This is a genomic window from Marivivens aquimaris (genome assembly GCF_015220045.1).
Classification (GTDB): Bacteria; Pseudomonadota; Alphaproteobacteria; order Rhodobacterales; family Rhodobacteraceae; genus Marivivens; species Marivivens aquimaris.
Genome location: NZ_JADBGB010000005.1, coordinates 55,700 through 112,247 on the forward strand (window position 1 = coordinate 55,700; position 56,548 = coordinate 112,247).

52 protein-coding genes and 4 pseudogenes (2 of these 56 cut by a window edge) are annotated in these 56,548 nt (G+C 60.3%); 26 read left to right on the forward strand and 30 right to left on the reverse strand.

Annotated elements, in window-relative coordinates; translation table 11 throughout:
• The 4 genes from IF204_RS18970 to IF204_RS18985 all read left to right on the forward strand — a co-directional run.
• A protein-coding gene (locus tag IF204_RS18970; RefSeq protein ID WP_194098639.1) for a hypothetical protein crosses the window boundary here: on the forward strand, positions 1-141 show its 3' end. Its footprint begins 279 nt before the window's first position; only the last 141 of its 420 coding nucleotides appear in the window; the start codon falls outside the window, past its left edge; it ends in the stop codon at positions 139-141.
• Positions 134-778 carry an antitoxin of toxin-antitoxin stability system gene (locus IF204_RS18975; RefSeq protein WP_194098640.1) on the forward strand — a complete coding sequence of 215 codons (645 nt, stop codon included), beginning with the start codon at positions 134-136 and terminating at the stop codon, positions 776-778. Before IF204_RS18970 ends, IF204_RS18975 begins: the two co-directional genes overlap by 8 nt.
• 81 nt (positions 779-859) lie before the next feature.
• On the forward strand, positions 860-1,429 hold the full coding sequence (locus IF204_RS18980) for a DUF6088 family protein (RefSeq protein WP_456085620.1): 570 nt from the start codon (positions 860-862) through the stop codon (positions 1,427-1,429).
• A complete protein-coding gene (locus IF204_RS18985; protein ID WP_194098642.1) occupies positions 1,422-2,444 on the forward strand; it encodes a nucleotidyl transferase AbiEii/AbiGii toxin family protein in 1,023 nt (340 codons plus the stop codon). The genes IF204_RS18980 and IF204_RS18985 overlap by 8 nt, the downstream gene beginning before the upstream one ends.
• A gap of 22 nt (positions 2,445-2,466) precedes the next feature.
• On the opposite strand, the gene IF204_RS18990 is transcribed toward IF204_RS18985, so the two are convergent.
• Complete coding sequence (locus IF204_RS18990) at positions 2,467-2,763, reverse strand: hypothetical protein (RefSeq protein WP_194098643.1); 297 nt, start codon at positions 2,761-2,763, stop codon at positions 2,467-2,469.
• Positions 2,764-2,940: 177 nt separating this feature from the next.
• Here IF204_RS18990 and IF204_RS18995 point away from each other — a divergent pair, with 177 nt between their 5' ends.
• The 9 genes from IF204_RS18995 (at position 2,941) to IF204_RS19035 (ending at position 17,725) form a co-directional block, all read left to right on the forward strand.
• Positions 2,941-7,335, forward strand: coding sequence for a strawberry notch family protein (locus tag IF204_RS18995; RefSeq protein ID WP_194098644.1), 4,395 nt, complete (start codon positions 2,941-2,943; stop codon positions 7,333-7,335).
• 3 nt (positions 7,336-7,338) lie between these two features.
• Positions 7,339-8,370, forward strand: a complete 1,032-nt coding sequence (locus IF204_RS19000; protein WP_194098645.1) for a DUF7146 domain-containing protein — start codon at positions 7,339-7,341, stop codon at positions 8,368-8,370.
• 362 nt (positions 8,371-8,732) lie between these two features.
• Entirely contained in the window at positions 8,733-9,665 is a 933-nt protein-coding gene (locus IF204_RS19005; protein WP_194098646.1) for a DUF2493 domain-containing protein, read from the forward strand.
• An 84-nt stretch (positions 9,666-9,749) separates the two neighbouring features.
• The gene (locus IF204_RS19010) at positions 9,750-10,031 is read left to right on the forward strand and encodes a WGR domain-containing protein (RefSeq protein ID WP_194098647.1); all 282 of its coding nucleotides are present in this window, start codon (positions 9,750-9,752) and stop codon (positions 10,029-10,031) included.
• Between the two features lie 106 nt (positions 10,032-10,137).
• Complete coding sequence (locus IF204_RS19015; RefSeq protein ID WP_194098648.1) at positions 10,138-12,825, forward strand: class I SAM-dependent DNA methyltransferase; 2,688 nt, start codon at positions 10,138-10,140, stop codon at positions 12,823-12,825.
• Positions 12,822-13,613, forward strand: a complete 792-nt coding sequence (locus IF204_RS19020) for a hypothetical protein (RefSeq protein WP_194098649.1) — start codon at positions 12,822-12,824, stop codon at positions 13,611-13,613. The genes IF204_RS19015 and IF204_RS19020 overlap by 4 nt, the downstream gene beginning before the upstream one ends.
• Positions 13,610-14,434 carry an Abi family protein gene (locus IF204_RS19025; RefSeq protein WP_194098650.1) on the forward strand — a complete coding sequence of 275 codons (825 nt, stop codon included), beginning with the start codon at positions 13,610-13,612 and terminating at the stop codon, positions 14,432-14,434. The genes IF204_RS19020 and IF204_RS19025 overlap by 4 nt, the downstream gene beginning before the upstream one ends.
• Before the next feature lies 1 nt (position 14,435).
• The gene (locus tag IF204_RS19030; RefSeq protein WP_194098651.1) at positions 14,436-16,520 is read left to right on the forward strand and encodes a DEAD/DEAH box helicase; all 2,085 of its coding nucleotides are present in this window, start codon (positions 14,436-14,438) and stop codon (positions 16,518-16,520) included.
• A complete protein-coding gene (locus IF204_RS19035; protein WP_194098652.1) occupies positions 16,517-17,725 on the forward strand; it encodes a GIY-YIG nuclease family protein in 1,209 nt (402 codons plus the stop codon). The genes IF204_RS19030 and IF204_RS19035 overlap by 4 nt, the downstream gene beginning before the upstream one ends.
• 20 nt (positions 17,726-17,745) lie before the next feature.
• On the opposite strand, the gene IF204_RS19040 is transcribed toward IF204_RS19035, so the two are convergent.
• From IF204_RS19040 to IF204_RS19055, 4 genes are all read right to left on the reverse strand, one after another.
• Complete coding sequence (locus IF204_RS19040) at positions 17,746-18,996, reverse strand: three-Cys-motif partner protein TcmP (protein WP_194098653.1); 1,251 nt, start codon at positions 18,994-18,996, stop codon at positions 17,746-17,748.
• Between the two features lie 7 nt (positions 18,997-19,003).
• A complete protein-coding gene (locus IF204_RS19045) occupies positions 19,004-19,762 on the reverse strand; it encodes a DUF5131 family protein (RefSeq protein ID WP_194098654.1) in 759 nt (252 codons plus the stop codon).
• Positions 19,763-19,886: 124 nt separating this feature from the next.
• A complete protein-coding gene (locus tag IF204_RS19050) occupies positions 19,887-20,999 on the reverse strand; it encodes a Fic family protein (protein ID WP_194098655.1) in 1,113 nt (370 codons plus the stop codon).
• A 240-nt stretch (positions 21,000-21,239) separates the two neighbouring features.
• Positions 21,240-21,422 (reverse strand): hypothetical protein, encoded by a 183-nt coding sequence (locus IF204_RS19055; RefSeq protein ID WP_194098656.1) that lies wholly within the window; start codon positions 21,420-21,422, stop codon positions 21,240-21,242.
• 202 nt (positions 21,423-21,624) lie between these two features.
• On the opposite strand from IF204_RS19055, the gene IF204_RS19060 reads away from it, so the two are divergent.
• A complete protein-coding gene (locus IF204_RS19060) occupies positions 21,625-23,211 on the forward strand; it encodes an RcgA family putative transporter (protein WP_194098657.1) in 1,587 nt (528 codons plus the stop codon).
• On the forward strand, positions 23,201-24,202 hold the full coding sequence (locus tag IF204_RS19065) for an alpha/beta fold hydrolase (protein ID WP_194098658.1): 1,002 nt from the start codon (positions 23,201-23,203) through the stop codon (positions 24,200-24,202). Before IF204_RS19060 ends, IF204_RS19065 begins: the two co-directional genes overlap by 11 nt.
• Positions 24,203-24,242: 40 nt before the next feature.
• Here IF204_RS19065 and IF204_RS19070 read toward each other — a convergent pair whose 3' ends face one another.
• Both IF204_RS19070 and IF204_RS19075 read right to left on the reverse strand, forming a co-directional pair.
• Positions 24,243-24,953: a hypothetical protein gene (locus IF204_RS19070; protein ID WP_194098659.1), complete on the reverse strand. Its 711-nt coding sequence runs from the start codon at positions 24,951-24,953 to the stop codon at positions 24,243-24,245.
• A 10-nt stretch (positions 24,954-24,963) separates the two neighbouring features.
• The gene (locus tag IF204_RS19075) at positions 24,964-25,683 is read right to left on the reverse strand and encodes a ParA family protein (protein ID WP_119400502.1); all 720 of its coding nucleotides are present in this window, start codon (positions 25,681-25,683) and stop codon (positions 24,964-24,966) included.
• 552 nt (positions 25,684-26,235) lie between these two features.
• On the opposite strand from IF204_RS19075, the gene mobC reads away from it, so the two are divergent.
• The 3 genes from mobC to IF204_RS19090 are packed head-to-tail and all read left to right on the forward strand — an operon-like array spanning position 26,236 to position 31,106.
• Entirely contained in the window at positions 26,236-26,823 is a 588-nt protein-coding gene (gene mobC, locus IF204_RS19080; RefSeq protein WP_088652773.1) for a plasmid mobilization relaxosome protein MobC, read from the forward strand.
• Positions 26,810-29,158: a relaxase/mobilization nuclease domain-containing protein gene (locus IF204_RS19085; RefSeq protein ID WP_194098660.1), complete on the forward strand. Its 2,349-nt coding sequence runs from the start codon at positions 26,810-26,812 to the stop codon at positions 29,156-29,158. The genes mobC and IF204_RS19085 overlap by 14 nt, the downstream gene beginning before the upstream one ends.
• Complete coding sequence (locus tag IF204_RS19090) at positions 29,151-31,106, forward strand: type IV secretory system conjugative DNA transfer family protein (protein WP_194098661.1); 1,956 nt, start codon at positions 29,151-29,153, stop codon at positions 31,104-31,106. The genes IF204_RS19085 and IF204_RS19090 overlap by 8 nt, the downstream gene beginning before the upstream one ends.
• Positions 31,107-31,205: 99 nt before the next feature.
• On the opposite strand, the gene IF204_RS19095 is transcribed toward IF204_RS19090, so the two are convergent.
• A complete protein-coding gene (locus IF204_RS19095) occupies positions 31,206-32,201 on the reverse strand; it encodes a GNAT family N-acetyltransferase (protein WP_194098662.1) in 996 nt (331 codons plus the stop codon).
• A 124-nt stretch (positions 32,202-32,325) separates the two neighbouring features.
• Between IF204_RS19095 and IF204_RS19100 the strand changes: the two genes are divergently transcribed.
• On the forward strand, positions 32,326-33,219 hold the full coding sequence (locus IF204_RS19100) for a LysR family transcriptional regulator (protein ID WP_194098663.1): 894 nt from the start codon (positions 32,326-32,328) through the stop codon (positions 33,217-33,219).
• Positions 33,220-33,280: 61 nt separating this feature from the next.
• Here the strand turns inward: IF204_RS19100 and IF204_RS19105 are convergent, their stop codons facing one another.
• The 14 genes and pseudogenes from IF204_RS19105 to IF204_RS19170 all read right to left on the reverse strand — a co-directional run bounded on the left by IF204_RS19105 (position 33,281) and on the right by IF204_RS19170 (position 44,543).
• Positions 33,281-34,306 carry a type IV secretion system protein gene (locus tag IF204_RS19105; RefSeq protein ID WP_194098664.1) on the reverse strand — a complete coding sequence of 342 codons (1,026 nt, stop codon included), beginning with the start codon at positions 34,304-34,306 and terminating at the stop codon, positions 33,281-33,283.
• On the reverse strand, positions 34,306-34,725 hold the full coding sequence (locus IF204_RS19110) for a hypothetical protein (protein ID WP_127109585.1): 420 nt from the start codon (positions 34,723-34,725) through the stop codon (positions 34,306-34,308). Before IF204_RS19110 ends, IF204_RS19105 begins: the two co-directional genes overlap by 1 nt.
• A 15-nt stretch (positions 34,726-34,740) precedes the next feature.
• Positions 34,741-35,775: an ATPase, T2SS/T4P/T4SS family gene (locus IF204_RS19115; protein WP_194098665.1), complete on the reverse strand. Its 1,035-nt coding sequence runs from the start codon at positions 35,773-35,775 to the stop codon at positions 34,741-34,743.
• 1 nt (position 35,776) lies between these two features.
• Positions 35,777-37,102, reverse strand: coding sequence for a TrbI/VirB10 family protein (locus IF204_RS19120; RefSeq protein WP_194098666.1), 1,326 nt, complete (start codon positions 37,100-37,102; stop codon positions 35,777-35,779).
• On the reverse strand, positions 37,099-37,800 hold the full coding sequence (locus tag IF204_RS19125) for a TrbG/VirB9 family P-type conjugative transfer protein (protein WP_194098667.1): 702 nt from the start codon (positions 37,798-37,800) through the stop codon (positions 37,099-37,101). The genes IF204_RS19120 and IF204_RS19125 overlap by 4 nt, the downstream gene beginning before the upstream one ends.
• Entirely contained in the window at positions 37,797-38,444 is a 648-nt protein-coding gene (locus tag IF204_RS19130; protein ID WP_194098668.1) for a virB8 family protein, read from the reverse strand. The genes IF204_RS19125 and IF204_RS19130 overlap by 4 nt, the downstream gene beginning before the upstream one ends.
• Before the next feature lie 14 nt (positions 38,445-38,458).
• The gene (locus IF204_RS19135; protein WP_194098669.1) at positions 38,459-39,256 is read right to left on the reverse strand and encodes a type IV secretion system protein; all 798 of its coding nucleotides are present in this window, start codon (positions 39,254-39,256) and stop codon (positions 38,459-38,461) included.
• Positions 39,253-40,419 (reverse strand): lytic transglycosylase domain-containing protein, encoded by a 1,167-nt coding sequence (locus IF204_RS19140; protein ID WP_194098670.1) that lies wholly within the window; start codon positions 40,417-40,419, stop codon positions 39,253-39,255. The genes IF204_RS19135 and IF204_RS19140 overlap by 4 nt, the downstream gene beginning before the upstream one ends.
• Before the next feature lie 4 nt (positions 40,420-40,423).
• A complete protein-coding gene (locus tag IF204_RS19145; RefSeq protein ID WP_194098671.1) occupies positions 40,424-40,639 on the reverse strand; it encodes a hypothetical protein in 216 nt (71 codons plus the stop codon).
• A complete protein-coding gene (locus tag IF204_RS19150) occupies positions 40,636-43,020 on the reverse strand; it encodes a VirB4 family type IV secretion/conjugal transfer ATPase (protein WP_194098672.1) in 2,385 nt (794 codons plus the stop codon). Before IF204_RS19150 ends, IF204_RS19145 begins: the two co-directional genes overlap by 4 nt.
• Entirely contained in the window at positions 43,010-43,288 is a 279-nt protein-coding gene (locus IF204_RS19155; RefSeq protein ID WP_009574151.1) for a type IV secretion system protein VirB3, read from the reverse strand. Before IF204_RS19155 ends, IF204_RS19150 begins: the two co-directional genes overlap by 11 nt.
• A gap of 9 nt (positions 43,289-43,297) precedes the next feature.
• Positions 43,298-43,588: a TrbC/VirB2 family protein gene (locus tag IF204_RS19160; RefSeq protein ID WP_054540759.1), complete on the reverse strand. Its 291-nt coding sequence runs from the start codon at positions 43,586-43,588 to the stop codon at positions 43,298-43,300.
• Positions 43,585-44,260: pseudogene (locus tag IF204_RS19165) on the reverse strand (lytic transglycosylase domain-containing protein). The gene IF204_RS19160 and the pseudogene IF204_RS19165 overlap by 4 nt, the downstream one beginning before the upstream one ends.
• Entirely contained in the window at positions 44,217-44,543 is a 327-nt protein-coding gene (locus IF204_RS19170) for a hypothetical protein (RefSeq protein ID WP_010138156.1), read from the reverse strand. The pseudogene IF204_RS19165 and the gene IF204_RS19170 overlap by 44 nt, the downstream one beginning before the upstream one ends.
• Before the next feature lie 194 nt (positions 44,544-44,737).
• Here IF204_RS19170 and IF204_RS19175 point away from each other — a divergent pair, with 194 nt between their 5' ends.
• Positions 44,738-44,986: a hypothetical protein gene (locus IF204_RS19175; protein ID WP_407658950.1), complete on the forward strand. Its 249-nt coding sequence runs from the start codon at positions 44,738-44,740 to the stop codon at positions 44,984-44,986.
• Here the strand turns inward: IF204_RS19175 and IF204_RS19180 are convergent.
• Positions 44,983-45,084, reverse strand: a pseudogene (locus IF204_RS19180) (integrase core domain-containing protein); the annotation flags it as partial. The gene IF204_RS19175 and the pseudogene IF204_RS19180 sit on opposite strands and share 4 nt — an antisense overlap.
• A 189-nt stretch (positions 45,085-45,273) precedes the next feature.
• Between IF204_RS19180 and IF204_RS19185 the strand changes: the two are divergent.
• Positions 45,274-45,561: pseudogene (locus IF204_RS19185) on the forward strand (IS21 family transposase); the annotation flags it as partial.
• 133 nt (positions 45,562-45,694) lie between these two features.
• Here the strand turns inward: IF204_RS19185 and IF204_RS19190 are convergent.
• A complete protein-coding gene (locus IF204_RS19190; protein ID WP_194098673.1) occupies positions 45,695-46,333 on the reverse strand; it encodes a GntR family transcriptional regulator in 639 nt (212 codons plus the stop codon).
• Positions 46,334-46,449: 116 nt separating this feature from the next.
• On the opposite strand from IF204_RS19190, the gene IF204_RS19195 reads away from it, so the two are divergent.
• The 4 genes from IF204_RS19195 to IF204_RS19210 all read left to right on the forward strand — a co-directional run bounded on the left by IF204_RS19195 (position 46,450) and on the right by IF204_RS19210 (position 49,797).
• Positions 46,450-47,103, forward strand: a complete 654-nt coding sequence (locus tag IF204_RS19195; RefSeq protein ID WP_194098674.1) for a flavin reductase family protein — start codon at positions 46,450-46,452, stop codon at positions 47,101-47,103.
• 66 nt (positions 47,104-47,169) lie between these two features.
• The gene (locus IF204_RS19200; protein ID WP_322743314.1) at positions 47,170-48,204 is read left to right on the forward strand and encodes an ABC transporter substrate-binding protein; all 1,035 of its coding nucleotides are present in this window, start codon (positions 47,170-47,172) and stop codon (positions 48,202-48,204) included.
• Positions 48,205-48,280: 76 nt separating this feature from the next.
• Entirely contained in the window at positions 48,281-49,030 is a 750-nt protein-coding gene (locus IF204_RS19205; RefSeq protein ID WP_106268951.1) for an ABC transporter permease, read from the forward strand.
• Entirely contained in the window at positions 49,027-49,797 is a 771-nt protein-coding gene (locus IF204_RS19210; protein ID WP_245888657.1) for an ABC transporter ATP-binding protein, read from the forward strand. Before IF204_RS19205 ends, IF204_RS19210 begins: the two co-directional genes overlap by 4 nt.
• Before the next feature lie 68 nt (positions 49,798-49,865).
• On the opposite strand, the pseudogene IF204_RS20380 reads toward IF204_RS19210, so the two are convergent.
• The 6 genes and pseudogenes from IF204_RS20380 to IF204_RS19235 form a co-directional block, all read right to left on the reverse strand.
• Positions 49,866-50,286 (reverse strand): annotated as a pseudogene (locus IF204_RS20380) (IS30 family transposase); the annotation flags it as partial.
• A gap of 314 nt (positions 50,287-50,600) precedes the next feature.
• Positions 50,601-52,151, reverse strand: a complete 1,551-nt coding sequence (locus IF204_RS19215; protein ID WP_194098676.1) for a TRAP transporter large permease — start codon at positions 52,149-52,151, stop codon at positions 50,601-50,603.
• On the reverse strand, positions 52,151-52,645 hold the full coding sequence (locus IF204_RS19220; protein ID WP_194098677.1) for a TRAP transporter small permease subunit: 495 nt from the start codon (positions 52,643-52,645) through the stop codon (positions 52,151-52,153). Before IF204_RS19220 ends, IF204_RS19215 begins: the two co-directional genes overlap by 1 nt.
• Before the next feature lie 65 nt (positions 52,646-52,710).
• Entirely contained in the window at positions 52,711-53,796 is a 1,086-nt protein-coding gene (locus IF204_RS19225) for a TRAP transporter substrate-binding protein (protein ID WP_106268956.1), read from the reverse strand.
• Positions 53,797-53,922: 126 nt separating this feature from the next.
• Positions 53,923-55,062, reverse strand: a complete 1,140-nt coding sequence (locus tag IF204_RS19230; RefSeq protein ID WP_194098678.1) for an acyl-CoA dehydrogenase family protein — start codon at positions 55,060-55,062, stop codon at positions 53,923-53,925.
• Positions 55,059-56,237 (reverse strand): CaiB/BaiF CoA transferase family protein, encoded by a 1,179-nt coding sequence (locus tag IF204_RS19235; RefSeq protein ID WP_194098679.1) that lies wholly within the window; start codon positions 56,235-56,237, stop codon positions 55,059-55,061. Before IF204_RS19235 ends, IF204_RS19230 begins: the two co-directional genes overlap by 4 nt.
• Before the next feature lie 80 nt (positions 56,238-56,317).
• Here IF204_RS19235 and IF204_RS19240 point away from each other — a divergent pair, with 80 nt between their 5' ends.
• Positions 56,318-56,548 carry the 5' portion of a LysR family transcriptional regulator gene (locus IF204_RS19240; protein WP_194098680.1) on the forward strand. It continues 663 nt past the right edge of the window, so 231 of the gene's 894 nt are visible here — the first part of the coding sequence; its start codon is at positions 56,318-56,320; its stop codon lies off the right edge, out of view.

Sequence of the window (56,548 nt, forward strand, 5' to 3'; positions counted from 1 at the left end):
CTGACCTGCTCCCGGCCGCGCCTCGACGCCTTCGGCGGCGGCGCGCAAGTCATCGATCTCGGTGCCCGCAAATCCATTGGCTGGACCAGCACGCAAGAATGGCTGGCCGCCGCGCTGAAGGGGGAGGACGTCGATGCCTGAGGTGATCTGTACCACGGTCTACCAGTTCCCCGAACTCTCGGATGCCGCCAAGGAAAAGGCGCGCAGCTGGTATCGCGAGCTTGGCCCCCACGACGATTGGTGGGATTCGGTCTACGAGGATTTCGAGCGGGTCTGCGAAATCCTCGGCATTCGCCTGAAGACTACACCCGTCCGCCTTATGGGCGGCGGGACGCGGGCCAAACCCTGCATCTGGTTCTCCGGCTTCTGGAGCCAGGGCGACGGTGCTTGCTTCGAGGGCTATTGGTCCCACGCGAAGGGCGCGGCCGCGCGCATCCGGGACTACGCGCCCAAGGACGCGACGCTGCATGGCATAGCCGACCGGCTGCAGGCCACCCAGCGGCGGAACTTCTACCAGCTCGCCGCCGAGGTCAGCCACCGCGGGCGCTACTACCACGAATATACCATGGCCGTTGACGTCACGCGGGACAGCCCGACCTGGCAGCCACCGACCGAGGACGCCGAGGAGATCGTGACCGAGGCGCTGCGCGATCTGGCCCGCTGGCTCTACCGCCAGCTTGAGGCGGAATACGACCACCTCACCTCGGATGAGGCAATCGAGGAGGGGATCATCGTCAACGATTACACGTTCACGGAAGCCGGGTGTCGCTTCGGGTAAGGGCGCACGCTTGAAAACTGTCAGAAAACTGCGTATGTTTCTGACAAAGGAGCGATCATGGAGCGCATGGCCGAGAGCATTATGAATGTCGCGACGACGTTGCCGGAGGGGGTGCCCTTGGCAGCGAAGGGGCTCTTGCACCTCGGCTCGCGCGCGGCGGTCGATCAGACGCTCTCGCGTCTGGCCGCGCGCGGCGAGCTGATCCGTGCGGGACGCGGCATCTATATGCGCCCCGTCCAAACACGCTTCGGTCCCCGCAGTCCGTCCGCTGAACAGGCGATTGAAGCGCTCGCAGTGCAGCGGGGCGAGACGATCGTGCCGAGCGGTGCTGCTGCAGCAAACGCTCTGGGCCTCACGACACAGGTGCCGGTCAAGTCGGTTTACCTCACCTCCGGTCGAAGCCGCGTGCTGAACCTTGGCCGGCAAGCGGTCGAACTGCGTCATGCGCCGCGCTGGCAGTTGGCCCTTGGCAACAAGGCCTCCGGCCAGGTTGTTCGGGCTCTGGCATGGCTCGGGCCGGATGAGGCTCCCAAGGCCCTGCAAATCCTGCGATCCAAGCTTACGGAGACGGCAAAGACTGAGCTGATGTCCGCCGCGCCGCAGTTTCCGACTTGGCTGGCACGATTAGTCGGAGAGATGGTCCATGGCTGAAGCATTCCTGCGCCTCAGCGACAAGGACCGACTGGATGCTCTTGGTGTCGCGGCCGATCGGCTCGGCCGACCAGCCCATCTCCTCGAGAAGGACGTCTGGGTGGTCTGGGCGATCCAGCAATTGTTTGGATCGCCCATCGGCACAAACCTCGTCTTCAAGGGCGGCACCTCGCTGTCGAAGGCCTACCAGGTCATTGACCGGTTTTCTGAGGATGTGGACCTGACCTTCGATATCCGGGCCCTGATCCCGGATCTACTCGAGGGCCGTGAAGACGCCATGCCCGCCACATCCAGTGAAGAGCGGCGCTGGTCGAAACGTGTTCGAAAGGATTTGCCTGAATGGGTGGCCGGGACCATTCAGCCGATCCTGCAGCAGGCAATTGATCGGGAAGGGGTCGATGCCGGCCTTCGGATTGATGGCGACAAGCTGTTCATCGACTACCCGCACCTCGCCCAAGGCACTGGATACGTTTCTCCGAGCGTGATGCTGGAATTCGGCGCGCGTTCTACAGGAGAGCCCGCATCCCCACGCGATATCGTTTGCGATGCCGCGTCGGTGATCGAAGGCGTGGAGTTTCCCACTGCCCGCCCGCGCGTGATGCATGCGGAACGGACGTTCTGGGAAAAGGCGACAGCGATCCACGTCTTCTGTTTGCAAAACCGTATGCGAGGGGATCGCTTTTCTCGCCACTGGCATGATGTCGCCCGGTTGGACGATGCGGGCATCGCCGCTGCGGCCATCCAAGATCGCGCGCTTGCGACCGCTGTCGCCCGGCACAAGACGATGTTCTTTGCAGAGAAGGCGGCGGATGCCACGCGGATCGATTACGGCACCGCAACCTCTGGGCATCTACAACTGGTCCCAGGCGGCGATGCTCTCAAGGCTCTCGCTGACGATTATGGCCGGATGGTCGAGGACGGCCTGCTTGCATCAACACCAGAGCCTTTTGGCGACTTGATGGACCGTTGCGCGGGCATCGCGCGCAAGGCCAATGCAGCGTTCAAGCCTGACTGACCATCTTTTCGGAAGATTCCCGCTACTTATTCCCGTCGATCCACTTCGACATGAGCCCCTTGTCGCGGAAGCATTCGTCTGGAACGGCGCGCCTTTTGATCCGGGCGAGTTTCTCAGCGAAGGCCACCTGCTTGGACGTGGGCAGCCAGTCCATGTCCCATACCGGTTTCAGCTGGGCCTGAGCCTCGATCCAGGCGCTCAAAGATCGCCGGTCTTGCTGAACCTCCCAGGGCAGGAGCGTCCGGTTGCGCAGGGCGAGCGACCGCGCATAGGCAATCTGCTTGGGCGTTACGGGCAGGGCGTGCTTGGTGCTTTCCATGGTGGAACCCCCTTTCTGACTTGGCTCTGAACATAGAACATAACAAGAACAAAATCAAGCCAAGCGTCGGGAACACCTTGGTGCGAGAGGGAGAGAGGGGCCGGGAAAGATCAGGTCCGAGGCTGCCCGAGAGAGGGTGTCCGGGCCTGATCCTGTCCTTCATTCCGGAGTTTCCCGATGACCCATCTTGCCCCTGTTGCGCAGGCATCCTTGCCTGCGCCCATTGTTCGGTTGGCAACAAATCCTGCCCCTGCGATCGTTGCTGTTGCCGAAGCGCTGCAGCCCGATCTGGCGCAAGGGCTTCAGATCGACGCGCTGCGCCTGCGCCTCGAAATGGAGCGCGCCTTTGGCGGCTCCGATGCGACCGGTGCCTGGGACTGGAAGCTCGCCTATGAGGCGGGCGAGGTGGCGCTGGTCCTCTTCCTGAGGAAATTCGGCCGTGCGCTGCTGACCCGGGCAGGTTCGCCCGTGGCGCTGTTGCCCATCCTCACCAAGGTGGCGGGTCTTTTGCCCACGCACACCCGGCGGTCGGAAGAGATGGAGCGCTTTCAGCAATTCTCGACGCCGCTGCCAATGGGGCTCGCGGCTGTGGCGGCAGCACAGATCACGCCCCGTGATCTTGTCCTAGAGCCGTCTGCCGGGACCGGGCTTCTGGCGATCCTCGCCGAGATCGCCGGCGGCACTCTGGCTCTGAACGAGTTGGCGGACACCCGCACCGACCTTCTTCGCTTGCTGTTCCCGGGCCGACCGGTCACGGGGTTTGATGCCGCGCAGATCGATGATCATCTCGACGCCTCCTCAAGCCCGAGCGTCATCCTGATGAACCCGCCTTTCTCGACTGTGGCCAATGTCGATGGTCGGTCGACCGAGGCGACGGCCCGACATCTGCGCTCAGCACTCGCGCGTCTGGCTCCCGGCGGACGGCTCGTGGCCATCACCGGAGCCGGTTTCGCGCCGGATGCGCCTGCCTGGGCCGAGACCTTCGGCCGTCTGACCGAGACCGCCCTTCTCGTCTTCACCGGCGCGGTGTCGGGCGCGGCTTTTGCCAAACATGGGACCAGCTTCGAGACGCGGATTTCTGTCTTCGATAAATGCCGCGGCGGCGAGCCGGGCGGCATCACCGCAGGCCTGCGCCAACCCACATCCCCGGACGTGGCACATCTGATGTCCCGGGTCACTGCCGAGGTTCCGCCGCGCCTCGAACTGGATCCAGCTCCTGCTGCGGGGCAGGGCCATTCTTCCCCCTTTCCGGGAAATTCTCACCTCACCACCCGCAAACCCGCCAGCCGATCGCACGCGACCTCTGCAGCCAATCCGGCGAAGCCTGACACGCCGATCGAGGCTGAGGAACTAAACTACGCAACTCGCGACGCCGCCGGGGACGAAGATGCGACACGGCTGTCCGACGCGATCTACGAGACCTTCCGTTTGCAGGCCATCGACATCCCCGGTGCGGCGCCACACCCGACTAAGCTTGTGCAATCGGCGGCGATGGCCTCGGTCGCACCTCCGAAACCCACGTACCGCCCCAAGCTTCCGGCGGCCATCCTGCGCGACGGCCTGTTGTCCGACGCGCAGCTTGAGACTGTCATCTACGCGGGGGAGGCGCATGGCGCGCATCTCACTGGGTCTTGGACCGTCGATGAAACCGGAGACGTGGTCTCCGCTGCACCGGACGATGCCGCTGACGCCGTCCGCTTCCGCCGCGGCTTTTTCCTCGGCGATGGCACCGGGGCGGGCAAGGGCCGCCAGTCGGCCGGGATCCTGCTCGACAACTGGTGCCAAGGCCGCCGCAAGGCGCTCTGGATCTCGAAGAGCGACAAGCTTCTCGAGGATGCGCAGCGCGACTGGTCCGCACTCGGCCAGGAGCGGCTGCTTGTCACGCCCCTGTCGCGCTTCGCGCAATGCCGCGACATCCCGCTGACCGAGGGCATCCTCTTCACCACCTACGCAACGCTTCGCTCAGAAGAGCGGGGCGCCAAGAAATCCCGTGTCGACCAGATCGTCGATTGGCTCGGGGCGGATTTCGACGGGGTGATCCTCTTCGACGAAAGCCATGCCATGGCAAATGCCGCCGGCGGCAAAGGCGAGCGCGGCGATACCATGGCCTCGCAGCAGGGCAGGGCGGGTCTGCGCCTGCAGCACAAGCTTCCGAATGCCCGCGTGGTCTATGTCTCGGCCACGGGCGCGACGACCGTCCACAACCTTGCCTATGCGCAACGCCTCGGCCTCTGGGGCGGAGAGGACTTTCCGTTCGCCACGCGCGGGGAGTTCGTCGAGGCCATCGAGGCGGGCGGCGTCGCCGCGATGGAGGTTCTTGCCCGCGACCTCCGGGCGCTCGGCCTCTACACGGCGCGGTCGCTTTCCTATGACGGTGTCGAATACGAGATGCTCGAACATGCGCTCAGCCCCGAGCAGCGCGGCATTTACGATGCCTATGCCGGGGCCTTCGCCATCATTCACAACAACCTGACCGCGGCGTTGGAGGCTGCGAACATTTCCGGCGCGGCCGACGGGCCGAGCGGGTCGGGCACGCTGAACCGCCAGGCCAAGTCCGCCGCACGGTCAGCCTTCGAGAGCGCCAAACAGCGCTTCTTCGGCCATCTGTTGACCAGCATGAAAACCCCCACCCTCATTTCCAGCATCGAGGCTGATCTCGCGGCAGGCCATGCGGCGGTCATCCAGATTGTCTCGACAGGTGAGGCGCTGATGGAACGCCGCCTGTCGGAGATCCCGACCGACGAATGGAATGATATCCGCTGTGACATCACTCCCAGGGAGTATGTCCTGGACTACCTCGCCCATTCTTTCCCGGTGCAGCTCTACGAGCCTTTCACCGACAGCGAGGGCAATCTCTCGTCCCGGCCCGTGACGCGAGACGGCCAACCGGTCGAATGCCGCGAAGCCGTCCGCCGTCGTGACGCGCTGATCGAGAAGCTGGCTTCGCTGCCAGCGGTGCCGGGGGCGCTCGACCAGATCATCCAGCGTTTCGGCACCGATCTCGTGGCTGAAGTCACGGGGCGTTCACGGCGCATCGTGCGCAAGGGTGAAGGGCATTCGGCACGGCTCGTCGTGGAGAACAGGGCCGGAGCTGCGAACCTCTCGGAGACCCAAGCCTTCATGGATGACGAAAAACGTATCCTGATCTTCTCGGATGCCGGCGGCACCGGGCGCAGCTATCACGCCGATCTCGGGGCGAAGAACCAGCGCCTGCGGGTCCACTATCTCCTGGAACCGGGCTGGAAGGCAGATGCCGCGATCCAGGGGCTTGGCCGCACCAACCGCACCAATCAGGCTCAGCCGCCGCTGTTCCGACCGGTGGCCACCGATGTGAAGGCGGAGAAGCGGTTCCTCTCGACCATTGCGCGACGTCTCGACACGCTTGGCGCGATCACGCGCGGCCAGCGCCAGACCGGGGGGCAGGGGTTGTTCCGCCCCGAGGACAACCTCGAGTCCCCCTACGCCCGCGACGCCCTGCGCCAGCTTTACCGCCGCATCTATCGCGGCGATGTGGTGGGCTGCTCCCTTGGGGCCTTCGAGGATGCCACTGGCCTCAGCCTGACCGATGACAACGGGCTGAAGGACGACCTTCCCCCGATCACGACCTTCCTCAATCGCCTGCTGGCGCTGACGATCGACATGCAGGCCGTGTTGTTCGCGGGTTTCGAGGAGCTGCTCGATCAGCGAATTGAGGGCGCCATCGCCGCCGGGGTCTATGATCTCGGGCTCGAGACACTCCGTGCCGAGAGCTTCCGGGTGACCGACGCACAGGTCATCTACACCCATCCGGGCTCCGGCGCCGAAACCCAGCTTCTCACCATCGCGGAAAAGCGCCGCAACATGCCGACTTCCCTCGCGGATGCGCTCGACTGGCTGAATGACCCGAAGGCGCGGCTTCTGGTCAACAGCCGCTCGGGCCGGGCCGCCGTGCAGGTTCCCGCCACCAGTCACATGCTGGACGATGGGACCATCGAGCCGCGCCTGCGCCTGATCCGCCCGACCGAGGCCAGCACGGTTCCGGCCAAGGTCATGGAGGACACCCACTGGCTCGAGGCCGACCGCGCGGCCTTCACTGCGGCGTGGACTGCGGAACTGGCCGAGGTGCCGGAGTTCTCCGAAGCCACGCTGCACATCGTCGCAGGTCTGCTGCTGCCGATCTGGAAGCAGCTTCCCCAGGATGAAACCCGCGTCTACCGCCTGCAGACCGATGACGGGCAGCGCATCATCGGCCGCCGCGTCTCGCCTGCCTGGGTCGCGACCACGCTGGCCGCCGATGCGCCCAAGCTCTCGGCCGCGCAGATCCATGCCCTCGTTCTGGAGGGCAAGACCGTGGTGTGCCTGTCCGAAGGGATGGAATTGCACCGCTCGCGCGTCATGGGCGCGAACCGGATCGAACTCTCGGGCTTCTCGGAGGCCGCCAAGGACCGGCTCAAGGCCGATGGCTTCTTCTCGGAGATTATTAGTTGGAAGCTTCGGCTGTTTTGCCCGACCGACGCCGATGGCGTCGCGATACTGGATCGTCTGCTTGCACGTTGTCCTGTCGCAAGGCTACATGATCGAGGAGGTTGTTGACCCATGTATTCCAAGACCGAAGACCTCGTGCGCGATCTGGCAGAAAATGCCGAAGGCGTCTGTCGTGCCTACCTTCCCGCCGGACGGCGGGAAGGATCCTACTGGATCGTCGGCGATCTGCAGAACAACCCCGGCCGGTCGCTCTTCGTGCGGCTGACCGGGCCTGCATCCGGGCCGGGCGCGGCCGGCAAGTTTACGGATGGGGCCACAGGCGAGCATGGCGATCTCCTGGACATCATCCGCGCCCGGACGGGGATCACGCGCTTCCCCGACCTTCTCGCCGAGGCCCGAGCGCATCTTGGCCGTCCGCAGCCGGTCGTCCCGGATAAGCAAGAGCCGAGGAAGGCCAAGGCGCCCGGTGGCACTCCTGCGGCAGCGGCGCGCTTGTTTGCTGCCTCGGTGCCGATCGCAGGCACGCTTGCTGAGACCTACCTCCGTTCCCGAGGCATCACTCAATTCGGGGCGAACGGCGCCCTACGCTTCCACCCGAAGTGCTGGCATCGGGAAGAGGGGCAGACCCGGAGCAGCCCCAGACCGGCGATGATCGCGGCGGTTACCGATGGGGCAGGGGCCGTGCAGGGCGTGCATCGCACCTGGCTGGCGCCTGACGGACAGGGGAAGGCGGCAGTGAATCCAGAGCGTCGGGCTATGGGTCACCTCCTCGGCAATGCTGTCAGGCTGACCCCGCAGGATGACATCCTCGTCATCGGCGAAGGCATCGAGACCATCCTGTCCCTGTCCGAGGCAATCCCAGGTCTGCCCGTCTGGGCGGCGCTCTCTTCGGGTCACCTCGGGGCGGTCCTGCTGCCAGAGGGGCTGAAGCGCCTCTACATCGCGATCGACCGCGATCCGGCAGGGCAACGCGCGGCGGAGAGGTTGAGCGCCAGAGCCTCCGAGGTCGGGATTGGTTGCCATGTGCTGGAACCGCGGCTCGGGGATTTCAACGATGATCTTCGGGCGGACGGCAAAGACTTGCTGCGCCAGCATCTGGCAGGTCAGATCGGGCCAGAGGATCGGCATCGCCTGCTCAGCTGAGCTGCATCGCGTAGGGGCGTCTGGGAGTGCGCGGCAGGGGGCTGCATCCCAGTCGTGGCTCTGGATCGTCGTCCTCACCCCATCCCGGGCTTTGCGCATCCACCCGTCACCCGAGCGGCCTTCAAGAGATGGGCAGGCCGTCAAAGCGGCTGCCCCTGCAAGGTCGGCAGGGAACCTATTTCCGCCGGCGGCAAAGCCGCCTTTGCATCGCGAGACAAATAGCTTCCCTGCCGACCTCCTCCACGCTGTTCCGGCCCCGGTGAAGCCGGGGTGAAGGGGCAACCGCCCCGACGGCTCGGGTCTGCCCATGAAGGCCGCGCGGGATGACGCGCGGACGAGACAGGCCCGGAGGCAAGAAACCGATGACGATCCAGACCCACGACGACGCGTATGAACCCGCCCATAGCGCATCCCAGACCGCCCATGCGCTCGACGAGCTTCAGCTCTATGGCTATCGCCCCTTTGACGAGCCCGATCCGCGCCCAATGCCCGATGGGCAGCGGCTCGCCGTCGCCGTCGCCGACATCTTCGACGCCCTCGTCGCGACCCTGGAAGACACCCGTATGGAACCCGACCTCGAAGAGGTGCTCTGGGGCCAGGTCAACCTCTTCCACCGCGCCACGGCCAGGATCGAGCGGACGCTCGATGAGAACGAGCAGGCGCAGCGCCGCCTCCAGCGCGAGCAGGACGGCTCCGAAGTGAAATCGGTCGAACTCGAGCGCCTGACGGCCGAAGGCCTGACCCTCGTCGAACGGCGCAACTGCATGGACATGATGCGCGATCACGCCGCATCCGAGTTTGTTCAGCACACAGGATCCACCTGGCGCCCCCGCACCGGCTCGATGGTGAACCGCCAGCACATGACCGCAGCCCTGATCGACAGCCGCGATTTCCTGGCCGCCAAGCGCCGCGCGGAGACCGAGGTGATGCTCCCCGCAGGTCCCAAGGTTGCCCTCACCGGCGGGACCGATTTCAACGATCACCGCCTGATCTGGGGCAAGCTCGACCAAGTCCGGACCAAGTATCCCGACATGGTCCTCCTGCACGGTGGCAGCCCGAAGGGCGCAGAGCTCATCGCCGCCAAATGGGCCGAAGCCCGGGGCGTGACGCAGGTGGCCTTTAAGCCCGACTGGACCAAGCACGCCAAGGCCGCGCCCTTCAAGCGCAACGACGCGATGCTGGATGTGCTCCCGGTCGGGGTCCTTGTCTTCCCCGGAACCGGTATCCAGGAAAACCTCGCCGACAAAGCCAAGAAGCTGGGTATCCCGGTCATGAAGTTCGAGAAGGGGGCGTGAGCCCCCTCTTTCTTTTCGGGGCAGAACATTGTGGAAACGTCGAAGAGCGCTTGATATTGTGGTCTGGAGAGAGGCGCCAACAACATGTTCGACATATCGCAGCAAATGGAAGTGTTCCCGACGACGGTCGATCTCAAGCGGATCGACCCGTCTCTCAACATGCGGCGCTTCTATCGAATGAGCGTTCAGCCAGACCTGTTTGGCGGTGCCTGCCTCGTGCGGGAATGGGGCCGTATCGGGTTTCGAGGTCAGATGCTAATCGAACAGCACCCGGACGAGGGGCATGCTGTGACCGCCTTGTTGAAGCTCGCAGCAAACAAGACGCGGCGAGGGTATCGAGCGGTCGCAGCGCAGAAGATGGATTGAAAAGCGGCAAATGAGATTTCGCCAAGCGTGTATTTCGCGTTTATTTTCGGTAGTTTCCGGCGGCTTCTTTGACTACGAATAGTGTAACGAATTCCGAGGCCTGTTGATGAACCCGACTGAAATTTACGATGCCCTTGCCGAGATTGCGGCCAAGCCATTTGATCCGAATGAATTCCCCTTTGCTTTTGCTGAGGCGACGGATGCGGCCAAGGCAGCGATCTCGAAGCTGCGCAATGGCTCGACCAACAAATCGGATGTTTCTGGCGGCGTTCTGTTCAATAAGAAGTTCCACTACGCGCCTGCACTAAAGGGCCTGACTGATGTCACGCTCGATCAGCTGCGCGCCTCTAAGAAAACCAAGGCGTCCAAGCCCGCGATCCTGATCGCGACCGATGGCGAAACCATTGCAGCGGAACACCCGGTTTCAGGCGATACACTGCATTGCACCTTCAGCGAGTTAGGTGATCATTTCGGCTTTTTCCTACCCGCCGCTGGCAAGGAACGCTACCGCGCGGTCGAAGAGAACCCTGTCGACGTCAAAGCGACCGGCAAGCTCGCCCGCCTCTATGACGCGCTGACCAAGGCCAACCCGGACTGGGGCAGCGACGATCGGCGGCACGAGATGAACCAGCTGATGATGCGGCTCATCTTCTGCATGTTTGCCGAAGACGTCGGCATCTTCCCGGACAACCAGTTCTCGCGCCTTTTGTTCACCCATGCTGGAGACAAGGGCGAGGAGGCGCGTGAAACCATCATCACCGCCTTCAACGCCATGAACCTGCCCAAGGACAAGCGCGGCGCCCTGCCGGCATGGACGGCAGAGCTGGAATACGTAAACGGCGGGCTGTTCGCGGGCACCATCGACGCGCCGCGGTTTGACACGATCTCCTTCCGCTACCTGCGCGATGCCTGCGATCTTGATTGGCGGGAAATCAACCCTGACATCTTCGGGTCGATGATCCAGTCGGTGGCTGATCCCAAGCAGCGCTCGGAACTGGGGATGCACTACACCTCGGTTCCGAACATCATGAAGGTGATCGGGCCGCTGTTCCTTGATGATCTGGATGCCGAGATCCACAAGGCCTGGGACCGCGCAAAAGCGTTGCAGCGAGTGCTGGACCGCATGTCGCGCATTCGCGTCTTTGACCCCGCCTGTGGCTCGGGCAACTTTCTGGTCGTGTCCTACCGCGAGCTGCGGGCGCGAGAGTCGCGCATCCTGCAGCGGCTGGAGGAGCTCACCGGCCCCGGCTCGATGCAGATGTTTTCGGCCATCCCGATCAGCAATTTCTACGGGATCGAGATCGCGGACTTTGCGGCAGAGACCGCCAAGCTCGCGCTGTTCATTGCCGAGTATCAGGCCAATGCCAGCTTTGCCGAGGTTTTTGGTCGCCGTCCTGCCGCGCTACCGCTGAAAGACGCAGCGCATATCAGGCGAGGGGACTCCCTTTATACCCGATGGGAGGAGGTCTGCCCGCACCCCGGCGAAGAAGAGGAAGTTTTCATCGCGGGCAACCCCCCGTTCCTTGGAAAGGCCCAGCAGGACGCGGATCACAAAGCCGGAATGGACCATGTCTTCAAGGGTAAGGTAAAGTCTTACCGAGCGTTTGACTTAGTGGCGGCATGGTTCTTCAAGGCCTCGGTCTATCTGCGTGGTCGTAATGTCCGTGCTGCTCTGGTGTCGACCAATTCAATCTGCCAAGGGGCATCGGCAGCCAACCTCTGGCCCGAAATCTTGACTGACGGCGTGGAAATCGGGTTCGCGCATCGATCCTTCAAGTGGCGCAACAATGCATCGGCAAATGCCGCAGTCATTTGCGTGGTCGTCGGGATGCGAAACAAATCAAATGCGACCAAGCGCATTTTCGATGGTGATGTTTCCGAGGAAGCCGCAAATATCAATTCGTATCTCTTGAACGACCAAAACGTATTCGTGACCGGTGCGAGCAAAGGGATTTTCGGGCTCCCTGAGATGAACTTTGGCTGCATGCCCTATGACGCTGGAAACCTGCTACTGCTTCCGGAGGAAAAAGAGCAGATGCTGGCTGAAGCACCCGAGGCATCGAAGTTCATTCGTCGTTTCATGGGGTCGCAGGAGGTTGTGAAAGGAATAGAACGACATTGCCTTTGGATTTCAGATTCCGACCTGCGTGATGCGATGGCCATCCCGCCTGTCGCTCTTCGTGTCGAAGCGACCAGAGAGGCTCGTCTTAAAATGACCGATAAGGGCGGCATTGAACTTGCAGATCGGCCACACCAGTTCCGCGAGCATGTTGCGCCTGAACGTCATGCTATCCTTGTCCCAAGCGTCACTTCTGAGCGCCGTCCCTACCTTCCAGTAGAGCGCGTTGGAGCCGATGTAATTGCGTCGAACCTGAACCAAGTGCTCTACGACGCCCCTGAATGGTGCATCGCCCTGATCGCCTCGCGCCTGCATCTGGTCTGGATCGCTACAGTCTGCGGCAAGCTGAAGTCTGATTTCCGCTATTCTAATACCCTCGGTTGGAACACCTTCCCCGTGCCGAAGTTCAGCGAGGATCAACTGGCAGAGCTATCCGCCTCGGCGCGGCGCATCCTCAAGTGCCGCTACTCGCATTTCCCCAAGACCATCGCCGAGCTTTACGACCCCGACAAAATGCCCGACGACCTGCGCGCCGTGCATCGCGAAAACGATGACCTCTTGGAGACGATGTATATCGGCCGCCCCTTCCGCAATGACACTGAGCGGTTGGAAAAGCTCTTCAAGCTCTATGCCGCCAAGGTGAAATCGCAGGACAAGAAGGGCGCGCGCGCATGACGGGGACCTATGTATTGTTCCAGATGTGGGGACCGTTTCGCCAGTCGCTGATTGACGGGCACTTGTTCTATGTCGAACAGGCACGCAAGCGGCTTCTCACGCAGTTTGAGAACATTGAAGCTGAGGCGGACAAGGCCTCGGAAGACTGGCTCGAGAACAATAGTCACCGTTTCGATCCTGACCGAGACGATCCGGGGAGCTTCTATGAGGCGGCAGGGGAGGCTGGTATCGAGTTCTATCGCCTACTCTCGGATATGCGTGATCAGACCCAGCTGAGTGTGGTCGCGGGCATGTTCCATGAATGGGACAAGCAGCTTCGCGATTGGCTGGTGCGTGAGATTGGACATTGGCACCGGGGGGATCTGGCCGCCGAAAAAATCTGGAAGGCGAACTTTTCAGACCTCGCTGACCTGCTCGAAGGCTTCGGGTGGAAGATCCGCAGTACTGGGTACTTCAAGCTGCTGGATGCGTGCCGACTTGTAGTGAATGTCTACAAGCATGGAGAGGGCACGGCATTTGAAAATTTGAAGAGGGAGTTTCCCGAGTACGTGGTCGATCCTTTTACGGACGAAAATGGCGTTAAATTCTACAACGACTTGGGTATTGAGTGGCGTGATCATACACACCTCAAGGTCAGCGATGTACAATTGCAGGCGTTCGCTGATGCCATTGTGTCTTTCTGGAAGGACGTGCCCGAGAACATCTCTAAGGCTGACGTTACCAGTGTCCCCGCGTGGTTCGAGAAGGCGATACTGAAAGATCGTGGTCAGAAGGCGGGCGCGAAATGACCGATCAGAACGCGCCCCAAAAAACAAGCGAGGCGGCGCCCGAAGGCCCGCCTCATGATCTTGTCCACAGGAGGGGCCAGAAGCCTGCCGAAGCACCTAAAGGCAACCTCACCGCGTCTCACGAAGCAATAGATAGCGCTGATGTGGCCACGGATCAAGTTCAAACTCTGACCGATCTTAGGGTTCAGAAGCTGTTAACCGACTGCCTGAGCGACCGAAGACTGCAGCGATACGCCCCTGCGGCGGGTGATGCCGGGGTGGCGCGCGAGGACATCTACCTCTGGAACTGCGACCTGTCCGAGGCCTTTCAATTTGCTTTGCATATGGCGGAAGTGACTTGCCGGAACAGCGTCCACAACGCCCTGACGTACCGCGACCCGCGATGGTTTGAAAACGCAACATTCCTGAAAATCCTGGACCCTGTTCGCAGGAAGGACCTCGACAACGCTATCGCTGATGAGACCGATCAACACGGTGACGTTGTGGATGCCCACCACATGGTTTCGGCCTTGTCTTTCGGGTTTTGGGAGCATCTGACGACCAAGCGATTCCAGCGTTATCTGTTCCCGAAAGGGTTTCAGCGGGTGTTCAAGCACGCTCCATGGGATGCCAAGCTGGAAGACTTGCACGACTTGATCGAAAGCGTTCGCCGCTGGCGTAACCGCATCGCGCACCACAATGCGATCTTCGACAAAGGCCCATCATCGAAGTACCAAGACGCGTTAAAGCTGATCGGGTGGTCCTCTCCGGACTTGGAGGCATGGGTAGCAACCCGATGCCGTGTGAACCAGATTATCAACGCGCGCCCGAAGGGAGAATGACATGGTTGAAATGGTGAACGTGACCTTTGGGCGCTCCAACTCGACAACCAACAAGTTGGGTCAACGCCCGATGCAGGCCCGTGCCTATGCCGCCCGAGCGGCGCAGTTCCTTTTGCTCAAAGCGCCGCCCGCAGCTGGCAAAAGCCGAGCGCTTATGTTCGTCGCTCTCGACAAGATGCTTCATCAGGGGCTGGAAAAGACCATCGTTTGCGTGCCCGAGACATCGATTGGCGGGTCATTCCGCTCGACGGATCTGACCCGCTACGGGTTTGAGGCGGACTGGGATGTCGATGATCGCTGGAACCTCTGTTTGACGGGCGAGGACGCAGACAAGCAAAAGGTCAAGGCATTTCAGGCGTTCCTGGAAAGCGATGCCAAGGTGCTGGTCTGCACCCATGCCACATTCCGCTTCGGTTTCGATGAGGTGGCAAGAACTGCGGGCATCGAGGCTTTTGACAATTGCTTCATCGCCATTGACGAATTCCACCATGTCTCTGCCTCCGACAACAACCGGCTGGGCGTGATCCTGCGCAGTCTGATTTCCCGAGCGGAATGCCATGTGATGGCAATGACCGGCAGTTATTTCCGCGGGGATGCGGATCCAGTGTTGCGGCCAGAGGATGAGGATCGGTTCACCAAGATCACCTACAGCTACTACGAGCAGCTGGAAGGCTACGAATTTCTCAAGGCACTCGGGATCAACTACGAATTCTACAAGGGCAATTACGTCAACGGATTGCCAGGGGTGCTGAACCCTGACCAAAAGACGATCATCCACATTCCTCATCGGGGTTCGTCCGAGGCATTCGACGACAAATACAACGAAGTCGGAAAGATTCTCGACCTCTTGGGTGTCCATGAAGGTCGCGATCCTGAAACCGGATTTGATCTGGTCCGCAGGCCAGATGGGCAGATTCTGAAAATCGCCGATCTGGTTGATGACGGACCAGGCCGCGACATCGTTAAATCTGCGCTTTCGCGAGAGATCAAAGGCGCTGATGGTCGTCGAGATGATACGGCGGACCGCGAGAAGGTCGACATCATAATTGCGCTTGGTATGGCGAAAGAAGGGTTCGACTGGGTCTGGTGTGAACATGCCCTGACGATCGGCTACCGGTCATCGCTTACAGAAATCGTGCAGATTATTGGGAGAGCCACTCGCGATGCGCCCGGTAAGCCGCGTGCGCTCTTCACCAACCTAGTTGCCGAGCCGGGTGTGGAAACCGGCGTTGTGACAGACGCGGTCAACGACATGCTGAAGGCCATTTCTGGTTCTCTGCTTATGGAGCAGGTGTTGGCACCCAACTTCAAATTCTATCGGCGCGAGGATGGCGACGTGCGTGCTCCGGTCGGGACTGACGCCGAAGGCAACGTTACAATCGGTATCAAGGGACTGATTGAGCCACCCACTGATCGAGCGCGGGAAATCTGCGAGAAGGACATGCACGACTTGATGGCTACCGCCTACCAGGAAATGGATAGACGGGTCCTTTCTCCCGACACGGCGCCTGAGGTTGCCACGCAAATGGTTCTGACGGACATCATCGAGCGCAGATACGAAACTCTGGATTCAGAAGAGGCCGAGTCTGTTCGGCAACACCTTGCGGCGCATATGAACGTGCTAACTTTGGCGCGGCGAGAAGCTGAGCGTGGCTTCGCTGAAGGGCAGTCACCTTTGACCGGCAGCCCCGGCAAGGCGGACGCTTCTGACGACGACGGGGATGAAGCCGGAGACAGCGCCCCCAATACGCTGCTGCAGATGGTCAAGAAATTCATCAACGTCCGCGACATCGATGTTGAGCTCATCGATAGCGTGAACTCGTTTCGTGAACGGTTCGAGGTCGCATCGAAGTCCTTGAACTCGGAGCTCTTGGCACATGTCCAATCGGCAATGGTTGCATTGCGGGTCAATATGACCGGCGACGAGGCTCGAACACTTTGGCCGAGGATCAAGGCGTTCCGGGCCAGTGAGGGACGTGAGCCGAACGTTCATTCTGCCGATCCCCTGGAGAAGCGGATGGCAGAGGCACTGGCCTGGCTGAAAGCTGAGAAGGCGAAGCGGCTGCGCGAGGGCGCGATGCAATGACTCGGCCGAGCTTGGATGACATATTTGCGGAAGACGATGAATTCGGACTGTTGGACGTTAGGCTGCGCGGCAGCCGCGCCACTGTAGCTTCCGACCAAGGGGCTGGCGCACTGAGAGAAGTCTCAGCGTTCTTTGAGAAACACGGGCGCGTTCCCGATCCTGATGCGGTGGACCATGACGAGATGCGGCTCGGTTCGATCTGGGCATCGATCAAGTCTGCGCCGACAGACCAGATGCGGATGGAGGACCGGTTTGGACTCTTGGACGATGAGACAGCGCGGGCATTGAAATCATGGCGAGATGAGCCGCTAGTTTCTGACGTGCCTGACAGCCTAGATGATATTTTCGACGATGAAGAGCTTTCCGTCGATGCGTCTCTGATCGATTTGAAACATACGACGCCTGCCGCAGAGCGACACTTGCCCGATCATCGGGCGGAATTTGTTCCCTGTCGCGATTTCGACCAGTTCGCAGAGCGTTTTGAAGCGGTGCAGCAGGCTTTGGAAGCGGGCGACCGCCAAGCACTGCCTGTAAAGAAATGGTCCGTGATTGAGCCCATAGAAGGCGACTTTTTCATCCGGAATGGCCTTCTCGCGATGATCGCTGAGAAATCCGAGATGTCCGCGCGAGGGGGCTCTCGTGACCACAGACTTCGGGTCATGTTTTCCAACGGCATGGAGAGTGATCCTCTCATGTCTTCATTCCGCAAGTCGCTCAACGACGATAAGACGGCCAGAATGGTTCAGAAGGTCGGGCTTGGTCCCCTCGATCCGGACTGGGAATCTGATCAACTAGAATTGTCTGGGACAATTTACGTCGCTCGGTCGCGCTCGGATGATCCGTCGATCAGAACTCAGCGAATGATCCTGCACAAGATCGGTGTCACTAGTCAGGATGTTGCGCGCCGGGTTGCAGATGCTCGCAACGATCCAACGTTTTTGCTAGCACCAGTGGAAATCGTCGCGACCTACGAGCTTCAAAACCTGTCCCGCCGCAAAGTTGAGAACCTTCTCCACCGCTTTTTCGCGACGGCCAGGCCGGCAGAGCTCTTTGTGACGGATCGCTTCGGGAAGAAGGTCTTTCCAAAGGAATGGTTTTACGTTTTGCCGGACCATGTCGGCCGTGCGGCGAAACTGATTGAAGAGGGGCGCCTTCATTTGTTCGAGTACGACCTTCAATCCCAAGAAATCGTTGCGAAGGTTTGACTGGGAAAAGGCGCGGCGGGCTACCAGCGCGACGGAAAAAATAATGTCGGTTGGCTAGGTCTGATAAGTCGATCTTTGATAGAAATTCGCGTTCCTGCCCTTTTCGGCGTTCCGTTGGCCGATAAAACTTCTAACTCACGCGCTTGTGCCAATTCGGATAGTACCTGAAAAATGTCGTCGTTGGTGCCCGCTGTTCGATTGCCAATCTCATCCAACAGGCGTGCGACGTCCAACTGCCCATTTTCCATCATTTGGTGGACTTCGGCTGGCAGGGCGTTCACGAGCTCCGTACTCAATTTGGTTCGATCGATCTCTGAAAAGTTAAAGAGCGAGTCGCAACTTTCAATCAACCGCGTGTCATACCCCAAAGAAAATAAGCTGCCAGAACCAATGTGGGTGAAACTGTTCTGTTCCTGCCAGTGCACGCTAAGCATCTTGTCGCGGGCAGCTTGGTGTTGCGATAGGTGTGCAAGCATCATCCATCGGTTATCTGTGCGCGACCACAGCATGAATGGCGTAAAAAACTTGGCCCCACTTTTTGCGTGAATGTGCGCCATGAGTGCGCGCTGCGTCAGGGCGCGGCCCATATGTGCATCTTTTCGCTGTCTCCAATCAGCGATGAAGCGGGAGTCGATACCAAACTGTTGGTAGAGAGGAAGCTCTACCGAGGCCTCCTGGAGATAGTTCAAGAGGCTATCGATGGCGAAATTGAGCACGACCTCTGCTCTATCAAGGGCAGTGAAGATTGTCTGTATCGCTGACATTGGCACGTCGGAGTAGCCAAACTGATCCAAAAAGAAAATGGATCGGCCTTTCCGCTGAGTCTGTGTGATCTCTGCCATGATTGTCGGCAAGTGTTCGACAAACTTTCCTTCTAATACAGAGATCTGCGGGTCGTTCTCTTTGTATCCTCTCCCGCGCAGCTCCCTCTTCAGGGCGGCCACATGCTCGCGTTCGTCATCCACAAAGATAAAGCGTGCATTGATTTCCAGAGGCTTTGCCCGGCCTTCGTTCAGTCTCTTGGTTGCCTCTTCAACAGCATTGAGGAGAACAAGCGGGCTCCCGGCTCGTGTCTCGTTTCCATCGCAATATGCGCCGCCTCCACTGAATCCATCCACGAGAGTAATATTCAAACGATCTTGTGCTGGGTTACGAACCACTGTGTCGAAATAGACATCAAGATAGTTCTTGAGGACATCGAGCTTACGCTTGGTATGTTCCTCAATTCGCGGCAGATTGCCGTCGGGTCCCCAGATGAAGTTCGTCGCCATCTCGTTCCTAACTCGTCAGCTCTGCCATTATTTCTTTGGGAACGATCTGCCATGGAAAGCCGTTCCACTCAGCCCCCTCGAGAAGCCGTCCGCCAGACTTTGGACGGGCTCCCCCCCACTGCTTGAAAAAGAATGCAACGTCGTATTTTTCACATGCAAGGCGTAATTCTGTTGCCCATGACGGTTCCATCGGCCTCGCCTTTGGTCCACTTTCTCCCCCGACGATTGCCCAGGCAATGCCACTCAGATCGACGTTCCCGATCCTGCCGAGCAATGGCTCAAACGAAATAAATCGCGCTTCTGAGTTGATTTGGCGCAGGTGTTCGATTCGGCTCTTGTGTGCGCTGTCCTCGACGGACACGCCGAGCCAAATGTGTGAAGGGACTTTTTCTCCAGAGTACCTCTTCTTCACGTAGTTTCGCATCAGCGAGGAGCGTTTGGTAAGAACCTGATACACATGCCAATTGGCCCTCTCCATCGCGTCAAATACGGCGTCGATGTGACTGATCGGAATATCCTTGTGAAATAGATCGCTCATTGAATTGACAAAAATCATACGCGGCTTCTTCCAACGAGCCGGTTGGTCAAGTCGTGACGGCCAGAGACGCAGATCAAATCCTTGTTCGTAAGCATGCCCTTCTATACCACGCCACCGCTCCGCAAAGCGTTCCGCATAGCAGTTGTCGCAGCCCGGACCGATTTTTGTACAGCCGGTAACGGGATTCCACGTCGCGTCTGTCCACTCGATTTCAGATTTTTGTGCCATCCTTCTCAATCCTTTTTGACGGCCACTCTACGCCGGTTGGCACAAAGAGGGAACATCCAATCTGGGCACTGCGCGTCGTGCCGTATGTGCCAATAGTAAAGATCTCGGGCTTTCTACCAACCATTCACGCTCTCCCATCTAGCTTCAGCCAGTACCTCGTATGCCGTCGATCTCCGGTTCGGCTGAGCGCACCTTTCTCGACTAGATCCTGCAGATCGCGGGTTGCGGTTGCGCGTGAAGTTCCGGTGATTTTGAGATAGTTGTCGGCGCTGAGGCCGCCTTTGAAACCGCCAGGGCCTTCCTGAAACATTCGAGCGATGGCCTTGGCCTGGCGTTCGTTCAAGTGGTCTCTGTGACGATCGTAGAAGTGTGCCTTGCTGATGAAGAAGCCGACGCGGTCGAGTGTTGCCTGTTGGGCCTTCAAGACAACTTCTGCGAACCAGACGAGCCAATCGGTCACGTCGAGCGTTTTTTGATGCTGCTCGAGCTGATCGTAGTATCCCTTGCGCTCCTTCTCGATGGTGAAGGCGAGCGAGATGAGGGTCGGCTGGCCAATGTTCTGCGCCAGCGACTTTTCAACGAGGGCGCGACCCAAGCGGCCGTTGCCGTCTTCGAATGGGTGGATACTCTCGAAATAGAGGTGGCTTAGCCCTGCGCGCGTCAGCGCTGGAAGCGGCTCTGCTCCCCCCGGCCCGGTCTTGTTGAACCAATCCGCGTATCGCTCCATCTCAGGCATGACCCGCTCCGAGGGCGGCGCTTCGAAATGGATCGTGGGCCGGTCAAGGCGGCCGGAAACGATTTGCATCGCCTCGGCGTGTTGTCGGTAGGCCCCAATGGTTTCCAACCGACGGTCATGGGACAGGAGCATCCGATGCCAGCGGTACAGTGTCTCATGGGTTAGCGGCTCTGCAAAACTGGAATAGACGTCGACCATCATTTCCGCGACGCCCTGTTCGCGCGGTTTGGCAGGGTAGCTATCCGGATCGAGGCCCAGATGGCGGCGCAGCGAAGATTGCACACTGAGCCGATCGAGGATTTCACCCTCGATGGCGCTCGTCTGCATCGCTTCCTCGCTGAGAAGTTCGATGCGGAGTTGCTCGCGTTCCGGCTGGCTGACATGATGGACCGCGCCGAGGATTTTCCCGGACGACAGCAGAAACTTCTGCTCGAACGACTCCAGAGCGGAGGCATCATACCGGAAATCCGGCCAACCGGGCAGCGTCCAGTTCCAAGCCATGAGTTATAGACATCCTTTCTATAGCTCATATCTAGATCACTTATGATGCATAGAAGTCAACTCTATCGCTCAAAGGAACTGCTGAGCGGGTAGTGATGACTGTGGGCAGGATGGACAACAGGTTGACCGGGTTCACTCTACATGACCGAAGCTCTGGCCGACCTTCGGTATTCTGATGCGACGATCCAACTTGTCTGTCGTTCCTGCCCATTTCAAGATGCCGCCAATAGCCCGCGCCGACTAACCTGCCTTTGGTACGTCCACCTCAAACATCTCGACGACTACATCTGCGCAGGGACGATCAAACCAAGCTTTCTGAAGTTCTCCGTTGTTCCATTTGTAAAGGTAGCCGACGTGATCGCGGTCGTGCCGGTTGATGATCTTTCCAACTGCTTCTGCACACAGTTTTTTCGTTCGGGTCATTCATGCTCTCCAATGGTGACGAGGCGACACGGAGGACAAGTCTCTATTCGCCAGTGATATCTCAGCAGCCCTCGTGGGCTGCAATCGGTGATATGAGCGAGCACTCGCCACAGTTGCATCTTTGGCCTTGATGCCAAGTGCCGAGTCGTTAAATCACGGCCCAAGACGAAATCGGACGAAGCAGCTCGAAACACGACGCCGTATGACACTGACAAGGAACGGAAAATTTTTTCAGCCCCCACATGGTGGCAGCGAAGATTTCAAGGAACTCTTCGCACGAGTGGCCGCGGCCGGCGTCGGGCGCCCCGTGGACGAAGACGGTGTTCCGCAAGGGCCCTGGACACCCGACCTCCTTGCTGCGGCGATCTCACAGATCGACGCCAATCCAGCCGGCATCGAGTTGCGAACGGTCCAGCTCTGGTTTGAGAACAACGACAAGGGCATCAGCGCCAATAACATCCGCTGGCTCGCCCGGGTTTTGGGGTGCAACGATCCGGAAGCCGCAAGCGCTTGGCAAGCGGAGTTGAGTGCGGCCCAGTCGCGACTTGTCTCAAAGCGGCGCGCGGTGCGTCGCGCCGGGAGTGATTTACAGAACGAGGCAGACGATGATCATCAGTTGCTGGCGGTTCCGGAGCCAGCCGAGGGTGAGACAAGGAGACGTCGGTTCAGCCTCGCCCGGGTTTCCGAGGCGACATTCAGTAGCAAATCATTCTTGAATTTGCCCGCATTTGTTTTTGCCGGAGCCGTCGCGCTGCAGTTCGTCTCCTACTTTCTCGGCATTCACAGTGTCACCTATCTTGGTGAGGGTGGCGTCGAAAAGCAGGTGGGATTCCTGTGGGCCCCGAATTGGACTTTCGTCTTCATCCTGTTGATGCCGCTCTTTATGTCGCTCGTGGTCGATCAGATCGCGGTCTGGAAGAGCATGGGGCGCCCCAGGCTCCATTCCAACATTGGTGAAGCGGAACTGGCCGACGGTTGGATGCGCAAGGTCGAGGCTTCGTCCTATACCTTTGGGGCCGCTTTTCTCATTTGCATCGGCTTTGCTGGCGTCTTCCAGTGGATATATGTGCGTCTGATCCCGGTTTTGAACGGCGAGGGCAACTATGCAATAGACTGGGGATCACAGGCGTTTGTGCGCCCGGACGAAATTGGCATTATTCAACAAGTGGCGTTTTCCGGAGCCGCTTATCTCTACATGAGTGTGTGCTTCTACCTGTTCGCCGCGGGCCTGATATTGCTCACGACGTTGGTCGAAGACTTCGCGCAGTTGGAAGAGAGCTTGCATCGTCAGCTTGAGGTGAGCCGATCCCGTTCAGCGGAGGCAATTGGCTCGACCATCATGCGCGGAATTTTTCGGTGCACGGTCGCCGGGCTTCTCATCGCGATGTGCATGAAGCTGCAAAGCTTGTACGTTGTCGTGTCTGCCCCAAACATTTGGGCTTGGCTGGTTTCTGACATCGGGTCGGTCTCAACTCGACTTGGCCAGCCGGTCGATTGGGGCGAGTACAGTATGCCGACGCACTATACGAGCCTCCTGGTGGCTTTCCTGGTCTGCGTCGTCTTCACCTTTGGGGTCACGCGGATAGGTCTGAAAGGTCCTCTCGACATCCCGTTGCTTGGAATGACCACCGCAGTACTCTTCCTGATCCTGGTCTACCTCCTGATCGGCGCGATCACGGGGTTCACGGTCCTCCTTGGCATCGGAGTTCTCGTTGCCCTGTACGGCCTGTTTGATCCTGGATTCGGAACCTCAAAAAAGGCGCTGCGGGACGGTGGCTATGTACTATAAGTGGCTCGATCGATGGGATGAGCGCAGGACGCGGCGCCGGGATCACGACAAGACGGTGACCGGTTTGGAGCTCGACACCGACCTCGCATTTCCTGGGGCGAGAAGCTCTGGTGGAGCCGAAGAATTCTACCGTCTGGCTGAACAGGCGGTCACCGACTCGTCGTCGTTTTTCGGTCTGGACGATGCCTTGTCGCAAGCGAGCCGGGACGACCACTGGCTAAGTTTCCCGTCGAGCATTGTGACTGAGACCATTGAGAACAACACTGTGCGAGCCAAGCTAACAACCGCCGGGGCGTCCAAACATGCACTCGTGGTATTCCACCACTGGAACGCCACGTCGCGGAACCCACAACTCGCAAAGTTTTTTTCTTGGCGCGGTTTCGCAGTCTTTGAGATCGCGATGCCCTATCATCTGGAACGCGCGCGCCCCGGTTCGTCCCATGCCGACTATATGCTCTGCCCGAATCTCGGCCGAACCGTCCGCTCGATTAGACAGGCGGTGGTTGACGGACGCCAGCTCATCGGAATCTTGCGACGGGACGGATACGAGAAGATTTCTGTTCTCGGCATAAGCCTGGGTTCCTGGGTGGCGGGCTTGATTGCTGCCCACGAACCTGTGGTGAATAAAGCCTCCTTGTTTCTGACGGGCGGAAGCCTGGCGGACATGGTGTGGACGGGAAGTGCGACGCGACACATTCGCGCCAGCCTGGAAGACAGCATTGATCTGGCCCAATTGCGCCAAGCATGGGCACCTTTGGACCTTGAGAGTTACACCGAAAGACTCGCCCGGCCCGGGCTCGATCTCCAGATGGTTGTGGCTGGTCGGGACCGGGTCGTATTGCCGAACTTGTCAAAGCATCTGATTGAACGGATCGAACACGCGGGCGCTAAGCCAACGGTAAAGTGGGTGAATTGCGGACATTACTCGCTGTCCCTGCCTACCTATACACTGGGTGCGGGGATATCTGCGTCAAGATTCCTGAATGCCTGATGTCCTGCAGGCGCGCCCGGTGGCCGGCATCTGATCACGGTCACGCTTCATTCGGGCGCTTCGAGGTCTCCGGGGCGATGATTTCCTCCCGTTCGGCTTCGCCGGCTTCTCCGCTCCCATCTCTGGAACTCGCTGGCTCCGCGTTCCCATTGAGCTCGTCGAGGATCCTGTCGATCTCCGCCCAGATGCGCGGTTCCACCTGGCCGCGGATCAAGGCCCATTTGCTCAGGACGTCAAGAGGGTCGTGATCTCGGAGAAGGACGGCGAGGCTTGTCCTATCCACAGCCAGGGACGTGCGTGCCTGCCACTGCGTGTTTCGAGTGCGCCGCTCCTCCGCGACTGGCGCGAAGACCGGCGATAGTTGCCAGCCTTTGACTGCACGGCGCAGGGCGGCACGCACCACATGTGCTGGCTCAACACCACAAGTCTCTAGCGCAGCTTCCTGTCGTTCGAGTGCGTTGACTCTGATGTCGATCTTCCGGGTCGGGCTCAATGCGCGCGCCGATACGGGAGCTCTCAGGCTGGTATGCGGGTCAGAGCTTTCCGCGGTGACTTGGTGCGGCGCCACGGTACCTCCTGGCACAAGCTCTGGCTCGTGCCGATCAGCGTCAACGTCAGTGGCTGGGGTGCCTGTCTTTGTTGCTGTGACCTGTGCCTCATCTTCCTTCCCGGGAATCTCGCGGTCACCCTGTTGCAGGGTGGCGGCGTAGGCTGGGTCTGGCCTAGTGATGGTCGGGATCTTTTTGCGCAATCGCCTGTCCTCACGCCGCAAGAATGTTGTTGAGGATGTCCGTCGCCTCCTCGAGCGCCTCGACGACATGACGTACATGTGGACGCATCAGAGGGTTTGGATCAGATTGCTTTTCCAGCGCCAAGGCGTGGAGAAGCCCCTTCTGGTCCATCTCCTTGTAGGTGTTCCGCCTCATCATGACGGTCTCAATCACCGGAAAACGGGTGAGCGCTTCTTCAATCAGGGCGGCGTCAGCACGGGTCGTTTTCGGGTCGACCATGTTGAGGACGACGTGGTGGCGCGGAAGGCTGGAGGGGTCGTCAACGCGGGATTTCAGTTTCTCAAACCAATCAGCTGTCTGCGCTCCGACATCGAAATCAGACGTCGACAGCATGACGGGCGTCACGATGTGGTCCGCAAGCACCGCGATGCCGTCGGACCATTCGGCACCGACCCCTGCGGTATCGATAAAGATGAAGTCTGCCGTGCCTGCCATGTAGACCTGATCGATCTGATCCTCGACACCCGCCACGCTTTCGACGGTGGCCGAGCAGAGAAGCGGCGAACTCAGCCCACCGGCTTCCGCCCGAGCATGCCAGGCCCCGAGTACTCTCGTGCTGTCCGTGTCGATCAACATCACTCTGCGTCCGGCGGCGATCGCGGCGCTGATCAAGGCGCGCGAAAGCGTCGTTTTTCCACTGCCCCCTTTCCGGGCCATCGCTGCGATCACCACAAGATTTTCGTTCGGCATTCTGATCCTCCGCAAAAATAGTGAATCGCAACGATAATACCAAAATGTCGCTAAACGCATGAGGCGGAGGGGTCAAGCATAAGTCGGGATGCGACCCGCGTCTGGCATGCTGCGGACGGCGTTTGGCAATGACCGTGCGACGTCTGCCGTGGCGCCTTCAGCATTCGTCGCGGGGCACCACCCACCCTCCAAATGTCGGGATGCGCTTGGCGATGTGCTGCGGACGGAATGCAGGTGACGGATAGCGCGCTCCAGACGACGGGAGGCAGTCTCGCGTATGTCGTTCTGCGGGTGACGCGAGACGGTCAGCACGCGGCAAAACCCGTCTTGCGGGGTGCAAGAGACGGGGCGCGAAAGACGCGATGCGCGATGCGGAGACCGCATCGCGTGGTGCAATGAGCGCGAGGCGCGATCCATTTGACTAAGGACGGGAAATCGCCCCTGCAGGGCGATTTTCTACATTGAGTACAAGCCCTTATGGCCGACTCCACTTGCGTTGGGAGTCGGCGGACTTGTACGAAGTTGGCAAGAAATAGGAACGTTAACTTCAAAATGCCCCGTCGTCGTAGACTGTCAGAGATCGAGAAATCGACCATCGCCCAGGACCGCCGGAACGGCGCCTCCGCGGCGTCGTTGGCCGCCCATTACGATGTTAGCCTTAAGACGATCTACAACGTGGTGAACCACTGGGGTGAGCGTCAGACAGCGAATGGCAGCCGTTCGCGGGTTGTGGGGATCCGGGTCTCGGACGACGACCTGCGCCGGTTCGACGCGGCGCTGTCGCGGCGCGGGATTGCGCACCGCTCGGATGCCATGCGCCGCCTGATGCTGGCGGCCGAAGGTGTCTTCCTGCCCGACGACGAGATGTGTGACGAGTTGCGCAGCCTTGGCGCCGCGCTCAACCGGGTCGGCAACAACGTGAACCAGATCGCGCGACGTCTGAACGAGGCCAAGGTGCGGGGCGAGAGACTGTCCTACCCGGCCTCAAGTCACCGTGACGTCCGCGCCCTTGCAGGTCTGGTCTTCGATCTGGCCGACCAGGTCCAGGAGATGTCGCGTGCGCGGCGCAGCCTGCTGGACCTTGAGATCAGCTCTGCCCTGGCGGGCCTCGCCGAGAGGGATGAGAATGGCGCGGAGTGACCGGGTCCGTGGCATCGACCCGGCGCTATTTGACCGAGGCTGGAGCCGGGTTTCGGGATCCTGGCAGGGGCTTTCCAAGGGCGCGCAGATGGTTCGCGCCGCGCGCGGCTATTCGCCAGCGATCTTCAAGGCGATCTCGAAAGGGGGCTGCCACACCGGGGCGCAGCTACGGGCGCAGCTCACATATCTCACGACGAAGTCGACCCATATCCTCGACAGCCGCGGCACCCATGACGGGAAGAAGCAGCTCTCGGAAGCCGAGATCAACCGAGTGGCGCGGCGGTTCGAGAACCAGTGGAACGAGCGCTACAGCCCCAAGCTTGGCCATACGTCGCATCTGCTGATGGCATTCCCGGTTGGGACCAGGGGTGAAGAGGTGCGCGATATCACCCAGGCGGTCTGCGAGAAGTTCTTTCAAGGTGAGGGCTCGCAATTCGACTATATTGCTGCAATACACCAAGATCGCGCGCATCCACATGCGCATATCGTTCTGAACCGCCGCAGCAAGGATGGCGAAATGTTCTTTCTCGGGAAGGATCATCACTTCAACTACGACGCCTTTCGCGAGGCGATGGTCGAGGCAGCCCGGGTTCATGGGATCCGCCTTGAGGCGACGCGTCGTCTGGATCGCGGCGTCACGACCTACCGCGCCGAGATCGATGAAATCTACAAGGCCCGCGACGAAGGTCGTCCCCCAGTCGAGCGCCAGAGAACCGGTGCTGACTTGGCGGCCGCACTGGAAACCGTCCGGCACAACGCTTTGATCTATCGCGGGCTCGCGGCGGAGGCGTCCCGTTCGAATTTCGAAGACGTGTCCGAGGCGCTCGAGAGGGCCAGCACCATCCTTGCCAGTGGCGGTCAGATTCAATCTGACGGAGCCATCTACATGTCCCAAGACGAAGCAGCGTTCGACACGCTGATCGCCGAGTTTTCTCAGAACATTCGCCAGATCGAGGCGGCGATCGACAGGGCGCCGGCGGCCGAGAGGCCGGTGATCGAGCGCAAGCTGACCGACGTTCTGGCCTCGGTCGCGCATTTGAACCCGCTCGGGGATCGCTCCGCCGCCCTGGTCGATGCCCCATCCCGGGACGGCATCTATGCAAGGCCGAACTTAAGTGAAGAACACCTCGCGCGTCTTGACGATGGAGAGGTGGCACCAAAGCTGGCCGAGGCGTTGCAAGGCACGGGCATCGACGCCGGGGCTGTGGCCGCGCGCCTGCGGGAGGGGGCAGGCAATGCCGCATTGGAGCGCCAGTGGCTGGCACAGGATCTGCAGGGGATTGCCAAAGCGAGCGACCTCGATCTGGAGAAATCTGCGGACCGGGAAGAAGCGCTCGACCGGCTGGAAGCCGTGCATGTTCGGCTAGGCGATGTTTTGACCGATGTACGCGTCCTGCGCGCGCCAACCGAGGTCGACGAGGTGGATAACGCTGAGGCAGCGCTTGGTGAGCGGTTGACGACACCTGGGAGTGATCTCGCGCAAGATGGGTCCGACATCTTTGCCCCATCGGAGCGGCAGGCGTTCAGAGCGCTGGTGGCGCAGTTCCGCCGGACGGATTTCGATCATCCGTTCTCCGACGACCCGTCCGTCCGGCGGGCAGGTGCCGTGGAGGTGGAAGAGGCCCGCGCCGCGTTCGACGCCTACGCGCAGAGATCTCCGCAACATGCAGAACTGGCCTCAATGGCTTGGGGACAGCTGACCGACGGTCGAATGCCGCCGCAATATGCGGTATCGGAGCAGGACCGCACGCTGCATGCTGGCGACATGGACCTCGCCTTGCGGGATCCTTCGGATCATCTCGGCCCGATCACCGAAGAGCTCCGCACCCTCGCCCGCTATCGCACGGAGATGCCGGATGATGAATTCGGGCAGGCCGTCCAGGACGAAATCAACCACCTTCGTTCGCTCGGCGCGTCGCGTGCCTATATCAGCGAGCGCAGTTTCGAGATTGAGGACCAGGCGCGACAAGACTACGCCGCGCGCCGGTATCTGGAAGAGACCGCCCCAACCGTCATGGCCTTTGTGCGAAACGCCGACGTCGAGGGCCCGCTCTCCGAGTCAGAGCAGCGGGACATCGTCCGGCAGGTCAACGAAAGGCTAAGCCCCGACGCAATAGACGCACTGCGGGCCGGTAACGCGGACGTCCTGGACAAATTCACCGAGGATCCGCTGCGACAGCTGGAACTCGCCAAGACCTATCTTCAAAGCAGCGAGGTCACCGCGCATGGCCTGGCCATGGAGCGCGTTCTCGATGCTCTGGCCGAAGAGCAGATCGAGGCGCAGCGCGCGCGCCACGCCGCGGCACATGGTGAGAAGGGGATCACCCATGGATAAAGGCAAGATTGCCTTAGGAGTGTTGAGCCTCGTGCTGGTCGGTCTCGCCATGGGCTATGTCGTGGCGACCGGCTTTGTCATGTTCCGCTATGGGCTTTCTCCCCCGCGTTTCGACGTCACCCTGCTTGCCCGCGAATATCGGGGTCTGTCTCAGTCCGCACCAATAGACTTCCTCTGGGTGAACCTCATCCTTGGCGGCTTCGGTCTGGCATCGCTGATGCTGAGCGTCACGCTCCTGGGGGATGCATTGACCCGCTTCGGGACGACGCATTGGCAGACCCGCGGTGAGATGAAGAGGAACGGTTTCTTTGCCAGGCCCGGTGGCGGCTTCCTTTTGGGCAAGCTCGGCTCCCCGAAATCCAAGCGCCCGTTCCTAGTCTCAAAAACCTTCCCCCACGCGCTGATCGTGGCGCCTACAGGCCGGGGCAAGGGCGTGGGGTTCGTGATCCCGAACCTGCTGACCTACAAGGGCTCCGCCGTGGTGCTGGACGTGAAAGGCGAGAACTTCCGCGAGACCTCGCGCTTCCGCGCCAGCATGGGGGACAAGGTTTTCCGCTTCGCGCCGACCGACTGGGACCGACCGACACATCGCTATAATCCGCTGGCGCGCATTGCTGCCATGACCAACCCCGACCGGCAGCAGATGGAGTTGAAACTCACCGCGAAGCTCTTCCTGCAGACCGACAATGAAAAGCTGAGCGGGCTTTTGGCCGGGGGTATCGACCTCTTCGTGGCGGCCGGCCTTCTGGCCTTCGAGCGCGGCATGCCGACCATCGGCGAGATCTATCGCATCACAGCCTCGGGGGGCGACAAGCAGAAGGAATATCTGAAGCGCGCGAGGGAGGTGAAGAACACCTCGGCCAAGCTGATCTTCGAGCGCATGGCCTCAACCAACAATGACACCCTCACGTCCTACCTCTCCCTCCTGATGACATCGGGTCTCGACACCTGGGACAACCGCGCGATCGACGCGGCCACCGCGACCTCTGACTTCTCATTCCGGGATATCCGCCGCCGCCCACATGCGATCTATCTTGTGGTCGAATCCGAGATGATCCGCCCGCTTGCCCCGCTGATCCGCCTCTTCTTTTCGGACCTGATTGCCTCGCTGCAAGCACAGGAACCCGGCGATGACGAGCCCTGGCCGGTGATGATCATGCTCGACGAGTTTGACCGGCTCGGGAAAATGCCAATCGTCGCCGAGAGCATCAAGACGCTGCGTTCCTTCGGCGGGAACCTCGCCATCGTGACCCAGACCATCCCCGCGCTGGACGAGATCTATGGTGAAAACACCCGCAGGTCGCTGCAGGGTGGCGCCGGGGTAAAGCTCTACCTCACCCCGTCCGAGCAGAAGACCATCGAGGAATTGAGCCAGGCTGTCGGCAAGACCACCAAGCGTGTGGTGACCCGCTCCCGTGCTGTTGGACGCAATCCATTCGAAGGACGCAGCGTCTCGGAGAGGACAGAAGATACCCCGCTCCTGACCGAGGATGAGGCCCGACGCATGGACCTCGACGAGGTCATCCTCGTAATCGACGCGCAGATGCCGATCCGGGCAAGAAGGGTGAAGTATTTCGAGGACCCGGCGCTCAAGGTGCTGCACGCGGGCCAGTCGGGGAGTTTCCCGTATCCGGACGAGGACGGTCTGCGGCGGGATCGGCAGATGTCCGAGACTCGGGAAACGGTGGAGAGGTTGAAGCAAGAACTGCAGGAAGTGCGGGCGGCTGCGGGACCGCGGGAAGTCGGCCATAATGTGCCTAACGCATCGAAAACTGACCATTTCAGCGCAGCGAAGGCCCGCGGCCGCGCGGCTCGTGCTGCTGCAAGCGGAGGTGGCCAAGGTCAACTGGCGCTGAATTTTGAAGGATTGGGGATCACGAGCGCGGACCGAACGATGCTGGCTTCGGCAGTTCAGACGACAAGGGCGATCATCGCCGAACACCGTTGAATTCTCTACAGCGGACCTTCGCGCAAGGCGCGGCGAATGACGGTTCCGAGCCCTAGGACGTGATGCTGCGAGCTACCCCAATGGCAGCTTTGCGAGTTCCTACCGCTTGCTAGACCAAACCATTGCTGTCTCGTAGCCAGCGGATTCCAGCATCTCGATCTTGGACTTCCATCCTGCCGGACAGACGACAAAGGCCGCTCCCATACCGCGGTTGGCGAACGCCGCCTCGGCCGCGCGCAAAAGCGCATGGGAATCCTCACTACCTAGGTCAAGCGCCACCGGGTTGGCAAGCTCGGGGTGGTAGTAGTCATCAATCACACCCGTCCCGGTTATGTCGTGGGCCGGAGGAAAATGCAGTCGTGAGGCGGGCTGTGCGATGATGTAGCCCTGCAGGTCCTCGGACGGGCCCAGAACCATCATGTCCCGATCTCGGAGCGATAGACTCCGCGTCATCCATGCTGAAAACCGTGGATCCGCTTCGGGATGGCTTTTCCAGAACGGGTCGATGTCAAAAAGAACCTGCCGGTTCTCGGCGCTGCGTGCAACGATACCCGGAACATCTTCTTCCGTCGCTGGGCGAACACCGGCGGGCATTCCCTGATCGCCAAGGTCACTGCGTGACAGATAAAGCGTGAGAGGTTCATACCCGCTTGCCTCGAACGCGGTTCGCCAGACTTCGCCTGCAACGTAGGAGGAAAGTTTGATCCGGGCACCGGCTTGGTGAAGTGCTTCCTCGGCGGCAGCCAGCAAGCCCTCTACAGTGCCGCTTGGTGCTCCGGGTAAAACGAAGGAGTCCGGCAGGATCAGCCCCGGCTCGCCGAACTGGCCTGCATATATCGGGGGCACTGGTAGCAGCATCGCATGAATGACACCCGTGATCTGACCACCATCTTCCGCGACATGCCAAAACTGTTGAAAGGGTTGCCCATCAGCAGTCAGCGCAAATGTCAGCGCCTTTTCGATCAGCGCGGGTGCGTCATCCGCCACCTTCCAGAGGATGGTATCCTCTGCATTGCGTTCTTGCGCATCCAGCACAAGAAGCTCGACCAAGCGTGGGATGTCGCCGGTTGTCGCTGGTCGGATCGTCTGGGTCATCGCTCGGTCTCTTGTAGCTATTCTTGAGTACTGCTTCCCTGCTTGTATTGACCGCCTGAACCAAATTGACAAAGCAGGATGATTCCGTCAGCGTTTAGAAAATCTATCGCCTTTGAGGCATCGAATGAAGAACGTAAATCTGAACGCGCTCCGGGTCTTCTCTGTCGTCGCGTCGCATGGAAATCTGCAACGCGCGGCTGAAGAGCTGAATCTCTCGCGTGGCGCAGTCTCTCAGCGGATCAAGCAGCTCGAAATCGAGCTGGGGGTGGTTCTTCTCGTGCGGGGTGCAAGGGGCGTTTCGCTAACACGTGAGGGCGAGCGCTGCCACTCAGCCATGCAAAAAGCTTTGGCGATCCTCGACACTGCGTTGGTGAGCGTCGGCGAGGTCGGTGATCGCGTCACGCTACACCTTGGTTCGTCCACCGCAACAAAGTGGTTGATGCCTCGGATGGGCGCTTTTGCGACCAAGTTTCCCACCGTTTCCTTGACCACACAGGTTCACGAGCAGATTCTGGCGCGCAGTCTGGGCCGGAACGAGATCGCGATCTGGCCCGGCAAAGCGCATGATACGAATGCAGCCCACGAAACGCGTCGCTTGACCGATATCCGCCTTGTTGCCGTGTGCAGCTCTGATTTCCTGCGACAGGATTGGCCAATGGGGCTGGAGACGTTGCTGACGCTGCCGCTTCTTCAAGACGCGCACCGGCGGTGGGAAAAGCTGATCACGGCAACCGGGCATGGAGACACACACAAGCTGCTCAACTTCGACCGATCTGCCTTGGCTCTCGACGCTGCTATTGGTGGTCACGGTGTTGCCATCGCGCCGACGTACATGGTGGAGAATGATCTCTGGTCAAAGAAACTGGTGGAGATTTGGGTCGATCCCGAGCCCTCAGATGACGGGCTCTATATCTCATGGGCAAAAGATCATTTGGGCCAGACGCGCATCAAGCGGATCGTTGATTGGATCTCTTCGGAGTTCGAGAAAAGCCGACCTTCGATGTGGGATGACGACTGACCGCCTCGTCCCGCATTGTGTGAGTTCATGCACAGTGCGGCGAAAGGCTGCTTTCTCCTTTCTACTCTCGCAAACGTCTTGCCCGTTCCGCCATTCTGACCATCTGCGCGCTTGCCGTTGCCGCAGCGCTCCGCACAGCGGCAGGCGTCTGAACCGCACCTCGCCCAAGCACCTCTCCAGTGGTCAATGCACCGATCCGCGACCTGCCCTTGACACCGGCGGTGTTGAAAAGCCCGCGCATGATCCCGCTCGATCCGGCGAATACGGCGGGCGCTGCCGCCACCATCAGGTTGCCCGAGATCCCCCGCACAATCAGGGGCGTTGCCGCAACGAAGCCCTTGGCCAGGAACACCATCACGAAGAACGGCACCAGCGAGCCGATGTTTGTGGCTGAGTTCGGGTCGCCGAGCTGGGCCAGCAGCGAATTGGCCATGCCGACCACGGTCGAGAACATGGCGGCGATGACGATGGGGTAGAAGGCATAGCTGATCGTGGTTGAGACCCATCTGTGGAAGAAATCCTTGGTCGCGTCAAAGAGCGACAGTGCGATCATGATCGGAGCGAGGCCAAGCATGAGTGTCAGCATCATCTTGGCGAAGATGAGTACGATGCCGGTCATGAAGCCGAGAAGGCTGAGGAGCACCAGGCCAATGCCGCCGAGGATCGCTCCGGTCATCCAGTTGAGGTTGTTGCCGATAGCGTTAAGGTATTGGCTGAACTCTGTAATCAGTCGGTCGAATTCGGCTGCGAAATAGGTAGCGCCCGCCCCGCCGCCTCCGACTGATGAAATCAGTGCGCCCGCCACATAGTCGAGCCCACCAATGACTGCATTTGCGACAGCGTTGAAGTTGGCCCAGTTGAAAGCGAAGATCCCAATCAGCATCAGCTTGATCAGGTACCAGAAGAAACTTGCCCCATCCATGCTGCGGAACTGGAATGCCATGTTGATGCAGACGCCGATCAGCGAAAGCGTGACCATCAGCAGGACGATCGTGCCGGTATTGCTCGCCACGGCTCCGAACTGGGACTCGGCCGCATCGGCGAGGAAGCCGTCGGCGGTTCCAACCATCCAGCTGACGATGCTCATTACCAGTTGCCTTGCGCTTCGCAGATATCCTGGACGGCGCGGGCGATCTGGTTCTGTTCGTTGCGGAGGGCCAATTGGGCTTGAGTGTGCTCCGCTTGGGTGTTGCTCGCGAACTGTTCCTCGTACTCGGTCGAAGCGGCATCCCAAGACGGGAAGCGCACATCACAGCCGCAATCGCCACTTTCGTTGATCGTCTCCCATGACCGCAACTCGTAGAGACGCATCAACGTCAGCGCCTTGTAGGCTTCCCGCGGATTGATTTCGTCCATCCAGGTCGGGCGCGCCGGACGATCGTTGCAAATCCGGTACTTTTGAGGCGACATATCGACTGTGAGATCGTTTGAAACCTGAGGCGAAGTCTGCGCCACAAGGGGGCCCGCCAAGGCGGCAAGCATGAGTGCGAGAATTGGTTTTCGCATCTGGGGGTTCCTTTTTTACTCAGCGGCAACGGAGGGGCTCTTGTTGCCTCTGCCGTCGACCGTGTCGAGGTTCAAATCTGTGGTTTGGCCCGGGAGAAAGAACTCGGTGATTCCGCGCGCGCCTTCATGGCGGCCTGCCTGAATGATCACGTCGATCGAGCCCTCAATATAATCGATCATGTCTGCATAGGTCATCGGCACATCGGTTTTCAGGGCGGCGATGGCGAGGCGGCGAACAGCAAGTTGTGGGGTCTCGGCATGCAGCGTAGTCAGCGATCCACCGTGGCCGGTATTGATTGCCTCGAGAAACGTCATCGCCTCGCGCCCGCGGACTTCGCCTAGGACGATCCGGTCAGGTCGCATGCGAAGCGTTGAGGCCAAGAGCACATCGGCACTGCGGGCATCCGTGTCCCGGTCCGCGATCAACGTCACGGCATTGGGCTGCTCGGGGCGCAGCTCGGCCGCCTCCTCGATGGTGATGATCCGCTCTTCGGGCGGGATCAGCGAAAGGATCTTGCGCGCCGCAACCGTCTTGCCGGTCGATGTACCGCCCGAAACGATCATGTTGAGCTTGTTCTCGACGCAGAAGCGCAGCGCGGCGTCGATGTCGCCGGAGGCAACCACATCGCGCAGCGCGGCGTTTCGTTCGCGCCGCAGACCTTCGAGGCTGCGCTCCTTTCCATAGAGGAAGCCGAGCCGGATTGCCTCCAGCGGCAGGGAGGAGAAGAAGCGCAACGATATTGAAAACCCGCCCTCGACTGCCGGCGGCTGGATCACCTGCGCGCGGATCGGGCGATCTCGATATAGGATCGAGACCGAGACAATGGGCTTCTTCGTGCTGAGCGTCGTCGAGGCGGCCGAGGCGATCTGGTTGCCGAGGTCCTTGATCTCGGTCTGGCTCAGCGGGCTGCCGACACCTCGCATGAAGTGATCGCCCTGGAATTCGCCCCAGACTTGTCCGTCAGGATTGATGCAGATCTCGATCGTGTCGTCGCGCAGGACCTCGGGGCCGAAACGGTCGAGCGACGCTTCCAGATAACTTGCAGCCATGTCAGAAAATCTCGAGGTCACGATCGACCATGACCGTGATCCGTGTACCCTGATCGACATGTATCACTGGCCGGATCGCCAGATAGTCCTGCATCACGCTTTGCGTGCTATCGCGCAGATCCGTGCCGACATCGCTCGCAACATCGGCCGCCGCCTCGCTGTCGATTTGACCCGCCGCAGCCGCAGGCAAGGCGCCGATCAAGGAGATCAGCGCGGCGGAGCCGAAGCGTTGCGCGAAACGGGTGTCGACAGACCCGGTGGTGCCAGTACGGCCAAGTTCGTCTCCACCGAAGGCGCTGATCTGCACGGTCTGATTATCGGGCAAGATGATCCGGTCCCATGCCACCATGACGCGCGATTGGGCAAGTGCGACATCGGAGCGGTAGCGCCCGATCAGCCGCGCGCCGCGCGGGATCAGGATACGCGTTCCATCGAAAGAATGGACGTCTTCCGAGACGATGGCGCGGATCGCGCCGGGCAGTGTGCTGTCGAGGGCCGTCTCTGTCACAGCCTGAATCATGGTGCCCTGAACAACCGTGTTCGATGGGTTCGCGATCACTTCGGCACGTGTCACCTGCGCAGGTTGTGCGCCCGAACGAACAAAGGCTTCATCTGCATTCAAACGTGCGGCTTCCAGCGTGTTCTCCCTATCCGCACCCGCGCCCATCCCGGAGAACGCGATCATAGGAGACGCGATACGCTCTGCGCGGGCCTCAGCTTCGGCTGCGCGCCGCCTTTCGAGTTCGGCCAGCCGCAATTCTTCTTCACTTGGTCCCAATGAGGTCGGCTCTGGTGGTGCAAGCCGTGCAAGTTCCAAGTCCATGCGGAGCTGATCCAATTCGCGGTCCCGCTCGGTCAGCTGCCGCTCGAGGGCACGCTGAGCCTCGGCGGATGCTTCCTGTAAGGTGGCAATTTGCGCCGTCAGGTCCGCAATCGCCTGCTCCGCCCCGCTATCCGCGGCCTCGGCCGGTCTTGCGCGCAGTTCCTCGAGTTCCGCTCTCAATGTCGCAAGACTTTCCATCAGCGCGAGTTCCGACTCGCTCGGACCTGTGTCCGCAGGCGGGGCTTGGCTGGGCTCCGGGGCAGAAATCGGCGCCAGATCTCCGAATCCGGGGCCGCTGCTCTGGAACTCCTCCGGCGCGGCGGTCGCCATTGGCGCTTCTGCCGACGGCTGCAGGGCGGCCCACGCCAGACCGCCTGCTGCCGCGATGCCGACGACCCCAAGGATCGCGGCAAGCGGCGCAGGCCGCTTGTTGGCCTTCGCTTTGCCTGTCGAGCCTTCGAGAGCCGCGAGGCGCGCGGCGAGGTCTTCCGTACCTGCGGTCATGATGTGGCCTGTCCTGCGTCCTGGACGCAAATCACCTCTTCGCCAAGGCGAAGGACCCATTGTCGGTTGACGCCGGACACGCGGATGACGCCGTCACTCAAGGCCTGGCTGTTCACCGCGCGTTCCCTGCCGTTCGAATATCGGAAGATGGCGGGCACCGGCGCATTCCGTGCGAACCGGAAATACGTGAAGGTACCATCATCCCAGATGGCCGTCGGCGTGAACTCTTCTCGGGCACTGACCGCATAGTTCGCGTTCGGCGCATCGGCCGCAACCGCCCTGGTGGGTTGCACGCGGTTTTCAGGATAGCGGAACTGCACGACATAATGCGGCGTCTCCCGGGCTTCGACGACATGGAAGTAGTAGGAGCGGCGGTTGGTGTAGACGGTGATGTTGGTGGCGACGCCAGATGCTGTCGGCTTGATGGCGAAGGCACGGCCACCCGGGACACCGTCGAATTGAAACCCGACCGTATCGCCGGCGATGATCGAGCGGATAGTGTCACCCTCACCGAATTCGACTGTGGTGACGCGGGTCAGAGTCGTGACGACACGGTAAACCTGGCCTTCAGTCCAGGTCGCGACGCGCACGCGATTGTCATGAGAGCCTGGACGGGGCGTAGTTTCGGCCAAAGCAGTCGTTCCCGCGAACGCGAGAATACTGGCGGCCAGCAGCGCAGAGATTGGAGTGCGAGTCATTCGGAACGGTCCGATCGGATGGCATATTGGGTAACGGTGAAACCGAAAGGGTTTTGCCAAACGTCGTCGATCGCGCGGGTCCGCTCGGGCCGGAATTCGAACATCAACGTGGCAGTGAACGATCCATCCTGTACCCCTTGCGGGCTTGTCAGGCGCTTTCTGAGCCGCACCTGGGCGCGGTTATCGCCAATAAGGGTGATCGATGCGATCTCGACAGCCATCTCGGCCGCAGCCCCGTAACGCGTCGGCGGATAGTTCTCCTGACCCGATGTCCACATCGCGCGCATGCTGGCCTCGGCCGACCCGGAAGACTGTGCCAGGACACGGCGGACACGAAGATCGTTGTCGAGCTGGTTGTAGGTTTCGCGGTCGAGAATGTAGCGGTAGATTTGCGCTTCGATCACGGCAGGGCGTTCGGCGAGCGACACGGTTTCAACCGTGGCATTGGGAAGCGCCAGCCCGGTCGCGGGATCGTAGGGGACAACCATGGGAGGCGGCGTCTCGACCATCAGCGCGACAGCCGCAGCTGTCAAACAGCCGAATACACCAAAGCCTGCTCCAGAAATCCCGATCATCCGCCAAAGCTGTTCCCGGCGCAGGGCACCGTAGACAAGTTCCTCTTCCACGAGTTCGCGCGCAGTCATCACCCCTGCCCTACTCATGGCTCAAGGTCCGGCAGGGTGAAGTCCATGTACCGGCGCTCTTCGGCAACGGTGGCAGCATCGACCACGCCAGCATTTCCCGCGCCAAGGGTCTGGATTGCTTCCAACTCCCACATGCGTGTCATGGCGATGGCGAGCTCTGCTGTAACGCGGGTATTGTGGTCCATGGAGGCTTTCAGATCCTCCATGTCCGGGATCATCTCGACCAGACGTTCAACCCGCTCGAGGGACTGTTCGGCCTCGGCATGACTGTTCTGGGCAGCTGCGGACATGACGGCCCCTGTGGTTGCGCGGGTGGCCACGCCTTCCGCCCCTGGACTGCCGCTGGTGGCAATCTCGCGCAGGGAATCTTCGTCAAAACCGGCACTTGCCAGCGCCGCTTCCATCTGGGTGCGCATTGGGCCTGCATTAGGGCCGATGAGGCTGCTCCAGTCGCCCGCCTGGATGCCCCGGATCAGACCGGGAATATCTTCAAAATTCGCCTCGAGCAGGTTGTCCAGATCCCCGCCCATCGCAAGGCCGAGGATGCTGCGCGGTCCGGTGAGTGAGGCATACATCTCGTTCAGCTGATCGAGCTGACTTTGCAGCATGTCCAGTTGCTCCAACGCATTGTCCAGAAGATCGGTCTGGATCCCGAAATCCTGCAGCATCTGTTGAAGCTGGCGGATTTCCTGAGCAATGTTCTGGGTGTCCACCGTGGGCACACCCTGTGCCGCGACAGGTCCGGTGACATTGAGGGCAAGCGCGAGAGCGATGCTACCGGCGAAAAGGGAACGGGGCAGGCGCAGGTTCAACGCAAATCCTCCTGACTGAAATCCATGTATTGCCGCTCGACAGCTTGCGCTGCCGCCAAGGCGATCTGCTCGGCGCTGAGTGGCTCGGTTCGGGCGGCCTTGATCCGGGTCCGGATTGCGACCAGCCGGGCCAGTTCGGCCCGGGCATAGGTGTTGAGCGCGATGGCCTCGTGGAGATCCTCGGTCTCACCGATGCGGGTGATGATGTCCTGAACCCGCAGGGCGGCGGCACGGACCGAAACCAGCGAATAGTCACCATAGACCCCTGCGCCGTGGGCCGAGAGGCTGAAACTCGCGTTGGCGAGGAGCACAGGGTCGATGGTGCCGAGCGCGTCGATGCCGCCCACAGCCGCGAGGTAGCTGTTGTACTGCTGCGGGATCACCACGACATAATGCTGGGTTTCCGCGAAGGGTGGCACACCGCCATAATCCTGCACATTGCCCGGCCCGGCGTTATAGGCGGCGAGCGCATGGATAATGTTGCCATCGAACATGTTCAGCATTTGTGCGAGGTATCGCGCACCGCCGGTGACCTGCAGATAGGGATCGTCGTAATAGGCCGGGTAGATCCCGAGATCGCCCGCGGTACCGGGCATGATCTGGGTAAGTCCGAAGGCACCCACGGGTGAGCGTGCCCCGATCTGGAAACGGCTTTCCTGCCAGATCAGCGCCTGCAAGAGACAGCGCCATTGCACGAGCGAAAGACCTGCGCGGCCGACCCCGGACAGACTGTGAGTGTCGCGTGCTGCGCGGATGATCAGCTCCTCGATCCCCTCCCGGGCATCGCCGAACATCCGCGCTGCCGCTGGATTGGTGTCCTCGGGCGCATAGAGACTGGCGGCCGCGCTTTCGACGTCGTCTACCGCCCCCTGCCCCGCCTCGAGCCCGGCCACGGTTCCGGCCACGTCTCCAGCACCAAGCGACATGGCATCCATCAGCCCTTCGAGGGAGGCGAGTTGCTGGCGCTCGATTTCGGCCAGTTCCTCCTCGCGGCTTAGCCGGTCCTGCTGCAGTGCCAGGTCCCGATCGGTCTGCTCAAGGATGGCCTGCCGCTCTGCGAATAGGCGCAGATCGAAGGTCGGCACGCCTTGGGCGACCGCTGGCCCCGCCGTGGGACCTGCCAGCGCAAGGCCGATCATCGAGAGAGGAAGCCAGGTCCGCATTGGCTCAGCCGCCCGCCCCCAAGAGGGCGAAATCGCAGGCCGTGTCGCGGCGCGTAACCTCCGCCCCCATGGTCGAGATCGTGGCGGTGGCGGTTCCTGCCTGCGCAGGAGCCTCGCGAAAATTGAAGCAGTTGGCTTGCGGGGGGTTATGCTGCGCACAGGCTGTCAGGGTCAGGCCGAGCCCGAGCAGCACGACGCTGCGAATGATGGTACGGGTCATGTCACTCTCCAGAAATCAGGACGTTCGCGATAATCGGCGCCGACAAGCGCTTCGCCCTTCTCCATTCCGCCAAGGATGGTCACGAGCGGGCCGAGCGCGCTGAGATCGGCATCGATCACGACGGAACCACGGTCGTCGCGTACAAGCGCGAGCCGCGAGGCCGAGCCGACGCCCAGAAGCACGTCGAGCTCTTTCTCGGTCAGGCCGAGCATCGCGTAGTCAGCGGCGGAAGCACGAATGTTGGGCAAGAGCACCTGCGTCGGCACCGCTTCCACGATGGTCTTGCCGGTGCGCGTGCGCTCGAGCTGGCTGGCATATTGCGTCATCATCACGACGACGGCGTTCTGCTTGCGGGCGGTCACCAGCCAGTTGCTGAGTCGCTCCGCGAAGTAGGCGTTGTCGAGGGCTTTCCATGCCTCGTCGATGACGATGATGGTGGGCTTGCGGTCCTCGATCACCCGCTCGACCCGACGGAAGAGGTAGGACAGGACCGCCATGCGTTCCCGCTCGCTCTCGGAATCGAGGATGCCGGTGAGGTCAAAGCCCGCGACGTCTCCATCGATGCTGAAACTGTCCTCGGCATTGGCCCCGAAGATCCAGCCATAGCGGCCCTCGGCCGTCCATTCCTGCATACGCTCGAAGAGATCGCCCTCGTCATCGGTCGAGACCAGCAGCGAGGCGAAATCTGACCAGTTCCGCAGGCCCGCATGTCCTGCGCTGGCGTTCTGGCGCACGACTTCCTGCAGTCGGTTGGTCTGAACCGGGGTTAGCGGTCGATCGCGCCGCTCCAAGAGGCTCGCGAGCCAATCAGCAAGCCATGCCTGGCCCCGCATGTCGATCTCGGTCTGGAGCGGATTGAGGCCCGTGGGGCGCCCCGCCCGCACGGTCGAATAGCTGCCGCCGAGCGCGCGGACGGCCATCTCCATCCCCGCGCGATAGTCGAATACGAAGACCCGCGCACCTGCCCGCCGTGCCATGGTCATCAGGAAAGCCGCCAGGACGGATTTGCCGGAGCCGGGACGGCCGAGGATCAGCGTGTGGCCACCTGTTGGCTCACGATCCGGTGCGCCCTGTTCGTGGAAGTTGAAGCGGAAGCCACTGCGCTCTGGCGTCGGGAAAAGCGTGATCGGCACGCCCCAGGGCACTTCCCGACCAGTCTTGCCGAGCGGGGTGCGGTGGAAAGTGGCGAGATCGGCGAAGTTGTGGTTCGTGATTGCGGCCTTTCGGCTGCGCGCCCCGGTGTTCCCGGGATGCTGCGCCATGAAATGCGCCCGCCCCCCGAAGGCTTCCGAGATCAGGTTGATGCCGGAGGTGGCCGAGATATTGCGGATCTCGGCCGCGATGTCGTCGAGTGCCGCTTGGGTCCGCGCATAGACCGCCACCGTCATATGATGTTCGCCGAAGATCAGGCGTTTCGATTCCAGATCGTCCTGCGCGAGTTCCAGTTCCTGGGCGAGACTAACGGCTCCGTCATTGGCGGCCTGCATTAGCCGCAGCTGCCGCTTGATCCGGCCCGCCATGATGTTGGCGTTGATCGGCACAAAGGAGTGCGTGACTACCATGTCGACGGGCAGATTCAACTCGTCGAGCATCAGGCTATCGGTCTTGGCGGGGTAGTTCTTCACCGCAAAGAGCGCACCGAGCTTGTCGCCGACGGCACCATCGGACAGCGCAATGGTCGGGCCGCGGAAGGTGACCCGGGTATTGGCCACGTCCTCGGCGATCACACCGAGGCGCGACCGGGGGAAGAGCGGGTGCTCCTCGCCTGTGTTGAGTGAACCGAGGAAGCCCAGAAGCTCGCCGGTGCTTGCGGCCAGCAGGCGGGGCTTCAGCTCATCGAAGGACGACAGCAGAAAACCCACAACCTCGTCGAGCTTGCGCAAGCGGCGGGTGGTGTCCGCCGCATGCCGGGCGCGCGACGCGCCCAAGCCGAAGGGCAGACGGCTGCTCGCCTCGGGGCGCTTCAGCACGGTCAGGGTCAGCGTCTTGTCGCGCAAGCCAGCGCGGCCGAGATGCGCGTGCCATCGTTTGTCGACGGCGGCAGCAAACCCCTCGCCCGGTATGGGCGGCAGGGTCACATCGACCGCTTTCGAGACCTTGTGCAGGTAGAATGAGAACTCGGTCCCGACCTGCGCCACGATGCCAGCCAGCAACCCTCCGATCCGGTCGAGATGCCCGTCCTCGCTCGTGGTGCTGTTCACCCCCTCGAGCCTGATGCACTGCATCAGCTCGTTGCCGCGTGTCCGGATCGTCCGGTCGGTCACGAGGCTCACGTAGGGCAGCATCGACGAGAGCCGCTTCTCGCCCTTGACCCATGCGGGCAGCGCAGTCAGCGGATCGAGCGCCTCTGCGACGTCATTGGTAAGTCCATCACGGGGCATAGCTGTCGCCTCCGTGCAGCTTGCGGTTCGTCGTGGGCGGGGTTTCCTGCAAGGTGATCACCAGGACATCGAGGAAGTTCGGATCCCAGTCCGCGGCCTTCCAGAGCGCCGGCCAGGCCAGCCCCGCGAAGACGGCCACCACCCAGCTCTGCACCCAGAGGAACAGAAGCGTCGAACCGAAGAGCCAGACCATGGCGTACATGATCGGCAGGCCCATCAGCTTGGGTGGCCTGAGAAGACCGATGAATACGCGGGACTGGTCAGCCATGGATGGAGCTCAGGTGGTCCAGATGGCGGCGACGATGGTGGGTGCTGCGGCGATGCCCGCGATTGCAACCACGACCCAAAGCGCCTGACGAAAGTCGAGGATGCCAAAGAGCCAAGAAAGGAACACCCCGATCAGTGCGAGCGTGCCAATCACGATCCCCAAGGGACCGGTGATCGCATCGACAATGCCTTGAAGCAGGGTCTGTACCGGCGAGAGGTCGATGCTCTGTGCAAGCGCTGGACCTGCCAGCACGATAAGGGCCATCGCGCCGAGCGCGACGATCGAAGGTCTCGATGTCATGAAAGATCTCCTCTGAGCCGCTCAAACACGGCAGTCACACGGGCCACATGCCCTTGGGTTTCTCGAAAAGGGGGGATGCCGCCGTGGCGTGTGACCGCCTCAGGGCCAGCGTTGTACGCCGCAAGGGCCAGAGAGCCCTCGCCGAACTGGTCGAGCATCATCAGCAAGTAGCGGGCTGATCCGTCGAGGTTCTGCGCAATGTCATGTGGGTCCACGCCGAGGTCGCGGGCGGTGTCCGGCATAAGCTGGCCAAGGCCTATGGCACCGACAGGGCTACGTGCAGCCGGATTGTATGCGCTCTCGACTTGCCCGGTAAAGGAGCGCCCAATCAGTGACTGAAAGCCCTGCGCGACGCAGCGCACCATGCCCGGCATACCGCAAAGCCGTGGTCTCGATCGCATGGAGGATTTCTGGGGTGGCGCGGGCGGCGGATCGAGCCGGGATCGCTGTCTCGCTCGTTGCGTCAGGAACGCGAGGTTCTGCGAAGAGAAAAAGGCGCCCGTTTGTCTCTTGAGAAGTGGAAATCAATTGGCCGTCTGGGCCAACCGAAAAGATGAAACCGTCGGAGGGGGCCGGGGGCGCGGAACAAACGCCTGTACCCAAAGCAACGACGAGTGCAGTCGCGCGGTCAGCTGCCTTTGACCGGAGGCGCGGCGTGGCGCTCGCGGCCACCTTCTTCAAGTGGGATGCTAGCGGTCGTACAGCCCATGTCGGCCAGGAAACTGACAAGGCCAACGATGGTTTTGAAGTCGCGGAGCTTGAGGACGCTTCGGCTGGTGACGAGCATCTTATCGTCACGCCCATCAGTGGCGACGGCGCGGATGACCCACGAGCCGTACCAGCTGTTATGGCGCTTCTCTGCTCTCTCCTTGCAGACCACCTCAATGAGGTAGCCCTCGGCGAGCAAGCCGCGCAGTCCGTCTTCTGTAACCACATTCGGGGCTTCTTCTATCATGGCCTTCCCTTGGGTCCTTGTTCTGCCTGGGTGCAGTATCAGGCCCACGGGGTCGCAACACCGTGAGCGATACAAAACAACATTAATGATAGCAAGGCAATAATAACGTGTTGACGAAGTTCGCCTTGCTCCGATAACGGTGATAGCCGACAGAATGATAATCTTAAAGGCGGCAAAGGAGTTTTGCCCTGCGGTTGTTTATTGCGCGCAACGCACCGTTGCTGTTCGCGTTCCTGCTTGGAAGCATGCCGATAGCCGCGGCAGCAGATTGCGTGCCTCCCGAACGACCGTTCTTGCCCCAGTCGCAAGAAGACATGCGTGCCTACGCCGATCTGATCAGAAGCGATTTCGAGACCTACATTGACGATGTGCAGGACTACTTCCGTTGTCTCGACGCCGAGCGCGTGGTGTGCCCCCATCGGGTGGTCCGGTTTGATTTTTAGTGCATTGTAGGTCTCTGGTCCATCGGGACGACGCTTTTCGGCGCGGGTGGGCGGTAACCCAGAGCGCTGTGCGGCCTGACAGTGTTGTAGTGATCTCGGCAAAAGCCGTGAGGTTTTTAGTAGCCTGGTCGGCCGCAAAGTTGGCGAAGTCGGTCACCCCCCCCTATAATTGTGAACGGCGGAGCAATACTCGGCCACGGTAGCAGCGCCGCTGTGGTGTCGCGGGCGGCGTAAAAGTCGGCCACGTTTGCCCTTTCGGATTTCGGGAGGGCTTGGGGATATTCACCGTGGACTTGTATTTGAAGGTGCGTCGGGCTCACTTCCAAGATGGCTTGAGCGGGCGCCAGATTGCCCGGGATCTCGGTATCAGCCGGGACAGTGTTGCGAAGATGTTGGCCTATTCGGAGCCGCCTTGGTATCAGCGGATGGCGCCGATCCGGCGGCCGAAGCTGGATCCTTTCACGGATCAGATCGACCAGTGGCTTGCCGAGGACAAAGCTCGTCCCCGCAAGCAGCGTCACCCAGCCAAGCGCATCTTCGAGCGGTTGCGGGATGAGTGTGGGTTTGATGGCGGCTGAGTTCCTGATCTTGTTTGTCGGAGGTATCGGTTCGCTCATGCAAGCCAACGACTACGCTGGATTCACGAGATGAACCTCTTGACGAATTTGAGCGACAGAGCCGCGGGAAACCGCACTGCCAATAGCCGTTTCAATCGGCGCGGCGGGAAACGACTGCGATCGCAAACTCCACCAAATAATCATTGAGAGCCAGCGAAGCTAAATGTGCCGCGTCTCTATCGCCATCGGCGATCGCGTTCAAAATCCGGCGGTGTAGGTCACGGCCACGACCAACTTCGAGGGCTTCGTCACGCACGTGCACGACCCAAAAACGACGCGATAACCCTTGTAACGGCAACATGATTGAACCGAGATATTGGTTGCGCGCGGCGTCGATGATCAAACCATGAGTGTCTCGGATTGTGTTCGTGTATTCTTGCAAGGTGAAGTCTTGATTCATCACGTCAGCAAGTCTGCACATCGCTTGGCGTTGGTTTTCATCCGCCCGCTTGCAGGCTAATTCTACCGCCAAGACCTCGACCGCCCGTCTGACTTCCAGTCGACTGAGTTGGTCCTCTACGGTGATCGCAGGAATTTCGATTCCTTTGCTGGCGTGAATGCGAATCATGTAGCTCGGAGCTAGGCGGTGGATCGCTTCGCGGACCGGTGTTCGGCCCAATCCAGTAAGATCCACTAAGACCTTTTCCGAAATCATCGTTCCCGGAGCAAGTTGCCCTGTCTCAATCATTCGTTGAAGAAGTTCAATGGCTTGCTGTGTCTTGTTGGCCATTCAAAGCGGTCCTTACATCCCAGTTAGACAATTCCATATCACTGAAAGCTTGACATATCACCAATATATCGGAGGTATATTTATTGAGTTTACCCAGTCAAGCAGAAGGAAGTTTGATGAAATACGCACCCGGTTCCGAGTCGTGCCCCCTCCCGTTTTCGCCCTTCAAAGCTTGCACCGTGCCGCGCCCGATTGGATGGTTGTCGAGCATCAGCGCAACCGGCGTAGAAAACATCGCGCCTTACAGCCAATGGAACAACCTGACGTTTGATCCTCCGATGGTGATGTTTGCGGCCAACCGCTATCCCGATGGGCGGCGCAAGGACACGGTGATCAATGCCGAGGAAACAGGGTGGTTCGCTTGGAACCTGGCGACATACGACCTGCGCGAGGCCGTGAACATCAGCGCAATGGCGCTTGCGCCGGACGAAAGCGAATTTGACCGGATTGATGTGACACGGGTCTACGCCGAAAATGGCGGCGTGCCGATGGTCAAGGAGAGCCCCTGCAAGTTTGAGTGCCGTTATCTCAGCACCCACACACAGAAGGGCAACTCATCCATGGGCACAGTGGATGTGGTGTTTGCTCAGGTTGAACTGATTCATATCGACGATCAGTTCATCCAAAGCGATGGTCGTCTTGATATCGCCGCGATCCAGCCAATCGCGCGACTTGGGTATTTTGACTACACCGTCGTGCGCGAAACTTTCGAAATGCGCGTGCCGGGGTCCGATAAAGATGCCCGCGCCGGTCTGGAAGGCCGCGCCTAATCAACGATGGGGCAGCTGCGTCATCAGCGCGCGATCGAACACTTTAACCAACTGAGGAGTTACGCCGTGAACAAGACCAAGAAACTTCACACACTCTCGCGCCGTTCGGTTGTTGCAGGGATTGGCGCAGCAAGCGCCCTGACCCTCACCGGTGGCAGAGCCCGCGCACAAGATCTGATCCCCGTGAAAGTCACCACAGCACTGCGCCTCGCCAACTACACCCCGGCTTATGCGGCATTGCGCGAAGGCATTTTTCAGAAACACGGTTTGGACGTGGAAATTTCATCGGCAAGCTCGGTGGCCGAACCGATCTCGATCTTGAATGCTGGCCGCGCAGAATTCGCCATGACCGGCACGGGCATGGCCGTCAATTCCGCCATAGAGGGCGCTGACACACAGGTGATCGCCAAAATGGCGGGCGCAATCGGTCTGTGGTTCATTTCCAAGCCCGGTGTGACGATCAATTCCCTCGATGATCTGCGTGGTAAGACCATTGCCTCCTATCGCTTCCCCTCCAACACAGTTTCATCGCCAACCTACGCCATGCAATCAGCGGGCGGGTTCGATCCAAGCGAGGCTGGTGTGAAATTCATGGAAGGCCCCTTTGGCTCAATCATTCCAACGGTCCTGAACGGGCGCGCGGATGTGGGCTGTGCCTTTGAATGGGACGCCAGCATTGCTGAAACCGTGCATGGATTGCAAGTATCGCTGCCTTTGGCGCAGGTCTTGGGACCAATCGCCTTTACCTCCACCATGGTGTCGCGCGCCTACGCCCAAAGCAACCCCGAGGTCGTGCAAGCCTTTGTAAGTGCCCTGGCCGAAAGCATGGCGCTTTTGCACGCGCAGCCCGATATCTATCGTCGCGTGTCTGCTGCAGAATTCGATCAGGTCCCGTCTGAAGCGGTCGCTGCAGGCACAGATCGCCTGTTGGGAACCGAGGGCGTTGTTCCGCGCAACCCGTTGGTGACACGACAAGAATGGGACGCGATTATGGCCCATGATCTGGCGGCGGGCACCATCCGGGGAGAGGGCGCTTTCGAGGACATGGTGGATATGTCTTTCGCTCAGGCCGCAACCGACGTCCTTGCCAACAGCAACTAAAGTGTTGCGCCTTTGAGCCAGAGCCAAAGGCGCAACGCAATAAGCCAAGCAAACTTCAAACTCAGGGGCGCCGGTGATGCGTTTGTCTACCTTCAAGTATTTGCCCGGTCAGCTCGCCTTGGCGATGTTGATTTTCGGGCTTTGGGAAATCGCGGTAAAGGCTGGTTATTTGTCTGCGTACCTTTACGGGTTTCCATCGGGCATCGCCGCCCGCGCCTATGACCTGACCATGTCGGGCGAGATTTTTGGTCATGCCGCTGTGACTGCGTTGGCGGCCGTCATCGGCTTTGTCATCGGCAGCACTTTGGGCAGTTTTTTGGGCCTAAGCCTTTGGCTAAACGAAACGGTGGCCAAGATCGTGCGCCCCTTCATCGTGGCAATCAACGGCGTGCCGAAAATTGCCTTTGCGCCTTTGATTATCGTTTGGTTCGGGATTGGTATCGAGTCAAAGATCGCGATTGCCGCCGCACTGACCTTAATCGTTAGTCTGATTGCGACGTATAATGGCACCTTGGAAACGGACAAGGATTTGCTGAGGTTGATGCGCTCGCTGGGGGCGACACGTTTGCAGATGTGGCGCACGGTCGTTGTGCCTGCCGCCGTACCTTGGATGTTGTCGGCACTGCGGTTGAATGTGGGCTTTGCGTTGATCGGCGCGGTTGTCGGCGAATACATTTCTTCGCAATCGGGGCTTGGCTATCTCGTCTACTATTCGGGGGTCCTCTATGATCTCAATGGGGTCTGGGTGGGCATCATCGCCCTGATGGTTGTGGCGCTATTGATGGACAGAACCGTTACCGAACTGGACCGGAGGATGCGTTGGTGAGCGATTTTACCCCCCTTGAAACCAAAGATCTGTCTGTCACTTTCAATCCGGGCAGTGAAAACGAAGTTGTCGCGTTCAGCGATATCAATTTCAGCCTGAAACCTGATGAGATTTTGGCCATCGTTGGCCCATCTGGTTGTGGTAAATCAACTTTGTTCAATGTGATTGCGGGCCTCCAGCCCGCTACCGAGGGCGAGGTGTACGTTGATGGCACCCGTGTGCTCGAAGCGCGGGGCCAGGTCGGTTACATGTTGCAAAAGGACATGCTGCTGCCTTGGCGCAACGTGCGTGACAATGTTGCGCTTGGCCTCGAAGTCAAAGGGATGGCAACGGCTGAACGTTATGAAATTGCAGATCGACTTATCTCTTCTTACGGCCTCAAGGGGTTCGAAACCTCTAAACCCGGCACATTATCCGGCGGTATGCGCCAACGTGTGGCTTTCATGCGCACTCTGGCGCTGGACCCAGACGTTATTTTGCTGGACGAGCCTTTTTCGGCGCTGGATTTTCAGACGCGTACACTGTTGCAATCCGAAGTGCTGGATATCATCGCCAAACAACGCAAGAGTGCGATCCTGGTCACCCATGACATCGGGGAGGCTGTGACGATGGCCGACCGAGTGATGGTGCTAAGTCGCCGTCCGGGACGGATTAAACACATGATTGACATTGATCTTAGCCGAGAAGAACGCGACCCAGTAATGCTGCGGAGTAATACCAAATACCAAGAGTATTTTCAGCTTTTGTGGGCTGAACTCGATATTTGACCGGGCGTGAATAAGACGGGGAGTTTCTCTAAGGGACGAATTCTCAAGAGCCGTTGCGCGGGTTTCCGCTATCTTTTTTTCATCAATTCTTCCCTGACTGCCTCAGTCGGCCTCCATCCGAGACACTTTCTGGGTGCGCTCTTCAGGCAGTCGCAAAGCGCCCTTAATACTGCGATTTAAAAGCGCGCCAAGCTGGGTTTCGCTGGGTAAGTAGTGGCGGGCCCGTTTTTAAGAATTTCGATGGGTCCTGCTGCCAAGGTGCTTGCGGGCCGCACAAACCGCTATAGGTGCCGATGCCGGACTTGATCTTGCGCCAGGTTCAAAACTCAAACCCACGATCGAAGGTGATGGATTTACAAACTCGCTGGGGCCGGGGCACCCTGACATCCATCAGTAGTGAATGAAGTGCGTTGAACTTCAGTCTTTATTGCGGCACAGGATAACAAATCAAGTCGCCCGCTCCACCAGACAGGCGACGTTCATGACGCCCTAAGAGCATTCGGCGCTCTAGACATAGGTTCAGATTGTCGCTTGGCTCACCCGGATTGACTAACCAAGGTTTCTAATCTGTCTTCCGATTTACCCTATGGCCTAAAAGAGCACTTGGCGCCGCAAAAAAGCGTGACAGGGCCAGTTAGGGTGATCCATAGGCCGCCATTGTTACGCCCGATTGTACGGTCGAAAAGGGAGCAGTTTATACTCCCCTAGTATGTCGCCACTGGCAGGCGCAGTGCAAAGGGTGCTTCTGCATGACGTGCGACGTCCTACAATTTAAGGCTATCTTCAATAGCTCGCCTGCGTCTTCAAAAAAGTGCTTTTGGCAGCCATGTCGCCAGATCCGGCAGTAGCCATATCAACGTGATGCCCACAATCTGCAGACAGATGAACGGTAGCACGCCTGCATATATCTGGCCGGTAGAGATTTCATCCGGGGCCACGCCGCGCAGATAGAACAGCGAAAAGCCGAAGGGCGGCGTCAGGAACGAGGTCTGCAGGTTGATCGCAATCAATACGCCCAGCCAGATCGGATCATGACCCAGTAAGATCAGCGACGGCGTGATCAGCGGCAGCACAATCACCGAGATTTCGACGAAATCCAGAAAGAAGCCCATGATGAAAATCACTATCATGCAAAAGACCAGCGCGCCGTTGGCCCCGCCCGGCATTTCGGCCAGAATGCCCGCCACGCGTTCCTCGCCGCCCAGTCCGATAAAGACAAGGCTGAAGAACCCGGCGGCAATGATCGTTGCAAAGATCATCGAGGTCATGGTCATGGTCGATTTCACCGCCTCTTGCACCACCTGCTTTTGCAGTGCGGCGCGCAAGGCCAGCAGTACCGACAGCCCGCCAGCCACCGCAAGCCCGGCATAGAAAATGCCAAGCACATATGCGCCCGAGCTCAGGTCGCTACGCTGAAACCGCACCGGAAAGGCACCCGCCAGAATACCCAGCGCGATCAGGGCAACCGTGCCCAGCAGGATGATGCGTGGGGCGATGCCAATGCGATAGCCGGTCATCAACAGCGCACCGACAGCGCCGACTGATGCGGCCTCGGTCGGGGTGGCGATGCCGCCCAGAATGGTGCCCAGCACGGCGAAAATCAGCAGGACAGGCGGGATCACCGCGCCGACGACCTCGCGCCAGTCGGGTTTGGCGATGTCAAGGGGCGCAGGGGGTATGTCCTGCGGGCGCAGCCATCCGCGCGCCACGATATAGATCAGGTAAAGGCAGACCAGCACCAAGCCGGGGGTTACAGCAGCGGCGAAAAACTGGCCGACCGACAGCGCCTCGACCGAAAACTTGCCCTGTTCGTACTGCGCCTGCTGGAACGAGGTGGACATTACGTCCGCCAGAATGATCAGCAGGGTCGAGGGCGGAATAATCTGCCCCAGCGTGCCAGCCGTGCACACGATGCCCGATGCGACCCGCGCGTCATATCCGGCGCGCAGCATGGTGGGCAGGGCAATCATCCCCATCGCCACCACGGTCGCCCCGACAATGCCGGTTGACGCTGCCAGCAACGTGCCGACCAGCACGACCGAAATGCCCAAGCCTCCGCGCAACTGCCCGAACAGCCGGCCCATCGTGTCCAAAAGCCCTTCCGCAATGCGGCTTTTTTCCAGCAAAGCGCCCATCAGTACGAACAGCGGAATGGCGATCAAGACGGGGTTGGTCAGAACGCCAAACACCCGTTGGCCCAACGCGCCCAGCAGGGTGATGTCCATTTGCCCCAGCATCCAGCCCAGATAGGCAAAGATCACGGCAACCCCCGCGATGCTGAACGACACAGGGAACCCAAGAAGGATCGCACCCATGAGGGCTGCGAACATGATAAGGTCGAGATATTCGATCATCAGGTCTCTTTCACGGCCAAAAGGCGGATCAACAGGGCTAGGGATTGCAGCATCACGAGGACACAAAAGGCGGGCATCAGGGATTTCAGCAGGAACACCGCCTCGATCCCGCCCACGGAAATTGGGCCTTCAAGGATCGCCCATGAATTGCGCACCGACGGCCACGACCAGTAAATCAGTGCAATCATCGACGGCATCAGCAGGAACAGATGGCCGAAAATGTCGATCCGGCGGCGTGTCTTTGGCGTTGCCTTGGCATAGAACACGTCCACCCGCACATGCTTGTCGACCAGCAGCGTATAGCCCGCCGCCAGCATGAACAGCGCGGCGTGCATATAAAGAACACTTTCCTGCAACGCGATGGAATTCACGCCGAACGCATAGCGCCCGACAACGATGGTGAACTGCACCAGCATCATGGCCAGCGCCAGCCAGCGCACCAAATGGGCGACACCGATGTTTACCTTGTCCAAGGCGTTTGCCAGTTGCTCCATCACCTGCCCCCGATGCGAAAGGTCACGAAGGGCGCAGCCATCGCTGCGCCCTTGTTCGATAGGTCTTAGTACCCCATGACCAGATTACGTGCGTTCATCTGACCGTTGTCAGCATAGACCATGTATTTACCGACCGATGCACGATAGGCCACGAAGCTTTCGGTGATCCGTTTGACCAGCTCGTCATCGTCATTGCGCAGATCGTCGATGACCTCGGCGGCGGCTTTGCCCATGCCGGTGATGACGTCTTCGGGGAACATTTTCACCTGAACGCCGTGCTCGGCCACCATCGCTTGCAACGACAGGGCGTGCTTGGTGGTGTATTCGGTCCAGACCTGATTATACAGGCTGTCACAGGCCGCTTGCACAACCTGTTTCAGGTCGTCGGGCAGGTCGTTGAACACGTCTGCGTTGACGCCGCATTCCTCGGCCGACGATGGCTCGCCCACGCCGGGCCAGTAATAGTTCTTGGCGACCTGGTAATAGCCAAGCGCGCTGTCGGTCCAGGGGCCGATAAATTCGCCCGCGTCCAAAGCGCCGGTTTGCAGGGCCTGGAACATGTCCGGGCCGCTCATCGCCTCGGCCGCCATGCCCATTTTGGCCGCCATTTCGGACGCCAGACCCGTGGTGCGGAACTTCATGCCTTTCAGGTCTTCGGCCGAGTTCACTTCGTTGCGGAACCAACCGCCCCATTGCGGGCCAGAGTTGCCGCACAGGAAAGGCTTGATGCCAAACCGGCCATACATTTCGTCGTAAAGTGCCTGACCGCCGCCATGCACCATCCAGCCGACTTGCTCGTCCGCGCGCAGGCCAAAAGGTTGCGAGCCGAACAACAGTATACCCTTGGATTTCGACCCCCAATAGGCGGGAACAGCGTGATACAGCTCGGCGGTGCCTTCGCTGACCGCGTCAAAGACGCCGCGACCGGGCACAAGCTCTCCGGCAGGGAAAAGTTTGACCTCGATCCGGCCCCCCGACAGGGTCGTGATCCGGTCGGCCAGTTGTTGTGCGGCCACGCCCGGCCCAGGCAGGTTCTTGGGCCACGCGGTGACCATCTTCCACTGGCGCTTGTCCTGCGCGATGGCTGGGGTTGCCAGTGCCGTTGCTGCGGTGCCGATAGCACCCGTGGTCAGAAATGTCCGTCTTTGCATGCGCCTCTCCTCCAATCAGGCAGTTGCGACCTTGGCGTTGGCTGAAGCCATCCTTTGGTCAAATCCGTGCATAAAGCTATTATGTAAATACATAATAGAGTCAATCATTACGGCGAGAAAACCCGGTCAAGCCAGCAATCCTCTCGCAATGATTGTGCGCTGGATCTCGGATGACCCTTCATAGATGCGGAAAATCCGCAGATCGCGCAGGTAGCGTTCCAGCGGGAAATCGCGGGTATAGCCATAGCCGCCGTGAATTTGCAGCGCCCGGTCAGCAATCCGCCACGCGGCTTCGCTGGCATACAGCTTGGCAAAGGCGGATTCGCTGGAATAGCGCACGCCGGTCCCGCGCAGGGTCGCCGCCTGCATCGCCAGCGCGCGGGCGGCGGCCAGTTCGGTGGCACTGTCGGCCAGCATCCATTGCAGCCCTTGGAAGTCCGCAATCGCATGGCCGCTGACCTGCCGTTCCTTGGCATAGGAAATCGCGGCCTTCAGCGCGGCGTCGGCAATGCCGGTGGCCTGTGCAGCGACTTCGATCCGGCCATTGTCCAGAACCTTCATTGCAGTACGGAACCCCGTGCCTTCGGCGCCCAGACGGTTTTCGTCCGGCACCCAGCAATCAAAGCTGATGCCAAACACATGCCCGCCCTTCAGGCCCATCGTTTTTTCATTGGGCGCGACGGACACGCCGTCGATTTTCTTCGGTTCAACAATAAAAGCGCTGACACCGCGTGCACCGGCGGCGGGGTCGGTCTTGGCATAGACCACCATGAAATCCGCCGCGCCCGCGTTCGAGATAAAGCACTTGGACCCTTTGATCCGATATCCATCGCCTTCGCGCTTGGCCGTCGTGCGCATGTCGGCGGGGTTCGATCCGGCCTGCGGTTCGGTCAGGGCAAACGCGCCCAACGACGTGCCCGCCGCGGCATCGGGCAGAATGCGGGCCTGCAAATCGGCATCCGCCCCCAGAAGCAGCGAATCCGTGGCCAGAAAATGCGCCGTCAGCATGGATGCGGTGGACCCACAGGCGCCCGCGATCGCCTCGACCGCCGCATACAGCGCGGGGCCGGACAGGCCGATCCCGCCGTGGTCTTCCGGCAGGTTCAGACCCAACAGGCCCATGTCCGCCATCGCGTCCAGATGGAGGGTGGCGAACAGCGCCTCTTCGTCGATCTGCGCCGCTTTCGGGGCCAAAACCTCGGTCGAGAACCGTTCGATCTGCGCGACCAGCGCGCGTTCGTCGTCGCTCATGGGATAGGTGGTCATGCGCGTTGCTCCTTGTTCAACAAATTCAGAATATCGCCTGCATCAGCATTCAGGGCCGGGGCCGGCTTGCGCCCGCCGCGCCCTGCGCCGTTAAAATGCACCGGCTGTTCAGGGACGTTCAGAACGCCCAAGTCGGGATGCGTGACCGTGGACGCCAACCCGCGCTCCACTGCTTGAGACGACGCCCAAGCCTGTGCCACAGATTGAATGGAGGATGCCGGAATACCTGCCGCTGACAGGTGGTGCACCACCTGATCCACCGGCAAGGAACCTGCCCACTGGTCGATATACTCGGCGAGCGCAGGTTCGTTCTCGCGGCGCAGAGGATCGCTGGTAAACCGCGCGTCCTGTACCAGTTCGGGCTGGCCGATCACGTCGCAGAAGGTGGCAAACAGCCGGTCGTTCAGAACCGCCAACGCGAAATGCCCGTCCGCCGCCGGATAGGTGCCAAAGGGCGCGGACAGCGGGTGGCGGTTGCCGGTGCGCGCCGGGGTCTCGCCGCCCATCAGGGTGCGGCAGGCCAGAATGGGCATCATCGACACCAACCCGTCAAACAGCGCCACATCCACATGACGCCCCAGCCCGGTGCGGCTGCAGTCAAACAGGGCAACCATTGTGCCCCAAGCGGCGAACAGGCCACCGGCCACGTCGCCCAAAGCCTCGCCCACCATCGTCGGTGCACCGTCGGGTTCGCCGGTGGCGTCCATCAACCCGCTCATCGCCTGCACGATGATGTCATAGGCGGGTTTTTTGGTGTTTGGCCCGGTCTGCCCGAAGCCGGACACGGACACGTAAACCAGATGGGGAAAATCCTTGGCCAGCGCGTCATAGCTCAGCCCCAGCTTCTCCATCACGCCGGGGCGGAAGTTCTCGATCAGCACGTCGCAATCTGCCAGCAACGCCTTGACCGTCGCAATCGCGTCGGGCGATTTCAGGTCCAGCGCAATTGACCGCTTGCCCCGGTTGATTGCCTGAAACAACAGGCTTTCCCCGTCCTTGAACGGGCCGATATGGCGGTAATCGTCGCCGTGGGCGGCTTCGACCTTAATCACATCCGCGCCCAGATCGGCCATCAATGCGGTGCAGTATGGACCCGCCAGAACGCGGGTGAAATCAAGCACGCGCACCCCGCTGAGGGGTTGGGGCGTTTGGCTGTTGGGGGGCTGAGTGGGCATATGATCCTCCGGGTTTGATCGGTTGAGCATAGGCACGGTCATGATATAAGCAGAAATACAAATTATTGATAGAGCGATAAATGCAAGCTATACCCGTCAGCCTTCGCCAGATCGACTATGTCATTGCCGCCGCGGACACCGGCAGCACCGCCGCCGCCGCGCGGGTGTTGAACGTGTCGCAACCGTCAGTGTCGCTGGCGATTGCCAAGGTCGAGGAACACTTTGGCCGCCCGCTGTTTGCCCGCAGCGCAGGCCAAGGCATTGCCCCCACCGCGTTCGGGCTGCGCAAACTGGGCGCCTTGCGCAGCCTG

What these genes read in the sequence shown, in the direction of transcription:
- IF204_RS18975 (WP_194098640.1), top strand. Translation starts at nt 134, where the DNA reads ATGCCTGAGGTGATCTGTACCACGGTCTACCAGTTCCCCGAACTCTCG.
- IF204_RS18980 (WP_456085620.1), top strand. Translation starts at nt 860, where the DNA reads ATGAATGTCGCGACGACGTTGCCGGAGGGGGTGCCCTTGGCAGCGAAG.
- IF204_RS18985 (WP_194098642.1), top strand. Translation starts at nt 1,422, where the DNA reads ATGGCTGAAGCATTCCTGCGCCTCAGCGACAAGGACCGACTGGATGCT.
- IF204_RS18990 (WP_194098643.1), bottom strand. Translation starts at nt 2,763, where the DNA reads ATGGAAAGCACCAAGCACGCCCTGCCCGTAACGCCCAAGCAGATTGCC.
- IF204_RS18995 (WP_194098644.1), top strand. Translation starts at nt 2,941, where the DNA reads ATGACCCATCTTGCCCCTGTTGCGCAGGCATCCTTGCCTGCGCCCATT.
- IF204_RS19000 (WP_194098645.1), top strand. Translation starts at nt 7,339, where the DNA reads ATGTATTCCAAGACCGAAGACCTCGTGCGCGATCTGGCAGAAAATGCC.
- IF204_RS19005 (WP_194098646.1), top strand. Translation starts at nt 8,733, where the DNA reads ATGACGATCCAGACCCACGACGACGCGTATGAACCCGCCCATAGCGCA.
- IF204_RS19010 (WP_194098647.1), top strand. Translation starts at nt 9,750, where the DNA reads ATGTTCGACATATCGCAGCAAATGGAAGTGTTCCCGACGACGGTCGAT.
- IF204_RS19015 (WP_194098648.1), top strand. Translation starts at nt 10,138, where the DNA reads ATGAACCCGACTGAAATTTACGATGCCCTTGCCGAGATTGCGGCCAAG.
- IF204_RS19020 (WP_194098649.1), top strand. Translation starts at nt 12,822, where the DNA reads ATGACGGGGACCTATGTATTGTTCCAGATGTGGGGACCGTTTCGCCAG.
- IF204_RS19025 (WP_194098650.1), top strand. Translation starts at nt 13,610, where the DNA reads ATGACCGATCAGAACGCGCCCCAAAAAACAAGCGAGGCGGCGCCCGAA.
- IF204_RS19030 (WP_194098651.1), top strand. Translation starts at nt 14,436, where the DNA reads ATGGTTGAAATGGTGAACGTGACCTTTGGGCGCTCCAACTCGACAACC.
- IF204_RS19035 (WP_194098652.1), top strand. Translation starts at nt 16,517, where the DNA reads ATGACTCGGCCGAGCTTGGATGACATATTTGCGGAAGACGATGAATTC.
- IF204_RS19040 (WP_194098653.1), bottom strand. Translation starts at nt 18,996, where the DNA reads ATGGCGACGAACTTCATCTGGGGACCCGACGGCAATCTGCCGCGAATT.
- IF204_RS19045 (WP_194098654.1), bottom strand. Translation starts at nt 19,762, where the DNA reads ATGGCACAAAAATCTGAAATCGAGTGGACAGACGCGACGTGGAATCCC.
- IF204_RS19050 (WP_194098655.1), bottom strand. Translation starts at nt 20,999, where the DNA reads ATGGCTTGGAACTGGACGCTGCCCGGTTGGCCGGATTTCCGGTATGAT.
- IF204_RS19055 (WP_194098656.1), bottom strand. Translation starts at nt 21,422, where the DNA reads ATGACCCGAACGAAAAAACTGTGTGCAGAAGCAGTTGGAAAGATCATC.
- IF204_RS19060 (WP_194098657.1), top strand. Translation starts at nt 21,625, where the DNA reads ATGACACTGACAAGGAACGGAAAATTTTTTCAGCCCCCACATGGTGGC.
- IF204_RS19065 (WP_194098658.1), top strand. Translation starts at nt 23,201, where the DNA reads ATGTACTATAAGTGGCTCGATCGATGGGATGAGCGCAGGACGCGGCGC.
- IF204_RS19075 (WP_119400502.1), bottom strand. Translation starts at nt 25,683, where the DNA reads ATGCCGAACGAAAATCTTGTGGTGATCGCAGCGATGGCCCGGAAAGGG.
- mobC (WP_088652773.1), top strand. Translation starts at nt 26,236, where the DNA reads ATGCCCCGTCGTCGTAGACTGTCAGAGATCGAGAAATCGACCATCGCC.
- IF204_RS19085 (WP_194098660.1), top strand. Translation starts at nt 26,810, where the DNA reads ATGGCGCGGAGTGACCGGGTCCGTGGCATCGACCCGGCGCTATTTGAC.
- IF204_RS19090 (WP_194098661.1), top strand. Translation starts at nt 29,151, where the DNA reads ATGGATAAAGGCAAGATTGCCTTAGGAGTGTTGAGCCTCGTGCTGGTC.
- IF204_RS19095 (WP_194098662.1), bottom strand. Translation starts at nt 32,201, where the DNA reads ATGACCCAGACGATCCGACCAGCGACAACCGGCGACATCCCACGCTTG.
- IF204_RS19100 (WP_194098663.1), top strand. Translation starts at nt 32,326, where the DNA reads ATGAAGAACGTAAATCTGAACGCGCTCCGGGTCTTCTCTGTCGTCGCG.
- IF204_RS19105 (WP_194098664.1), bottom strand. Translation starts at nt 34,306, where the DNA reads ATGAGCATCGTCAGCTGGATGGTTGGAACCGCCGACGGCTTCCTCGCC.
- IF204_RS19110 (WP_127109585.1), bottom strand. Translation starts at nt 34,725, where the DNA reads ATGCGAAAACCAATTCTCGCACTCATGCTTGCCGCCTTGGCGGGCCCC.
- IF204_RS19115 (WP_194098665.1), bottom strand. Translation starts at nt 35,775, where the DNA reads ATGGCTGCAAGTTATCTGGAAGCGTCGCTCGACCGTTTCGGCCCCGAG.
- IF204_RS19120 (WP_194098666.1), bottom strand. Translation starts at nt 37,102, where the DNA reads ATGACCGCAGGTACGGAAGACCTCGCCGCGCGCCTCGCGGCTCTCGAA.
- IF204_RS19125 (WP_194098667.1), bottom strand. Translation starts at nt 37,800, where the DNA reads ATGACTCGCACTCCAATCTCTGCGCTGCTGGCCGCCAGTATTCTCGCG.
- IF204_RS19130 (WP_194098668.1), bottom strand. Translation starts at nt 38,444, where the DNA reads ATGACTGCGCGCGAACTCGTGGAAGAGGAACTTGTCTACGGTGCCCTG.
- IF204_RS19140 (WP_194098670.1), bottom strand. Translation starts at nt 40,419, where the DNA reads ATGCGGACCTGGCTTCCTCTCTCGATGATCGGCCTTGCGCTGGCAGGT.
- IF204_RS19145 (WP_194098671.1), bottom strand. Translation starts at nt 40,639, where the DNA reads ATGACCCGTACCATCATTCGCAGCGTCGTGCTGCTCGGGCTCGGCCTG.
- IF204_RS19150 (WP_194098672.1), bottom strand. Translation starts at nt 43,020, where the DNA reads ATGCCCCGTGATGGACTTACCAATGACGTCGCAGAGGCGCTCGATCCG.
- IF204_RS19155 (WP_009574151.1), bottom strand. Translation starts at nt 43,288, where the DNA reads ATGGCTGACCAGTCCCGCGTATTCATCGGTCTTCTCAGGCCACCCAAG.
- IF204_RS19160 (WP_054540759.1), bottom strand. Translation starts at nt 43,588, where the DNA reads ATGACATCGAGACCTTCGATCGTCGCGCTCGGCGCGATGGCCCTTATC.
- IF204_RS19170 (WP_010138156.1), bottom strand. Translation starts at nt 44,543, where the DNA reads ATGATAGAAGAAGCCCCGAATGTGGTTACAGAAGACGGACTGCGCGGC.
- IF204_RS19190 (WP_194098673.1), bottom strand. Translation starts at nt 46,333, where the DNA reads ATGGCCAACAAGACACAGCAAGCCATTGAACTTCTTCAACGAATGATT.
- IF204_RS19195 (WP_194098674.1), top strand. Translation starts at nt 46,450, where the DNA reads ATGAAATACGCACCCGGTTCCGAGTCGTGCCCCCTCCCGTTTTCGCCC.
- IF204_RS19205 (WP_106268951.1), top strand. Translation starts at nt 48,281, where the DNA reads ATGCGTTTGTCTACCTTCAAGTATTTGCCCGGTCAGCTCGCCTTGGCG.
- IF204_RS19215 (WP_194098676.1), bottom strand. Translation starts at nt 52,151, where the DNA reads ATGATCGAATATCTCGACCTTATCATGTTCGCAGCCCTCATGGGTGCG.
- IF204_RS19220 (WP_194098677.1), bottom strand. Translation starts at nt 52,645, where the DNA reads ATGGAGCAACTGGCAAACGCCTTGGACAAGGTAAACATCGGTGTCGCC.
- IF204_RS19225 (WP_106268956.1), bottom strand. Translation starts at nt 53,796, where the DNA reads ATGCAAAGACGGACATTTCTGACCACGGGTGCTATCGGCACCGCAGCA.
- IF204_RS19230 (WP_194098678.1), bottom strand. Translation starts at nt 55,062, where the DNA reads ATGACCACCTATCCCATGAGCGACGACGAACGCGCGCTGGTCGCGCAG.
- IF204_RS19235 (WP_194098679.1), bottom strand. Translation starts at nt 56,237, where the DNA reads ATGCCCACTCAGCCCCCCAACAGCCAAACGCCCCAACCCCTCAGCGGG.